The sequence below is a fragment of the Pseudonocardia charpentierae genome (genome assembly GCF_031845345.1).
GTDB classification, from domain to species: Bacteria; Actinomycetota; Actinomycetes; order Mycobacteriales; family Pseudonocardiaceae; genus Pseudonocardia; species Pseudonocardia charpentierae.
The window spans coordinates 226,745-283,491 of record NZ_JAVREJ010000003.1 but is presented as its reverse complement, the minus strand read 5'-3'; the positions used below and the strand labels follow the sequence as shown (position 1 = coordinate 283,491).

54 protein-coding genes (2 of these 54 running past the window's edge) are annotated in these 56,747 nt (G+C 72.1%); 26 read left to right on the top strand and 28 right to left on the bottom strand.

The window, feature by feature from the left end:
- Positions 1 to 1,031, bottom strand: partial view of a dihydrolipoamide acetyltransferase family protein gene (locus RM445_RS06790; protein ID WP_311555213.1) — the 5' portion only. The gene continues 391 nt to the left of window position 1, outside the view; the window shows 1,031 of its 1,422 coding nt (coding positions 1-1,031); it begins with the start codon at positions 1,029 to 1,031; its stop codon lies off the left edge, out of view.
- A gap of 51 nt (positions 1,032 to 1,082) precedes the next feature.
- Positions 1,083 to 3,257: an alpha-ketoacid dehydrogenase subunit alpha/beta gene (locus tag RM445_RS06785; RefSeq protein WP_311555211.1), complete on the bottom strand. Its 2,175-nt coding sequence runs from the start codon at positions 3,255 to 3,257 to the stop codon at positions 1,083 to 1,085.
- Between the two features lie 335 nt (positions 3,258 to 3,592).
- On the opposite strand from RM445_RS06785, the gene RM445_RS06780 reads away from it, so the two are divergent.
- A complete protein-coding gene (locus RM445_RS06780) occupies positions 3,593 to 4,348 on the top strand; it encodes a GntR family transcriptional regulator (protein WP_311555209.1) in 756 nt (251 codons plus the stop codon).
- Positions 4,349 to 4,398: 50 nt separating this feature from the next.
- Here RM445_RS06780 and RM445_RS06775 read toward each other — a convergent pair whose 3' ends face one another.
- The 5 genes from RM445_RS06775 to RM445_RS06755 all read right to left on the bottom strand — a co-directional run bounded on the left by RM445_RS06775 (position 4,399) and on the right by RM445_RS06755 (position 10,182).
- On the bottom strand, positions 4,399 to 5,175 hold the full coding sequence (locus RM445_RS06775) for an HAD-IA family hydrolase (RefSeq protein WP_311555207.1): 777 nt from the start codon (positions 5,173 to 5,175) through the stop codon (positions 4,399 to 4,401).
- Entirely contained in the window at positions 5,172 to 6,056 is an 885-nt protein-coding gene (locus RM445_RS06770) for a class II fructose-bisphosphate aldolase (RefSeq protein WP_311555206.1), read from the bottom strand. The genes RM445_RS06775 and RM445_RS06770 overlap by 4 nt, the downstream gene beginning before the upstream one ends.
- Before the next feature lie 93 nt (positions 6,057 to 6,149).
- Positions 6,150 to 6,914: a triose-phosphate isomerase family protein gene (locus RM445_RS06765; RefSeq protein WP_311555205.1), complete on the bottom strand. Its 765-nt coding sequence runs from the start codon at positions 6,912 to 6,914 to the stop codon at positions 6,150 to 6,152.
- Positions 6,915 to 6,962: 48 nt separating this feature from the next.
- Entirely contained in the window at positions 6,963 to 8,636 is a 1,674-nt protein-coding gene (locus tag RM445_RS06760; protein ID WP_311555203.1) for a glycerol-3-phosphate dehydrogenase/oxidase, read from the bottom strand.
- A 40-nt stretch (positions 8,637 to 8,676) separates the two neighbouring features.
- Positions 8,677 to 10,182 carry an FGGY family carbohydrate kinase gene (locus RM445_RS06755; RefSeq protein WP_311555202.1) on the bottom strand — a complete coding sequence of 502 codons (1,506 nt, stop codon included), beginning with the start codon at positions 10,180 to 10,182 and terminating at the stop codon, positions 8,677 to 8,679.
- A 248-nt stretch (positions 10,183 to 10,430) separates the two neighbouring features.
- Here RM445_RS06755 and RM445_RS06750 point away from each other — a divergent pair, with 248 nt between their 5' ends.
- From RM445_RS06750 to RM445_RS06725, 6 genes are all read left to right on the top strand, one after another.
- The gene (locus RM445_RS06750) at positions 10,431 to 11,381 is read left to right on the top strand and encodes a hypothetical protein (RefSeq protein WP_311555201.1); all 951 of its coding nucleotides are present in this window, start codon (positions 10,431 to 10,433) and stop codon (positions 11,379 to 11,381) included.
- A 27-nt stretch (positions 11,382 to 11,408) separates the two neighbouring features.
- Complete coding sequence (locus tag RM445_RS06745) at positions 11,409 to 12,233, top strand: HAD family hydrolase (protein ID WP_311555200.1); 825 nt, start codon at positions 11,409 to 11,411, stop codon at positions 12,231 to 12,233.
- A gap of 79 nt (positions 12,234 to 12,312) precedes the next feature.
- A complete protein-coding gene (gene lpdA, locus RM445_RS06740; protein WP_311555199.1) occupies positions 12,313 to 13,956 on the top strand; it encodes a dihydrolipoyl dehydrogenase in 1,644 nt (547 codons plus the stop codon).
- Positions 13,957 to 13,958: 2 nt separating this feature from the next.
- Entirely contained in the window at positions 13,959 to 16,184 is a 2,226-nt protein-coding gene (locus RM445_RS06735; RefSeq protein ID WP_311555198.1) for a 6-phosphofructokinase, read from the top strand.
- Positions 16,185 to 16,225: 41 nt separating this feature from the next.
- Entirely contained in the window at positions 16,226 to 16,870 is a 645-nt protein-coding gene (locus tag RM445_RS06730) for a class I SAM-dependent methyltransferase (RefSeq protein ID WP_311555197.1), read from the top strand.
- A gap of 37 nt (positions 16,871 to 16,907) precedes the next feature.
- The gene (locus tag RM445_RS06725; RefSeq protein ID WP_311555195.1) at positions 16,908 to 17,363 is read left to right on the top strand and encodes a hypothetical protein; all 456 of its coding nucleotides are present in this window, start codon (positions 16,908 to 16,910) and stop codon (positions 17,361 to 17,363) included.
- Here the strand turns inward: RM445_RS06725 and RM445_RS06720 are convergent.
- The 8 genes from RM445_RS06720 to RM445_RS06685 form a co-directional block, all read right to left on the bottom strand.
- On the bottom strand, positions 17,360 to 17,698 hold the full coding sequence (locus RM445_RS06720) for a hypothetical protein (RefSeq protein ID WP_311555194.1): 339 nt from the start codon (positions 17,696 to 17,698) through the stop codon (positions 17,360 to 17,362). The genes RM445_RS06725 and RM445_RS06720 overlap by 4 nt on opposite strands.
- Before the next feature lie 17 nt (positions 17,699 to 17,715).
- Entirely contained in the window at positions 17,716 to 18,540 is an 825-nt protein-coding gene (locus RM445_RS06715; protein WP_311555193.1) for a serine hydrolase, read from the bottom strand.
- A 121-nt stretch (positions 18,541 to 18,661) separates the two neighbouring features.
- Positions 18,662 to 19,807: an iron-containing alcohol dehydrogenase gene (locus tag RM445_RS06710; RefSeq protein ID WP_311555192.1), complete on the bottom strand. Its 1,146-nt coding sequence runs from the start codon at positions 19,805 to 19,807 to the stop codon at positions 18,662 to 18,664.
- Positions 19,804 to 20,109, bottom strand: a complete 306-nt coding sequence (locus RM445_RS06705) for an antibiotic biosynthesis monooxygenase (RefSeq protein ID WP_311555191.1) — start codon at positions 20,107 to 20,109, stop codon at positions 19,804 to 19,806. Before RM445_RS06705 ends, RM445_RS06710 begins: the two co-directional genes overlap by 4 nt.
- 57 nt (positions 20,110 to 20,166) lie before the next feature.
- Positions 20,167 to 22,413, bottom strand: a complete 2,247-nt coding sequence (locus RM445_RS06700) for a hypothetical protein (RefSeq protein ID WP_311555190.1) — start codon at positions 22,411 to 22,413, stop codon at positions 20,167 to 20,169.
- A complete protein-coding gene (locus RM445_RS06695; protein WP_311555189.1) occupies positions 22,382 to 24,175 on the bottom strand; it encodes a class F sortase in 1,794 nt (597 codons plus the stop codon). The genes RM445_RS06700 and RM445_RS06695 overlap by 32 nt, the downstream gene beginning before the upstream one ends.
- A gap of 148 nt (positions 24,176 to 24,323) precedes the next feature.
- Complete coding sequence (locus tag RM445_RS06690; protein ID WP_311555188.1) at positions 24,324 to 24,782, bottom strand: PaaI family thioesterase; 459 nt, start codon at positions 24,780 to 24,782, stop codon at positions 24,324 to 24,326.
- Positions 24,783 to 24,812: 30 nt separating this feature from the next.
- Positions 24,813 to 25,265: a MarR family winged helix-turn-helix transcriptional regulator gene (locus tag RM445_RS06685; RefSeq protein WP_311555434.1), complete on the bottom strand. Its 453-nt coding sequence runs from the start codon at positions 25,263 to 25,265 to the stop codon at positions 24,813 to 24,815.
- A gap of 64 nt (positions 25,266 to 25,329) precedes the next feature.
- Between RM445_RS06685 and RM445_RS06680 the strand changes: the two genes are divergently transcribed.
- Positions 25,330 to 25,737: a DUF5313 family protein gene (locus tag RM445_RS06680; protein WP_311555187.1), complete on the top strand. Its 408-nt coding sequence runs from the start codon at positions 25,330 to 25,332 to the stop codon at positions 25,735 to 25,737.
- A 22-nt stretch (positions 25,738 to 25,759) separates the two neighbouring features.
- Here the strand turns inward: RM445_RS06680 and RM445_RS06675 are convergent, their stop codons facing one another.
- The 3 genes from RM445_RS06675 to RM445_RS06665 all read right to left on the bottom strand — a co-directional run bounded on the left by RM445_RS06675 (position 25,760) and on the right by RM445_RS06665 (position 30,071).
- On the bottom strand, positions 25,760 to 28,138 hold the full coding sequence (locus tag RM445_RS06675) for a zinc ribbon domain-containing protein (protein WP_311555186.1): 2,379 nt from the start codon (positions 28,136 to 28,138) through the stop codon (positions 25,760 to 25,762).
- 556 nt (positions 28,139 to 28,694) lie between these two features.
- The gene (locus tag RM445_RS06670; protein WP_311555185.1) at positions 28,695 to 29,597 is read right to left on the bottom strand and encodes an alpha/beta fold hydrolase; all 903 of its coding nucleotides are present in this window, start codon (positions 29,595 to 29,597) and stop codon (positions 28,695 to 28,697) included.
- Between the two features lie 171 nt (positions 29,598 to 29,768).
- Complete coding sequence (locus RM445_RS06665) at positions 29,769 to 30,071, bottom strand: SDR family oxidoreductase (RefSeq protein WP_311555184.1); 303 nt, start codon at positions 30,069 to 30,071, stop codon at positions 29,769 to 29,771.
- Here RM445_RS06665 and RM445_RS32310 point away from each other — a divergent pair.
- From RM445_RS32310 to RM445_RS06655, 3 genes are all read left to right on the top strand, one after another.
- Complete coding sequence (locus RM445_RS32310; RefSeq protein WP_397469251.1) at positions 30,031 to 30,159, top strand: TetR-like C-terminal domain-containing protein; 129 nt, start codon at positions 30,031 to 30,033, stop codon at positions 30,157 to 30,159. The genes RM445_RS06665 and RM445_RS32310 overlap by 41 nt on opposite strands.
- 90 nt (positions 30,160 to 30,249) lie before the next feature.
- Entirely contained in the window at positions 30,250 to 31,503 is a 1,254-nt protein-coding gene (gene fmdA, locus RM445_RS06660; protein WP_311555183.1) for a formamidase, read from the top strand.
- 100 nt (positions 31,504 to 31,603) lie between these two features.
- The gene (locus tag RM445_RS06655) at positions 31,604 to 33,556 is read left to right on the top strand and encodes a glycoside hydrolase family 15 protein (protein ID WP_311555182.1); all 1,953 of its coding nucleotides are present in this window, start codon (positions 31,604 to 31,606) and stop codon (positions 33,554 to 33,556) included.
- 12 nt (positions 33,557 to 33,568) lie between these two features.
- On the opposite strand, the gene RM445_RS06650 is transcribed toward RM445_RS06655, so the two are convergent.
- Positions 33,569 to 34,465: an isocitrate lyase/PEP mutase family protein gene (locus RM445_RS06650; RefSeq protein WP_311555181.1), complete on the bottom strand. Its 897-nt coding sequence runs from the start codon at positions 34,463 to 34,465 to the stop codon at positions 33,569 to 33,571.
- Between the two features lie 163 nt (positions 34,466 to 34,628).
- Between RM445_RS06650 and RM445_RS06645 the strand changes: the two genes are divergently transcribed.
- Complete coding sequence (locus RM445_RS06645) at positions 34,629 to 35,228, top strand: RNA polymerase sigma factor (RefSeq protein ID WP_311555180.1); 600 nt, start codon at positions 34,629 to 34,631, stop codon at positions 35,226 to 35,228.
- Between the two features lie 12 nt (positions 35,229 to 35,240).
- On the opposite strand, the gene RM445_RS06640 is transcribed toward RM445_RS06645, so the two are convergent.
- From RM445_RS06640 to RM445_RS06630, 3 genes are all read right to left on the bottom strand, one after another.
- Entirely contained in the window at positions 35,241 to 36,236 is a 996-nt protein-coding gene (locus RM445_RS06640) for a glycine betaine ABC transporter substrate-binding protein (RefSeq protein WP_311555179.1), read from the bottom strand.
- Between the two features lie 66 nt (positions 36,237 to 36,302).
- Entirely contained in the window at positions 36,303 to 37,196 is an 894-nt protein-coding gene (locus tag RM445_RS06635; RefSeq protein WP_311555178.1) for a TauD/TfdA dioxygenase family protein, read from the bottom strand.
- Between the two features lie 319 nt (positions 37,197 to 37,515).
- Positions 37,516 to 38,013 (bottom strand): GNAT family N-acetyltransferase, encoded by a 498-nt coding sequence (locus RM445_RS06630; protein ID WP_311555177.1) that lies wholly within the window; start codon positions 38,011 to 38,013, stop codon positions 37,516 to 37,518.
- Positions 38,014 to 38,116: 103 nt separating this feature from the next.
- Between RM445_RS06630 and RM445_RS06625 the strand changes: the two genes are divergently transcribed.
- Complete coding sequence (locus RM445_RS06625) at positions 38,117 to 39,007, top strand: NAD(P)-dependent oxidoreductase (protein WP_311555433.1); 891 nt, start codon at positions 38,117 to 38,119, stop codon at positions 39,005 to 39,007.
- Here the strand turns inward: RM445_RS06625 and RM445_RS06620 are convergent, their stop codons facing one another.
- Positions 39,008 to 39,580 (bottom strand): TetR/AcrR family transcriptional regulator, encoded by a 573-nt coding sequence (locus RM445_RS06620; RefSeq protein WP_311555175.1) that lies wholly within the window; start codon positions 39,578 to 39,580, stop codon positions 39,008 to 39,010.
- Positions 39,581 to 39,799: 219 nt separating this feature from the next.
- On the opposite strand from RM445_RS06620, the gene RM445_RS06615 reads away from it, so the two are divergent.
- From RM445_RS06615 to RM445_RS06605, 3 genes are all read left to right on the top strand, one after another.
- Positions 39,800 to 42,544 (top strand): helix-turn-helix transcriptional regulator, encoded by a 2,745-nt coding sequence (locus tag RM445_RS06615; RefSeq protein ID WP_311555174.1) that lies wholly within the window; start codon positions 39,800 to 39,802, stop codon positions 42,542 to 42,544.
- A gap of 67 nt (positions 42,545 to 42,611) precedes the next feature.
- Positions 42,612 to 42,794, top strand: a complete 183-nt coding sequence (locus RM445_RS06610) for a hypothetical protein (protein ID WP_311555173.1) — start codon at positions 42,612 to 42,614, stop codon at positions 42,792 to 42,794.
- Positions 42,795 to 42,912: 118 nt separating this feature from the next.
- Positions 42,913 to 43,890, top strand: coding sequence for a M28 family peptidase (locus RM445_RS06605; protein ID WP_311555172.1), 978 nt, complete (start codon positions 42,913 to 42,915; stop codon positions 43,888 to 43,890).
- Here the strand turns inward: RM445_RS06605 and RM445_RS32305 are convergent.
- On the bottom strand, positions 43,887 to 44,147 hold the full coding sequence (locus tag RM445_RS32305) for a cytochrome P450 (RefSeq protein ID WP_397469245.1): 261 nt from the start codon (positions 44,145 to 44,147) through the stop codon (positions 43,887 to 43,889). The two genes, RM445_RS06605 and RM445_RS32305, sit on opposite strands and share 4 nt — an antisense overlap.
- 470 nt (positions 44,148 to 44,617) lie before the next feature.
- Here RM445_RS32305 and pepN point away from each other — a divergent pair, with 470 nt between their 5' ends.
- On the top strand, positions 44,618 to 47,194 hold the full coding sequence (gene pepN, locus RM445_RS06595; RefSeq protein ID WP_311555171.1) for an aminopeptidase N: 2,577 nt from the start codon (positions 44,618 to 44,620) through the stop codon (positions 47,192 to 47,194).
- 5 nt (positions 47,195 to 47,199) lie between these two features.
- Here pepN and RM445_RS06590 read toward each other — a convergent pair whose 3' ends face one another.
- Positions 47,200 to 48,132: a serine hydrolase domain-containing protein gene (locus tag RM445_RS06590; RefSeq protein WP_311555170.1), complete on the bottom strand. Its 933-nt coding sequence runs from the start codon at positions 48,130 to 48,132 to the stop codon at positions 47,200 to 47,202.
- A gap of 117 nt (positions 48,133 to 48,249) precedes the next feature.
- On the opposite strand from RM445_RS06590, the gene msrA reads away from it, so the two are divergent.
- Positions 48,250 to 48,786 (top strand): peptide-methionine (S)-S-oxide reductase MsrA, encoded by a 537-nt coding sequence (gene msrA, locus RM445_RS06585; protein WP_311555169.1) that lies wholly within the window; start codon positions 48,250 to 48,252, stop codon positions 48,784 to 48,786.
- A gap of 3 nt (positions 48,787 to 48,789) precedes the next feature.
- Here msrA and RM445_RS06580 read toward each other — a convergent pair whose 3' ends face one another.
- From RM445_RS06580 to RM445_RS06570, 3 genes are read right to left on the bottom strand one after another with little or no spacing between them, the layout of a single operon-like run.
- Entirely contained in the window at positions 48,790 to 49,071 is a 282-nt protein-coding gene (locus RM445_RS06580) for a biotin/lipoyl-containing protein (RefSeq protein ID WP_311555168.1), read from the bottom strand.
- A gap of 2 nt (positions 49,072 to 49,073) precedes the next feature.
- On the bottom strand, positions 49,074 to 50,147 hold the full coding sequence (locus RM445_RS06575) for an alpha-ketoacid dehydrogenase subunit beta (RefSeq protein WP_311555167.1): 1,074 nt from the start codon (positions 50,145 to 50,147) through the stop codon (positions 49,074 to 49,076).
- Positions 50,144 to 51,154, bottom strand: coding sequence for a thiamine pyrophosphate-dependent dehydrogenase E1 component subunit alpha (locus RM445_RS06570; RefSeq protein ID WP_311555166.1), 1,011 nt, complete (start codon positions 51,152 to 51,154; stop codon positions 50,144 to 50,146). Before RM445_RS06570 ends, RM445_RS06575 begins: the two co-directional genes overlap by 4 nt.
- 128 nt (positions 51,155 to 51,282) lie before the next feature.
- Between RM445_RS06570 and RM445_RS06565 the strand changes: the two genes are divergently transcribed.
- From RM445_RS06565 to RM445_RS06530, 8 genes are all read left to right on the top strand, one after another.
- Positions 51,283 to 51,552 (top strand): HPr family phosphocarrier protein, encoded by a 270-nt coding sequence (locus RM445_RS06565; protein ID WP_311555165.1) that lies wholly within the window; start codon positions 51,283 to 51,285, stop codon positions 51,550 to 51,552.
- A gap of 203 nt (positions 51,553 to 51,755) precedes the next feature.
- Positions 51,756 to 52,403 (top strand): PTS glucitol/sorbitol transporter subunit IIC, encoded by a 648-nt coding sequence (srlA, locus tag RM445_RS06560; RefSeq protein ID WP_311555164.1) that lies wholly within the window; start codon positions 51,756 to 51,758, stop codon positions 52,401 to 52,403.
- Complete coding sequence (srlE, locus tag RM445_RS06555) at positions 52,400 to 53,470, top strand: PTS glucitol/sorbitol transporter subunit IIB (RefSeq protein WP_311555163.1); 1,071 nt, start codon at positions 52,400 to 52,402, stop codon at positions 53,468 to 53,470. Before srlA ends, srlE begins: the two co-directional genes overlap by 4 nt.
- Positions 53,471 to 53,566: 96 nt before the next feature.
- Positions 53,567 to 53,935 carry a PTS glucitol/sorbitol transporter subunit IIA gene (locus tag RM445_RS06550; RefSeq protein WP_311555162.1) on the top strand — a complete coding sequence of 123 codons (369 nt, stop codon included), beginning with the start codon at positions 53,567 to 53,569 and terminating at the stop codon, positions 53,933 to 53,935.
- 69 nt (positions 53,936 to 54,004) lie between these two features.
- Positions 54,005 to 55,333 carry an NAD(P)H-dependent oxidoreductase gene (locus RM445_RS06545; protein WP_311555161.1) on the top strand — a complete coding sequence of 443 codons (1,329 nt, stop codon included), beginning with the start codon at positions 54,005 to 54,007 and terminating at the stop codon, positions 55,331 to 55,333.
- A complete protein-coding gene (locus tag RM445_RS06540; protein ID WP_311555160.1) occupies positions 55,330 to 55,659 on the top strand; it encodes a hypothetical protein in 330 nt (109 codons plus the stop codon). The genes RM445_RS06545 and RM445_RS06540 overlap by 4 nt, the downstream gene beginning before the upstream one ends.
- Positions 55,656 to 56,063: a transcriptional regulator GutM gene (locus RM445_RS06535; protein ID WP_311555159.1), complete on the top strand. Its 408-nt coding sequence runs from the start codon at positions 55,656 to 55,658 to the stop codon at positions 56,061 to 56,063. The genes RM445_RS06540 and RM445_RS06535 overlap by 4 nt, the downstream gene beginning before the upstream one ends.
- A gap of 12 nt (positions 56,064 to 56,075) precedes the next feature.
- Positions 56,076 to 56,747 carry the 5' portion of a hypothetical protein gene (locus RM445_RS06530; protein WP_311555158.1) on the top strand. It continues 429 nt past the right edge of the window, so only the first 672 of its 1,101 coding nucleotides appear in the window; the start codon lies at positions 56,076 to 56,078; the stop codon falls past the right edge of the window.

The following is a 56,747-nucleotide window of genomic DNA, read 5'->3' as shown; positions in this document are numbered from 1 at the left end:
CTCGCCACCGCGACGGCGACATCGGCGGTCGGAGCCTGGAGGACCGCGTCCTCGGTCCACACGACGTTCATCGCCGGCACGTCCACCAGCGCCTGGCCTGCGGCCTTGACGATGAAGTCGTTGACCGAGACCTTCACCCGGCCCGAGGCGTTGAGCTGCGCGCGCAGCGCGAGCAGCGCGTCGACCCGCGCGGACATCCGCAGGTAGAAGTGCGGCGCCGTGTTCTTGGACTCCTGCAACCGGGACGCGATGATCTTGCGGATCCGGCTGTGCGGGACCGCGGTCCACCCCTCGGGCACGGCCGCAGCCGGCGCTGCGGCGGCCGCTGCGGGAGCGGGAGCCGCCGCGGCGGCGGCCGGCTGTGCGGCCGGAGCCGGCTGGGCGGCGGGAGCCGGCACAGCCGCCGCGGGCGCGGCCTCGGCCGCAGCACGCACGTCCGCGTTGACGACACGACCCTTCGGGCCACTCCCGCTCAACGTGCTGACGTCGACGCCCAGCTCGCGTGCCAGCCGCCGGGCACTCGGGCTGCTGAACCGGCGCCCCCCGTTGCCGCTCGCGGCCGGCTCCGCGCCGACGGCGACGTGCTGCGCCACCGGGGTCTCGTCCACGTTCGCCGGACCGTCCGGCGCGGTGGCGTCCTCCGGCACCGACTGCACCGCGGCGTCGAGCTCCTTCTCCACCTGCGTCTCGGTCCCCGTCGAGGCCTCCTCGACGTCCGGAGCGTCGCCACCGGCCGGGGCGCCCCCGAGACCCAGGTCGGCCAGCAGCTTCTCGGCCGCGGCGGCCGGCTCGTCGACACCGAGCAGGATCGCGATGGGGTCGCCGACCGGGACGGTGGCCCCGTTCTCCACCAGCAGGGTGTGCACGACGGCGTCGACGTCGGACTCCACGTCGACGACGGCCTTCTCGGTCTCGACCGAGGCGATCGTCTGCCCGCTCGCGACCTGGGCCCCCTGCTCGACGGTCCAGGACTCCAGGACCGCCTCGTCGGAGTCGGCCGACACACCGGGCATGCGGAAGTAGGTAGCCATCTCAGGTTCCTTCGGGAAGCGGCCGGGTGCGGGTCAGATGCTGCGGAGGGCTCAGATACTGCGAAGTGCGGAGACGATGTCGCCCGTGCTGGCGAGCGCGGCCGCCTCGAGCACCTTCGAGATGCTCGGCGACGATTCGCTGCCGTGCACCCGGGCGACCGGCGCGTCGAGGTAGTCGAAGTAGCGGCGCTGGATCTCGTCGGCCAGCCAGCCGCCGTACGACGTCTGCAGCGAACCCTGCTCGACGATGAGCACCTTGTTCGTCTTCTTGATGCTGGCCTCGACGGTGTCCCAGTCGAGGCTCGCCGGGTCCAGCCACCGCAGGTCGATGACCTCGCCGTCGACGCCCGACTCGGCGACCGCGTCCATGCAGCGGTGCACCATCGACAGGTAGCTGATCACCGTGACGTCCGAGCCGGCACGGCGGATCGCGGCCTCACCGGGCGGCAGGATGTAGTCGAAGTCGTGCTTCGGCGCGAGACCCGAGATCTTGTAGAGGTCGGCGTCGTGCTCCAGCACGGCCACCGGGTCCTTCAGCTTCATCGCGGCGTTGACCAGGCCGACGTAGTCCAGCGGCGTGGACGGCGCGATGATCCGCCAGCCCACCGAGGTGGCGAGCACGCCCGCCGGGTCCATCGAGTGCTGCGAGCCGTAGCCGGTGCCGGTGCCGATCTTGATGCGGAGCAGTAGCGGCATGTCGTGGTCGCCGCCGAACATGTGCCGGGCCTTGCCGATCTGGTTGAACAGCTGGTCCGCCGCCACCCAGATGAAGTCGGCGTACATCAGCTCGACCACGGGGTAGTACCGGCCGTCCAGCGCCAGGCCGCCGCCGAGCCCGCTGAACGCGGCCTCCGAGATCGGCGTGCCGAACACCCGGTCCTCGAACTTCTCCTTGAGCCCCTTGGTGGCACCGCGGGACCCGCCGTTGAGCCGGTGGACGTCCTCCCCCATCACGACGACCGACGGGTCGGTCTCCATGCGGTGCCCCATGACGTCCGCGACGACCTCGATGAACTTGCGCTGCTCGAGCTCGTCCGGCTCGAAGTCGGCCTCCTCGCGGACGGTCAGCCCCTCGAGGCTCGACAGGTCGCCGCGGATGCCGACGTCGAGGAACGCCGGGTCGGGCCACAGCTCGGGGCGGATGCGCAGCTGCCCCGGCTTGCCTGCGGGGTCCGGCTCCACCAGGCCCGCGCCGATCTCCCCCATCGCGGCCTTGATCGACTTACGGACTCCCGCGAGCTCGTCTTCGGTGTAGAGGCCGCGGCGCACGAGGTGACCCTCGATCTTGGCGATCGGGTCGCGATCGCGCCACGACTGCTCCTCCAGCTTGGAGCGGTAGCCGAAGGCGCTGCCCGGGAACGGGCCGTTCTGGTGGAAGTAGCGGTAGGTCTCGGCCTCGATGACGGTGGGGCCGCCGCCGTTGCGCATGTGCTCGCACGCCTGCTGCATGGCGAGGTACACCGCGACGACGTCCTGGCCGTCGACCTGCCAGCTGGGGATGCCGAAGCCCAGCCCGCGCGCCGAGAGCCGCGGCTCGCCGGTCGCCTCCTGGACGGTGGTCGACACGGCGTACTGGTTGTTCTCGATGAAGAAGCAGACCGGGAGCTTCCACGCGGCCGCGAGGTTCATCGTCTCGAGGACCGAGCCGATGTTCGTGGCGCCGTCGCCGAAGTAGGTGACCGAGACGTTGTCGGTGTCGGCCCACTTGTCGGCGAACGCGAAGCCCGCGGCGAAGGGGACCGCACCACCGACGATGGCGTTCGTGCCCATCGCCCCGGCGTCGATCCACTGCAGGTGCATGGATCCGCCGCGGCCGTAGCAGTAGCCGTCCTTGAGCCCGGCGATCTCCGCCATGCTCTTGTGCAGCACCTCGCGAACCTTCTCGGGCAGCGGCTTGCGGGGGTCGAGCCCGTCCGGCGCGACGAAGCCGAGCGCCTTGGCGAGGAACTGGTGGTGGCCGCGGTGGCTGCCGTTGACCTGGTCGGCTCCCACGAGCGGGAGCCCCGACCCGACGGCTCCGGCCTCCTGGCCGATGCTGGCGTGGGCCGGTCCGTTGATCAGCTTCTGTCCCGCGAGCCCCAGCACCTCCTCCTCGAAGGTCCGGATGAGATGCAGCTGCGCCAGCATCGTGTCCAGGATCTTCGGGTCGAGGGCGTCCCAGTCGGCGTCCGTGGACGCGAGCGACACCCACGGTGCGAGCGGCTGCAGTGGCGTTGTCTCGGGCATCTCTCTCCTCGTCGTCACCGGTGACCGGCGGGTCTCGGAGACGCGGGGCGGAGGCCACCTGGCCGACCGCAGCTTCTCCACATCGAGACCGACTGTGCACGGGATAACCGGCATCCAGGCCTGGCGGACCTGACAAGTACGTACATGTATAGGTGATGGGGCGAGCAACGTGCAATAGTCATGGGATGCCAGGTCACACCGTTGCGCACGACGCTTCGTAACCGCGAGGCGTCGAGCGGTGAAACCGGGTCGGTACCATGAAACCGGACGGCCGGCGCGTCTGCGGAGGCCGAACGATCGGAGGACGACGTGCTGAGCTGCGCCAACGTGGCCCGATGATCGCCCCTACTTCCGAACTCGGCAGTGAGACGCTCGACCGCGACGCCTCGATCCCGCTGTACCTCCAGCTGGCCGGGCTGCTGAGGAACCGGATCGAGCGTGGCGAGTGGCGGGCCGGACAGAAGATCCCGTCGGAGAACGAGCTGAACCGGCTCTACGGCGTGAGCCGGATGACGGCCCGTCAGGTTCTCGCCCAGCTGGTCAACGAGAACCTGCTCTTCCGTGTGCAGGGCAAGGGCACCTTCGTCGCACACCCGAAGATCTCCACCCGCTCGCCCGCCTACAAAGGGATCCGCGAGCAGCTCGAGGGCATGGGGTACGCCGTCGCCACCAAGGTCCTCGCCGACGCGCTCGTCCTGGCGGACGACCCCGTGGCCAGGGCCCTGCGTATCCCGGTGGGCGAACGGGTGCACGAGATCCGCCGGCTCCGGCTGCTCGCCGACGACGAACCGATCAGCCTGCACACCTCGTACGTACCCGAGCGGCTGGCTCCCACGCTCCACGGCCTCGTCGACCGCCAGCTGTGCGTGATCCTGGAAGACGACTACGGCCTGCGGATGAGCAAGGTGACCGAGAGCCTCGAGTCGACGCTGCCCAACGCCCAGGAGGCGAAGGTCCTCCAGATCCGCCGGAACACTCCCCTGCTCCTGCTCACGCACGAGATCACGGACCAGGACGGGAGGCTCTTCGAGTTCTCCCGCATCCTGTTCCGGGGCGACAAACTGCGGCTGCAGTTCCACTACGACCTCTAGAACGCGCGAGGCGCCCGAGAACCCGCGGGGGAACCGCAGCCGCTGCATCGTCATCTGGGTGCCGGCGCCTCGTCGAGCATCCGGGACAGGGACGCGACGTCGACGACGCCGTCGGTGCGCACGTCCAGGCCGGCTCGCAGCTCCGCGGGCGCACCCGGCTCCCCGAGGTCGCTCACCACGAGGGTGGCCGCGGGGAACGGGTCGCCGCCGGTGAAGGAGCTGACGGTGACGACGTGGCGCAGCCCGGCGTTCGCCGCCGCCAGCGCCCCCGACTCCGAGTCCTCCACGACCACGGCCTCGTCCGGACCGCGCCCGAGCTCCTTGAGGGTGAGCAGGTAGATGTCCGGGGCGGGCTTCTTGGCCGGCACGATGTCGCCCGCCCACACCCCGGCGATGCGCGCCCGGGTCTCCTCGCCGACCACGGCCCGCAGCACGGCCTCGACGCTCTTCGTCGCCGAGGTCGACGCGACGGCGACCTGCCAGCCGTCGTCGAGCGCCTCCTCGATGAGCCGCTTGACGCCCGGGCGGCCCGGGAGCCTGCCCTCCTCGACGAGCTGGATGTAGATCGCGCTCTTGCGCTTGTGCGCCTCGACGATCTTGTCGTCGAGCTCGGCGCCCGAGCCGAGGTCGATCTCGGGGTGGGCGCTGAGGTACCCGCGCAGCCGCTCCTTGCCCCCGCCGATCTTGAGCAGGTCGGCGTACTCGTCCTCGGACCAGCGGAACGGGAAGCCCAGCTCCTCGAAGGTCTGGTTGAAGGCCACCAGGTGGCCGTCGCGCTCGGTGTCGGCCAGTACGCCGTCGCAGTCGAGGATCAACGCCCTGCTCATGCCGACACCCCCGATGCCGACACGGCCGCCTTGCCGGTGCTGCCGAGCTGGTCCATGTGCTCGCGGACCGTCGTCTTCACCGCGGCCGTGATGTCGTCGAACATCTTCACCGGCTCCCACTTGCCCTTCGTCTCGGCCTCGGCGATGTGCGCCTGGGCGGCGCGCATGTAGGTGAGCTTGAGCGTGGTCGACAGGTTGACCTTCGCGACGCCGTTCGCGATGAACCGGCGGAAGTCGTCGTCGGTCAGGCCGGTGCCGCCGTGCAGCACAACCGGGACCGGGGAGAGCTTGCCCAGCTCGGTGACGCGGTCGAACAGCAGCACCGGAGAGGCCTTGTACAGCCCGTGCGCAGTGCCCAGCTGCGGGGCGAGCAGGTCCGCACCCGTGGTGGTGACGACCTCGACCAGCTGCTCGCTGCTGTAGGCGTGGCCCGGCTCGTCCGATCCGACGCCGTCCTCGACGCCGACGATGTTCTCGATCTCGCACTCGACGCCGACGCCCTTGGCGTGCGCCTCGGCGACGACCTCCTTCGTCTCCTGCCACGCCTGCTCGAGCTCCCGGTCCGAGGCGTCGAACAGTACCGACGACCAGCCGTTCTCGATCGCGAGCGTGATGAAGGAGCGGTCCGGGCAGTGGTCGAGGTGCAGCGACACCGGCACCGACACCGCGTCCGCGGCGAACGAGAAGATCGACGACAGCAGCGGGGCGCCGATGCTCTTCACCGTCTTGACCGAGGTCTGGATGATGACGGGCGACTGCGCCTCCTCGGCGGCAGCCACCACGGCACGCAGCGACAGGTCGTCGACGATGTTGACTGCGGGGACCGCGTACCCGGCCTCCTTCGCGGCCACGACGAGGTCGACGGTCTTGGCGATGGTCATGTCGGCCCTTCTGTTCTGCTCTGCACGCCGCTCCACCGAGTGCGCGACTTGTGACGCTCAGGGAGACTACCTGTCTAGCCCTGTATAGACAACCTAGGACAAATGTGACCCACGGACTTCCCCGACCACGGTCAGGAAATCCTTCGGATCCAGGCCGAAGCGGGCCATGAACACCCCGTCCGGCACCGCGGCGGGCTCGCCTGCGGCATCGCGGATCGCGCCGAACGTGCCGGGCTGCGCGCTGCCGCCGTAGACCACCCGGGCGTCGGCGACGCGACCCTCGAGCAGTCCGCGCACGGCGAGCGTCGCCGCGGCCACGTGCCCGGGCGGTGCGGGTGCAGGGGCGCCGATGGCCCAGGCCGGCTCGTAGGCGACGAGCACGTCGGCGCCGTCGGGCAGGTCGACGAGCCAGGCGTCGAGCTGGGCGGCGACGGCCCGCTCCGCGGACTCGCCCTCCTCCTGCTCCCCCACCACGAGGATGGGCGCCATGCCGGCCGTGGCGGCGGCCGTGACCTTCCGGCGCACGACGTCGTCGGTCTCACCGAAGAGGCGCCGCCGCTCGGGGTGGCCGGCCATCACCAGGCGGACACCCAGCTCGGCCAGCACCTCGGCGCTCACCTCACCGGTGTAGGGCCCGCTCGGGTGCACCGAGACGTCCTGCGCGCCGACCATGCCCCCGGCCGCCCCGAACGAGGCGAGCAGGGTGGGGATCAGCGGAAAGGACGGGCACACGAAGAGCCCGTCCGTTCCCGCCGGATCACCGGCGACGCCGTCGACGACCTCGGGCCCCCACCGGGTGGCCCGCTCGACGCTGAAGTAGCTCTTGGAGCTGCAGCCGACGAGGGTCCTGGGAAGCATCGATGGTTCCTCTGCATTCTCGTCAACAGGGCCCGCCGCCGGCGCCGCTCACGGCCCCGGCGAGACGAGCTCCGTGACGTCGCTGGATGTGGCGACTCCCCCGAGCAGCCGCTCGGTGATGTACGTGTCGTGGGCGGCGACCTCGTGCGAAACGTCGTCCGCCGACCAGCCGAGCAGCGGCGCGGCCAGCTCGGCGACCTCCCGGTGGATCTCGCGGCCCCAGCCCGGCTCCAGGCCGATCATCGTGCGCCGGTGCAGGATGTCGATCAGGTGCCGCGCACCCTCCTGCTCCACCGCGACGACCACCTCGGCCGCGACGAGCGCCGAACGGCCCGTGCCGAGCACGCGGCTCAGCTCCGGATCGCGCGCGCACAGGGCGAGGAGTTCCCGGCATCGCGTCCCGTACACCGCCAGCAGCCGCTCGACCACCTCGTCCGGCCAGGGCAGCTCGTCGCGCAGCCGGGCGGCCTCGGTCAGCCAGTCGGCCCCGACCGCCGGCGCGCCGGGCAGCGGCTCGCGGTCGGCCGTCGACGCCGGGAGCGTCCGCCCGAGCAGGCCCGCGACCTTGTCCACGACCTCGCGGCCCAGGCTCAGGTGCGGCGTGAGCTTGCCGCCGACCACCGTGACCAGGTCCGCCACCTCGTCGTGGGTCAGGATGAGGTGCGAGCGCGGGATCGAGCCGGGTTTCGCGCCGGGCCGGTAGGGCAGCGGCCGGATCCCCGCGTAGGTGTAGCGGATCGACTCGCGGGTCAGCCGGGCCCGCGGGAGCAGGAAGTTCGTCTCCTCCAGCAGGTAGTCGATCTCCGCCTCGGTGCCCGCCGTGGTGTCGAGGTCGCCGTCGAACCGGTCGTCCGTGGTCCCGATGAGGTAGCGGCCGTTCCACGGGATCACCAGGATCGGCCGGTTGTCCGAGCGGGCCTCGTAGTAGACGGTCACGTCCGGAGCGCCGGGGAACGGGTCGACGACCAGGTGGGTCCCCTTGGTGCCGCCGATGAACCGGGGCAGGGACAGGCCCGCCGACACCTCGTCGACCCAGGGCCCCGCGGCGTTGACCACCACGGAGGCGCGCACGGTGCGCTCCTCGCCGGTGCGCCGGTCGCGCACCGCCACGCCGGTCGCCCGGCCACCCTCGGTCACCACCAACGTGGCCTCGGTGTAGGTCAGGGCGACCGCCCCGGCGTCGACGGCCGAGAGCAGCGTCTCCAGGACGAGCCGCTCGGCGAAGACGACCTGGCCGTCGTAGTACCGCAGCGCACCCGAGAAGCCCTCGCGGTTGAGCGAGGGCAGCTCGACGGCGACGGCCTTGCGGGACAGACGGCGGTGGCGCGGGACGGACTTGCGGATCGACAACGCGTCGAACAGCACCATCCCGGCCCGGAACATCCAGGCCGGCTTGTGGTTGTGCGGGTAGAGCGGCACCACGAAGGGGACCGGCGCCACCAGGTGCGGCGCGATCTCCAGCAACCGCCCCCGGTCGTGCAGCGACTCGTGAACCAGCCGCAGCTCGCCGTGCTCCAGGTACCGCAGCCCGCCGTGGATCAGCCGGCTCGACCAGGCGGACGTGCCGCAGCAGACGTCGTCCTTCTCGACGACCACCACGGAGAGTCCGCGCAGGGCCGCGTCACGGGCGATCGCGGCGCCGTTGATCCCGGCGCCGACGATCGCCACGTCGTAGGTCGTGCTCGAAAGCTCGTCCGGGTCCGGACGGCCCAGTGCCTTCATTGCAGTGCCCTCGCTGCCCTCGCTGCCCTTGCTGCCCTCGTCAGCCCGCGCTGGGGACGTTGCGTGCCCAACCCTTGGTGAGCTCACGCGCCGCACGCCATCCGGCGTACATCGAGTCGGCCTGGTCGCGGCTCATGTTGGGCTCGAACCGCCGGTCCTCCCGCCACATGCCCGCGACCTCGTCCAGGGTCGAGAAGACCCCGGTCGAGAGCCCGGCCATCAACATGGTGCCGAAGACGGTCGCCTCGGCGATCTGCGGCCGCACCACGGGGATGCCGAGGACGTCGGCCTGCAGCTGGCAGAGGAAGTTGTTCTTCACCGCGCCGCCGTCGACCCGCAGCTCGGGGATGCGGATGTTGTCCGAGCCGGTCAGCGCCGCCTCGACGACGTCGCGGGTCTGGAAGACCATCGACTCCACCGCGGCCCGGATGATGTGCAGGCGGGTGGTGGCGTTGCTCATGCCGATGATCGCCGCGCGGGCGTAGGGGTCCCAGTCCGGCGCGGACAGGCCGGTGAAGGCCGGGATCAGGTAGACCCCGTCAGTGCTGGGCACCTGGCCGGCGTACCACTCCGAGTCGGGCGCGGCGTGGATCAGCTTCAGGTCGTCACGCAGCCACTGCATCGTCTTGCCCATGGCGAACAGGACGCCTTCGATCTCGTAGGCGACCTTGCCCTGCACACCCCACGCCATGCTCGGGGTGAGACCCGCGATCCGCTGCGGCTGCTCGCCGCAGTTGATGTTGAGCACGCCCGCCGTGCCGTAGGTCATCTTCGACTGGCCGGGCGCGAACGCCGCCTGTCCGAACAGGCCGGCCTGCTGGTCGCCGAGGTTCGACGCGATCGGGACGTCCGCACCGAAGGTCGCCCCGATGTCGCCGACGATCGTGTCCGACGGCACGATCTCGGCCAGCATCCGCTTCGGGATGTCGTAGACGGCGAGCAGGTCGTCGTCCCACTCGCGCGTCTCGAGGTTGAACATCATCGTGCGCGAGGCGTTGGAGTACTCGGTGACGAACGACTTGCGCCCGGTCAGGTTCCAGATCAGCCAGGTGTCGACGGTTCCGGCGAGCAGCTCGCCGCGCTCCGCGCGCTCCTGGGCCCCGGGGACGGCGTCCAGGATGAAGCGGATCTTCGAGGCGGTGTAGTAGGCGTCCGGGATGAGGCCCGTCCGCTGCTCGATCATGTCGCCGTGGCCCTTGTCGACCCAGCGCTCGACGACGTCGACGGTCTGGCGCGAGGCCCACACCACGGCGTTGTAGATCGGCCGCCCCGTGTCCTTCTCCCAGACGATGCCGGTCTCGCGCTGGTTGGTCAGCGCGACCGCGGTCAGGTCGGACGGCTGGAGCTTGGCCTGGCGCAGCGCCGCGCGGATGACCTCGAGCTGGACGCTGAGGATCTCCATCGGGTCGTGCTCGATCCAGCCCGGCCGGGGGTAGTGCTGGGTGAGCTCCGAGGCGGCGAGTCCGAGCACCGTGCACTGGTCGTCGATGACGAAGGCCCGCGCACCCGTCGTGCCCTCGTCGATACCGAGAATGTACTTGGCCATCTGAGCGTCCTGCCTCGTCGTCGAGTGAGGTGACCGCGTCGAGCTCGGGGCCGGATGGCCACACGCGGCTCGCCCGCTGTAGTGGCGGCAACGCTAGGCACGCGGCCCGTTAGTGGTCAAGTACTTGTACGCACTTGTATATACCGCTATGTTCCGCTCCGGCGCCGCAGCCGTCAGGCGGAACCTGCTGTTCGCAATTCCTACCGGTCGTCGCTACACAACGACGTCAGCGCACGGAAGGCCACTCGATGTTCGATCTCCTGACCCTCCTGATCGCGGCAGGCGGCGGCTTCTTCGGAGCCGCCATCGGCGGTCTGCACGCCTTCATCTTCACCGGCTTCATGGTGCTCGTCGGTTCGGCGATCATCATGGCCGGCGGCAGTCCCGAGTTCCTCAACTACGTCGCCTTCGGGCCGGCGTTCGGCCCGCACATCGCCTTCGCCGGCGGCGTCGCGGCAGCGGCGTACGCCGCACGGCAGAGCAAGGACGTCGGCGGTAAGGACATCGGCATCGCCCTGGTGTCGATGGACCGCGCTGCCGTTCTGCTCGTCGGGGCGGTGTTCGGCGTGTTCGGCTACATCGTGCAGGTCGGCGTCGCCCTCATTCCCGGCTTCGGCAGCCTGACCGACAGCGTCGCACTCACCGTGTTCATCTCGGCCATCGTGGTACGCCTCGCGATCGGCCGGTCCAGCCTGACCGGCGACCTCCCCGAAGGGTCGGGCTGGGGCCGGTTCGCGCCGCGCGACGGCGTCGCCTGGATCCGCTACCACGAGCGCTTCGGCCAGCTGAGCGTCCTCAGCGTGTTCTCCGGGCTGCTCGCAGCCGGCGTGGCGGTACGGCTCGCGGGGTACTACCCGGACTTCGCCGGAAGTGCCCACGTGCTGATGTTCGGCGTGTCCGCTGTCTCCCTGCTGTTCCTGAGCCTCGGGATCAGCTTTCCCGTCACCCACCACATCACGATCATCGCCGGCCTCGGCGCCGTCTCGTTCCTGCCTGTCGTGGGCGGCAACGCGGTGCTCGCGGTACTGATCGGCACGATCTGCGGTCTGCTCTCCGGCCTGCTGGGCGAGGTGTGCGCCCGGGTGTTCCACAACAGCGGCAACACCCACTTCGACCCCCCGGCGGCCGCGATCTGGCCGATGACGCTGGTGGTGAAGGGGCTCGCGGTGCTGCTCGGGGCCGGCGCGGGCGTCGGCTGATCCCTGCCCCACCGGACGAGGAGATCAGTGCACGACCCCAACCTCGATCTGTCCGGTACGACCGCCGTCGTCCTCGACGTCGACGGCACCATCGCCGGCCCGGACCACCGGGTGTCCCCCCGGACCCGGGCGGCGATGGCAGATCTCGAACAACTGGGCGTGCCGGTCGTCCTCGCGACCGGCCGCTCACGGGCCAACGTCCTCGACGTCGCAGCGACGGTAGGGCTGCGGACGCCGGGGGTGAGCTGCAACGGCGCAGTGGTCACCGACCCGGTCTCCGGCGACGACCTGCGGGTGCAGACCATGGACCCGGCTGAGGCGACGGCGCTGCGCACGGTGCACGAGGAGACCGGGTACGCGTTCACGTGGTGGACCGTCCGCGGCATCTACACCACCACCGAGCAGTTGCGCGACCTGCTGATGGCCTTCGGCGACCCGGACGTGCAGGTCGCCGTTCCGCCCGAGCGCATGCCCGACGACGTCGTCAAGGCGATGATCCACGGCACTGCGGCCGAGATGGACGCGGCCCGGCCCGTCATCGAGCGGTACACGCCGCGGGCGACCCGCTCGATGGACGTCTTCTGGGAGCTGTCCGATCCAGACGCCCAGAAGTGGTCGGGCATCTCGTTCGTCCTCGACCTCCTCGACGTCGATCCCGCGGGCGCCGCAGGCCTCGGCGACGGGGAGAACGACGTCGTCTGGATGCGGGAGATCGGCGTGCCGGTCGCGATGGGCAACGCCCGTCCTGAGGCCCGCGCCGTGGCGCGGGCGGTCACCGGGCACCACGCGCAGGAGGGTGCGGCCGACTTCCTCGAGGAGGTCCTGCGGCAGCTCCGGCAGCGCGCGGCCTAGCCCCGGCCCCGCGAGTCGGCACGTTCGACAGGGGGAAACACCCGTCGTGACACCACTTTCCTTCGACCCGGAGTCACTCATGACCGACACCTCGCCCACCGCCTCGGGTTCACCGGCCCCCCGCAAGGGCCGCGTGTTCCAGGCAGCCGCCCCACGCGAGCCGCAGCCCGTCCTCGACGAGAAGCTGACGGCGCCGGCGGGGTACGGATCGTCGGCCGCGCCTCCCACGGAACACACCGCCGGTGCGGCTGCGACGGGTGCGCCCGCCCCGTACACGGGGGCGAAGGGTGATGTGCACGCCGAGGTGTTGGTGCTCGGCGCCGGCCCGGGTGGCTACACCGCGGCGTTTAGGGCGGCGGACCTGGGCAAGAAGGTCGTGATGGTCGACTCCCGCGGCCCGCTGGGCGGGGTCTGCCTCAACGTCGGCTGCATCCCCTCCAAGGCACTGCTGCACGCCGCGAAGGTGATCGCCGAGACCAAGGAGATGGCCGGCCACGGCCTGTCCTTCGCGGCGCCGACGATCGACCTGGACGCCCTGCGCGGCTGGAAGGACAGCGTCGTCACCCGGCTGACCGGCGGGCTGACCGGGCTGGCCAAGCAGCGCAAGGTCCAGACGATCGTGGGCACCGGCACGTTCACCTCGCCGAACATGGTGTCGGTCGCCGGCCCCGACGGATCCACCACCACCGTCAGCTTCGATGCGGCGATCATCGCCGCCGGCTCGGAGCCGGTGCGGCTGCCGTTCATCCCGCACGACGACCCGCGGGTGATCGACTCCTCGGGAGCGCTGGACCTGGAGGACATCCCTGAGCGCCTGCTGGTGCTCGGTGGCGGGATCATCGGGCTGGAGATGGCGACCGTCTACTCCGAGCTCGGCACCAGGATCTCGGTCGTCGAGCTGATGGACCAGCTCATCCCCGGCGCCGACAAGGACATCGTCACTCCCCTGACCAAGCGGATCAGCAAGTCCTACGAGGCGATCTGGCTGGGCACGAAGGTCACCGCCGTCGAAGCGGGCCCCGACGGGCTGACCGTCACCTTCGACTCGTCGGCCAGCAAGGACAAGGCCAAGGCACCCGAGACCGCGGTGTTCGACAAGGTGCTCGTCGCGGTGGGGCGCCGGCCCAACGGCCGCGCGGTCGGCGCCGATGCGGCGGGGGTGTTCGTCGACGAACGCGGCTTCATCCCGGTCGACAAGCAGCAACGCACCAACGTCGGCCACATCTTCGCCATCGGCGACGTCGTCGGGCAGCCGATGCTCGCCCACAAGGCCACCCACGAAGGCAAGGTCGCCGCGGAGAACACCGCCGGGCACACCTCCTACTTCGACGCCACCGTCATCCCCTCGGTGGCCTACACCGACCCCGAGGTCGCCTGGGTCGGGGTCACCGAGAACGAGGCCAAAGCCGCCGGGGTCAAGTACGGCAAGGGCGTGTTCCCCTGGGCCGCGTCCGGCCGCTCCCTGTCCCTCGGGCGGGACGAGGGCCTGACCAAGGTGCTGTTCGACGAGGCCAACGACCGGGTCATCGGCGCCGGGATCGTCGGCCCCAACGCCGGAGACCTCATCGCCGAGGTCGCCCACGCCATCGAGATGGGTTCCGACGCCAGCGATGTCGGGCTGACCATCCACCCCCACCCCACCCTGTCCGAAACCGTGGGCATGGCCGCCGAAGCGTTCGAAGGGACCCTCACCGACCTCTACATGCCCAAGAAGAAGAAGTAGCCGTGGGCGTCACCCTTGCCGTGCTCACCAGCGGGGGCGACGCGCAGGGCATGAATCCGACCGTTCGGGCGGTCGTGCGCTCCGCCCTGCACCACGGCGCCGAGGTCCACGCCGTGTACGAGGGCTACCAGGGTCTCGTCGACGGCGGCGACCGGATCCGTCACGTGGCGTGGGACGACGTCGGCTACATCCTCACCCGCGGCGGCACGGTGCTGGGCACGGCGCGGTCGGCCGAGTTCCGCGACCGGGCCGGCCGCCGCCGCGCCGCCGCGAACCTGGTGGCGCGCGGCATCGACCGGCTCGTCGTGATCGGCGGTGACGGCAGCCTCAGCGGGGCCGACGTGCTGCGTGCGGAATGGCCCTCGCTGCTCGCCGAACTCGTCGGGGCCGGCGAGCTCGACCAGGAGACGGCGGACCGGCACCCGGTGCTGGCGCTCGTCGGCCTGGTCGGGTCGATCGACAACGACATGGTCGGGACGGAGACCACCATCGGTGCCGACTCGGCGCTGCACCGGATCGTCGAGGCCCTCGACGCCATCGGCTCCACGGCGTCGAGCCACCAGCGCAGCTTCGTCGTCGAGGTGATGGGGCGCCGGTGCGGCTACCTGGCACTCGCGGCGGCGCTGGCGGCCGGGGCCGACTACGTGCTGATCCCGGAACGCCCTCCGCAACCCGGCTGGGAGGACGACCTGTGCGAGCTGGTGCGGGCCGGGCGCGTGGCGGGGCGGCGCAACAGCGTCGTCGTGGTGGCCGAGGGCGCTCACGACTCGGCGAACCAGCCCATCACCAGCGCCTACGTCCGCACCGTTCTGGAGGAGCGGCTCGGCGAGGACACGCGCGTGACGATCCTCGGGCACGTCCAGCGCGGCGGCGTCCCCAGCGCGTACGACCGGTGGATGAGCGCGATCCTCGGCTCCGCCGCGGTCGAGGAGCTGCTCGCGGCGACCCCGGAGACGGTCCCGCCGCTGGTCGGGGTGCGCGGCAACCGCGTCCACACCGTGCCGCTGCACGAGGCGGTCACCCGCACCCGCGAGCTGGCCGACCGGATCACGGCCCGCGACTTCGACACGGCGCAGAAGATGCGCGGCGACGGCTTCACCGAGATGGTGCAGCTGTTCGAGTCCCTGTCACGGGCACTGCCGGACACGGACCGCGACTCGTCGCCACGCTCCCGGATCGCGGTGCTCAACGTCGGCGGCCTCGCCCCCGGGATGAACGCCGCTGCCCGCGCGGCGGTGCGCCTCGGCCTGCACCGCGGACACACCATGCTCGGCGTCGACGGGAGCTTCCGCGGCCTGGTCGCGGGCGACGTCCGGGAACTGGCGTGGGGCGACGTCTCGGACTGGACGGGTGCAGGCGGGGCGGAGCTCGGCATCAGCCGGGACGTCCCGGCGGTCGAGGACCTCTACGCGATCGGGCGCGGCCTGGAGCGGCACGGCGTCGACGGCCTGCTGATCGTCGGCGGCTGGGACGCCTTCGCGTCTGCCGGCACGCTGCGCGCCGAGCGCCACCGCTACCCGGCGTTCCAGATCCCGACGATCGTGCTGCCCGCCACCATCGACAACAACATCCCCACCTCGGAGATGAGCGTCGGGGCGGACACCGCGCTCAACCACGTCGTCTCGTCGATCGACCGCATCCGGGAGACGAGCGCCGCGACCCGGCGCTGCTTCGTCGTCGAGACCATGGGCGGGTACTGCGGCTACCTCGCGTTGATGAGCGGCCTGTCCGGCGGCGCGGTCCGCGTGTACCTGCACGAGGAGGGCGTGACACTGAGCCGGCTCGCCGCGGACGTCGAGCAGATGGTCGACAGCTTCGCGGCCGGCCAGCGCCTGTTCCTCGCCGTCCGCAACGAGCGGGCCAGCGAGATGTACACCAGCGACTTCCTGCGACGGATCTTCGAACAGGAGGGCCGCGGGACCTTCGACGCCCGGCAGATCGTCCTGGGACAGACCCAGCAGGGCGGGAGCCCGTCGCCGTTCGACCGGATCCTCGCGGCCCGGCTGGCAGCGCGTGCCGTCGCGTGGCTGGGCGACGAGATGGCCGCCGGCAGTGCGGCCTCGGCGGTGATCGGCCTGCACGAGGACGGCGTCCGCATCGTGCCGCTGCAGCGGGCCGAGGAGCTGGCCGACCGGGAGCACCGCAGGCCGACCGACCAGTGGTGGATGCGCCTGCGTCCGACGGTGGACATGCTGGCGGCACGGACGGCGGCGGGCCCGGGCGTCTGACCGGCGGCGGGATCGCCAGCGCACGTCCGTAGGGTGCCCGCGTGCAGCAGCCCTCCGACCTCGAGACGGTCCGCGAGTCCTACGACCGGGTCGCCGACGCCTACGTGGAGCTCGGCATGGGCCGGTTGGAGGCGGAGCCGTGGCTACGGGCCGTGCTCGGCGCCTTCGCCGAGTCCGTCCGCGGGCTCGGCCCGGTCCTGGACGTCGGCTGCGGCCCCGGCACCGTCACCGCGCACCTCACCGAACTCGGTCTCGACGCCTCGGGCGTCGACCTGTCGCCGCGCATGGTCGAGCACGCGCGCCGGCAGTACCCCGACCTGCAGTTCTCCGTCGCCTCGGCGACCGAGCTCGACCTGGCGCCGGCCTCGCTCGGCGGCGTGCTCGGCTGGTGGTCGCTGTTCAACCTCCCGCGGGAGACGCTGCCCGGCGTGCTGCGGACCTTCGCCGAGGCGCTCGTCCCCGGCGGTCAGGCGCTGATCGGCACGCACGTCGGCGACGGCGACCTCCGGCGGACCGAGGGGTACGGCGGCCTGCCGGTGTCGTGGACGACCCACCTGTACCGGCCTGAGGAGCTGGCCCGGATGCTGGTCGACGCCGGTCTCGAGGTGGTCGCCGAGATGCGGCTGCCGGAGCATCAACCGTCGCTGCGTCCGCAGGTGTTGCTCGCTGCGCGGCGGCCGGCCTGACCCGTTCACGCGACCGGGGCCGTGCTGGCGAGATGTCGTGAGCGTCGACGACCGGGTCGGCACTGGGAGCGGCATGGCCGGACGAGTCAGACCAGATGTGGCAGTGCCCGTCGTCTGGGGTGCTGCTGGGGATCGATCCACCGGGGCCCAGGGCGCGGACCGGGGACTTGCAGCCACGTTCGGCGAACACCCCGCGGCGATCCAGCGCCGCGACCGCCTCCACGCTGACCCGGTCCAGCCGCCGGATCACACCCTCACAGGTCGCCAGCACCGACACCAGTTCGGCATCGCTGCTCGACTGCGCCACCGAGAACAATGCGTCGGCCGCCTGCACCAGCAGACGCTGCGCGGCGGCGGACGGGCTCTCGGTCACACAGGCATTCTCGCATCGACCACCGACAATTCCGGCCCCTTATCGGCCCGGGCGTCGAGACTGTTGGTGCGCGCCGCGGGCATCGGCGTGAAGACCGCACCGACCGCGGAGTCGCGCTAACCCGACCCGCGGCGACGCTCCTCCACCACGCTCCGCCCCGACCCCTCCCGCGACTCCCACTCCCACGTCTCGTGCGACCGGATCCGGCCGTCGGCGAGGACCTCCAGCTGCGCCGTGCAGTGCCCCGACGCGGTCCCGCCGCCCACCGACAGGTGCACGTAGCGGAAGTCGAGGGCCTCGCCCGTGCGGGTGCCCACGAGGTAGCCGCGGACGACCGAGCCGCCGGCGTACTCGGCCCACACGGCGCCGTCGTGCTCGCGGTAGTGGAAGACGGTGTCGCCGCTGACCTCGCCGGACGCCGAGTTGCTCACACCGACGACGGTGCGTCCGTCCATGCTCGGGGCCACCGGATTCACCCGAGTCTCTCGACGACCGCCGCGGTGACGTCGCGGCAGACGTCCGCGCCGTAGGTCAACGGGCGGTCGACCGGGTACCGCGTCAGGACGGCGAGCACGTACTCGTCCCACGCCGCGACGCAGTTCACGTTCCACTTCCCCGTCGTCGACGAGTGCGGCATCCACCCGTTCTTCAGCGACACCGTCTCCGTCGGCGGCAGGCCCGCCTTGATCCCGAAGGCGTCGTCCGGGTCGACGCTCCGCAGGTCGGTCAGGAGATCGTTCCCGCCCGGGTAGGCCGGCGCGGTGCGCAGGACACACGCGAAGATCCGCGTGGCGTCCACCGCCGTGATCTGGGTCAGCGACCAGTAGCCCGGGGTCGCGGTCGAGACCGTCACGCCGCAGACCGAACGCAGGTGGCGCAGGATCGCGTCGCCGCCGAGCGCCCCGTACAGGCGTTGCGCGGCCGCGTTGTCGCTGCTGCGCACCATGGCGGCGATGTCGGCCCGCTCGGCCGCCGTGACCGCCCGGCCCTCGGCCTGCACCACCCGCAGGTAGTCGGCCGCGATCCACGCCTTGATGCTCGACTCGGAGTTCGTGCGGTCCGTGTCGCTGTTCGCCGACCCGACCCGCCGCTCCCGCGCGGTATCGACGAGCGACCACGACATCCACAGACCCTCCTCGCCGTCGCGGGGCGTCGTCATGCCCGAGAGGAAGACGTCGGCTGCCGGTTCGGCCGGCGAGGGCTGCCCCGCGATCTTCTCGGTGGCCGCGACCGGGACCGCCCAGCCGACGATCGCCACGGCCAGCAGGACCCCGACGATGGCCCAGCGGATCCGCACCCGACGGGTTGCAGGGCTGACACCGGTGGGGGCACGCCTGCGGCTGTCCGACACCGTACGGTTATAGCCGGGCGACGGTCCGTCACTCGGCACATCAGGCGTGTGTCGCCCGATCAGGTCGCTACCCGGCAGATCGCAGCACCGCGACGAGCTCGTCCGTGCTCAGACCGATCGGGTTGCCCTGCATGCTGCTCGACTTCGCCGACTTCTCGGCGACCTCCTCGTACTGCGCCGGCTGCAGTCCGACCGCACCGAGCGGGGGTACGTCCAGGGCCGCCACCGTCTCGCGCAGCCACTCCACGCCGTCCTCGACGGTCGCGTCGTCGCGGCCGGTCAGCAGCCGGGCGACGGTGGCGTAGCGCTCCAGCGCGGGCGATCCGGGGTCGCGCTCGCGCAGCGCGCGCACGTTCGCCTCGGCCACGGGGGCGAGCAGGGCGGCACACACGGCGCCGTGCGCGGCGTCGACCATCCCGCCGACGACCCCGGCGACGCCGTGCACCGCCCCGAGCTTGGCGTTGGCCAGGGCGATCCCACCGAAGAGGCTGCACAGCGCCATGTCCTCGCGGGCGGCGCGGTCGTCGCCGTGCTCGTAGGCCCGGCGCAGCGACCGTGCTCCACGCCGCAGCCCGTCGGTGGCGACGGCGTCCGTCGCCGGATTGGCCTTGGGCGAGACGAAGGGTTCCAGGCACTGGGTCAGCGCGTCGAGCCCGCTGCTCGCGGTCACGGCGGGCGGGCAGCCCAGCGTGAGCAGCGGGTCGACGAGCGCCACCGCCGGCAGCATGTACGGGCTGCGGATGCTCGCCTTGCGACCGTGCTCCGGTGCGGCGAGCACGGCGTTGGCGGTCGCCTCGGCACCGGTGCCCGCGGTCGTGGGCACGGCGACGTAGGGCACGGCCGGTCGCTCGATCGGCAGCCCGCGGCCGACGACCTCGAGGTGGTCCAGCGGATCCGTGCCGTTGCCGAGCAGCACGGCGATCGCCTTCCCCAGGTCCAGGACACTGCCTCCGCCGATGGCGACGACGGCGTCCGCCCCGGCCGCCCGGGCCTCGTCGAGCGCTGCGCGGGCGTCGTCGACCAGTGGCTCCCGGGTGACCCGCACGACGGCGACCGGCTCGACGTCGCCGAGCAGGTGACGGTGACGCGACGGGTCGCTCCCCGTGCACAGCACCACCCTCGATCCGAGGGTGGGCAGCAGGTCGGCGAGCTCGCCCGCGCGGCCCGGACCGAACAGCACCTTCCGGGGAAGAGCGAGGTCGAACGCGCTCACCAGCCGTCCTCCCCCGGTGCGACGGCGGCGAAGCGGGTCGACGAGCGCGGCTGCGCCATCATCCCGGCCACCGCGTCGCGCCAGCGCGCGTAGTGCGCCGTCTGCTTGTGCGCGTCGGCCGCGGCCTGGTCGACGTAGACCTCGCTCAGCACCACGTGCGCCGGGTCGCCCTCGTCCTGCAGCACGTCGAACCGCCGCACCCCGGGCTCCTGGAGCGACGCCTCGGAGTTGCGCCGGCACTCGTCGAGGAAGGCCTCGACGTCGTCGGGTGTGACGTGGACGTGCACGTGGACGACGAACATCCCTACCTCCCGGTGCCGCTCCCCTGCCGTTCATGATCCTAGGCGTTGTCGGGCCGCTCAGCCGCCCCCGCGCAGCCGCGCGACGACGTCGAACTCGTGGGCGTCTGCGAGCAGCGCCCGGGCGGCCTGCCCGCGACCGCGCGCGGCGAGGTACTCCCCCGCCCCGGCGAGCAGCCGGCCCACGTCGCCGGCGACGTCCTCGAGCCGCCGCACGGGATCGGTGGCGGCGAGCACGTGCGGCAACAGCCACCGCCACGTGGGCCAGGTGGCGGGCTCGCGCGGCGGCCGGTCCGGGACGGCGGCCGCCAGCAGCCGGACGGCGATCCCCGTCCACCCGTCGTCGGCGGTCCGGGCGGTCAGCAGCCCGGCCGGCAGCGGGTGCAGGAGGAGGGAGCCGTCGGCGAACCGGGCCAGGCCGCGGCGGTCCAGCATCGCGGCGTGGTCGACGAGCCCCGGAGCTCCGGCCGCGGCGCGCAGCGGCTCGGGCAGCACCTGCGAGTTCCCGGTCAGCAGCGTGAGGGGCACCGGGGCCGTGCCCAACCAGGCGGTGAGGGTGAGCAACGCCAGAGCGACGGGATCGTCGTCCGCCAGCCGGTCCAGCGCGGCGGTCCACACCGTCTCCCAGCCCGAGGCCCCGTCGGACGGCAGTGCATCGAGGGCATCCGGGCCGGTCCCGGCGAGCAGCGCCGCGGCCGGGCCCACCACGAGCGGCAGGTCACCGAGACCGGTGGCGATCCGGTCGGCGGACTCGGGAGCCAGTTCGGTGCACCGGGAGCGCAGCAGTGACACCGACTCCGCACGGGTGAACGCCGGCACCGTCACCTGCGTGGCGACGTCGCCCCACCCCGCGTCCGACGACGCGATCAGGACGTGGCCGGGACCGTTCGGCAGGTACGGGGCCAGCTGGCGCGGACCGGCGGCGTCGTCGAAGACCAGCAACCACCGGCCGCGCCGGGACAGGGCGTCCAGCAGGGCCGTGGCCGCGCGGTTCGCCGAGTCGGCCGCCGTGGCCAGGCCGAGAGCCTCCGCGAGCTCGGCCAGCCGGTCCGGCACCAGGTCGGGATCGGCGGCAGGGACCCACCACGCGATGTCGTAGCGGTCGCGGTGCCGGTGCGCGAACTCGATCATCGCCGTGGTCGTGCCCAGACCTCCCACACTCGGATGCGGCCGCAGCCACACCGGCCCGTCCCGCTGCAGCGCCCGTGTCAGCTCGGCCCGCACCGCCGCCCGGTCGACGAGGTGGTCGGGCAGGGCCGGGATGTTCGTGATCGGCGTGGACGAGGCGGACCGGCGGCCCCACGGCCGTCTCCGGACGAGCAAGACGGCGCCCGTCACCAGGACTGCGGCGAGCACGCCGCCGACCGCCACCGTCACGAGCGGGCCGGCATCGTCGTCGGCCCGCGGTGCGGGCCCGCTCGTGACGGTGGCAGCCAGGGGCACGTCGGTGGTCAACGTGCCGGCACCGGTGTCGACGCGGACCGCCACGGTGGCCGGAAGTCGGGCCGGTTCCGTCATCGTCAGCAGGTAGCGGGCGCCCAGGGCCGCCGTCGCGGCGTCGAACGCGCCGATGACACCCGACGGCCCCACGGTGGCGGCCATGCCACCGGTGCCCTCGGCGGCTGCCGCCCAGTACTGCGTCGCCGCCGCAGCGTCGGGGCCCTCCCCCGCCGGGCTCACCACGGTCAGCACCACACCGGCCGCCCGCATGCGCTCAACGAGCACCCGGGCAGGTTCGCCGCCGGCGTCGGCCGCTCCGGTGTAGAGCACCACCAGCCGGGGCGCCGTCGCGTCGGTCGGCAACTGGGCGACGGCCAGGTCGAGCGCGGCGGACGTACTGCGCGCACCACCGGACCGCACCGCACTCAGGCCGCGCAGGGTGTCGACCGGGCCGGACGGCCAGGGCACCGCAACGGTCGGCGGCGTGGAGTCGGCGACGACCGTGCTGCGCGCCGACGGCGGTGCGGCGAGCACGAGGTTTGCAGCACCCGCGAGCCCGACCGGCAGCATCGGGCTCCCCACTGCCGAGGCGTCGACGACGAGCGCCATGGCCAGGCGGTCGGACAGGACGGGTTCGGCCCGGGCCTGCTGGGGCACGCCGTCAATCGAGGCGGTGACGGCTCCGGGTCCGACGGGCCCACCCGGCACCTGCACGACCAGCCGGACCTGCCCGTCCGTCGTCGCGATCGGGACGGCCGTGATCGGCGGCTGCGCGGCGGCGCCCGGGGCGGCCGCGAGCACCAGCACCGCGGCCAGCACGAACAGCGCGGCGGACCTACTGCACCGGATCAGCGGAGACGATGACATTGTCCCGGTAACTCCCGGCTGCGTGGTCGAACGGACCGCCGCACGTCACGAGCCGCAGTGACGCCCGCAGGGTGGGCCCGTACACCTGCTCGGTGGGGAACCCGGTCTTCGGCACCGTCGCCACGCCGTTCACCCGGAACGCGGCCGTGCTGCCGTCCGCGCGGTCGACCAGTACCTCGCTGCCCGGGGCCAGCCCGGCCAGCGGGTAGAACACGCCGGGGCCGTTGCGCGAGTCGACGTGCCCGAGGATCACCGCAGGCCCGTTCTGACCCGGCCGGGGGCCGTCGGCGAACCAGCCGGCGACCCCGAAGTCGTCGGGCACCTCGACGGACCGGTCAGCGGCCCGGCCGAGTCGCTGCAGCGCAGTGTTGATCCGCACCGCCGGGATACGCAGCCGTACCGGCTCCGCCACTTCCTGGTAGGTCCGCACCGAGTGGAAGGGCTGAGCCTCCACAGGGGGCAGGGGGACGGCCGCCGCCGGCACGAGCGCGCCCGCCATCCCACCGGCGCCGGTCCGCGCGCCGCCCTGTGGCATGCGTGCCGCGAGCGTCGCCCCGAAGGCGTCGGCCAGGTTCCGCGCGAGCCCGTACACCTGCGGGTAGGTCTGGTCGCCCAGCTGTTGGGCCCGCGGGAAGTCGCGCGCGGCGAAGGCGTCGACCTGCTGCAACAGCAGGTCGTCGAGGCCCAGCAGGGCCGCGGCCAGGTCGGGAGCGGGCACCCGGCTGCCGGTCGCCGTGTCGATGAACGCGGCGAAGCGCTGCTGCCAGTCGTGCAGATCGTCCTGCACCGCCTGGCGACGGTTCGGGTCATTGGCCCCCACGTCGGCGGCGTAGGTGCCGAGCAGGTCGAGGTGGTCGGCCCACAGCGTCATGAACTGCGACGCCGCCGGTTCACCGAACAGGCTGCTGACCGCCGCGGTGACGTCGGTCGTGTTGCCGTTGAGCGAGTCGACCATCGCCGGGAAGTCGGGGGCCCTGGTCGCGCCGGCCCGGAGCGTGCCGAGTGCCAGCCCCACGTGCTCGCCGAGCAGCCGGGTCATCTCCGAGCGGAGCTGCCACGCCGGCGTGTCGAGCTCGCCGACCTGGTCCGGGGGCACCAGGGCGTGGGCGAGGGTGCCGCCGAGCGCGAACGCGTGCTGGTACCCCTCCCGGTAGAGGGCGTTCGCCCGCGCGTAGTCCCCCGCGGCGTACGCGTCGGCCTGCTCGGTGAGGTGGTGCTCATGGGTGGTCAGCGCCGCCCGGGCCGCAGCGGGATCCAGCCGCCCCTGCGCCCCCGTCGCCACGAGGTCGGCGAGCTCGCCGTTCACGGTGTCGAGCTTCGCGCGGGCCTCGTCGCGGACCGTCGCGTCGTCCGTCGCGAGGCCGCGCGAGTAGTTGACCAGCGCCGTCACGTGGTCGTTCCACAAACCCTGGAACCGGTCTGCCGCGTCCGCGCCCGCCAGCGTCCCGACCAGGCGGGCCAGCTCGTCGGAGTTCTGGCCCAGCGCCACGCTCGCGGCCTGCGCGAAGTCGTCGTCCTTGCGCAGCCTGCTGCGCATCAGGTCGCCGATCCGGATCATGTGCTGCCCGAGCAGGGCCTCCAGCCGCAGTGCCCCGTCGGCCGGCGACTCGGCCGCCGCCGGCGCGGGCTGCGTGGCTGCGGCCCGAGTAGGTGACGTGCCCGGCGACGCCGCCGCCGAACAGCCGGTCAGCACCACCAGACAGGCGAACAGAGCGGTGGCCGCTCCCCTGCGTGAGCGGCCCCACCACGTCGTGCACACCATCTGCACCCCTCAGGCGAGCATCCACGGTGAGTGACGACCATCCGGGGATCTCGTCCCGGACCGGCGCTTCCGGCCGCACCATACGCCCGCCCGAGTTACGCAGAACACTCGGCGTAGTGAGTTGTCGGACCATCACGGTGGCGGCGGTTCAGGAACGGGGACGCCACCGCTTCCACAGCGCCGTACCGGTCGCGCACGTCTTGCCGTTCGCGACGACGTGCGCCACCACCGTCATCTCCGACTCGGCGACCGACTGCAGCTCCGCGGTCAGCCCGAGCGGCTCACGCAGCGGCGTCGGACGCCGGAACCGCACGTCCAGCCCGGCCGTGACGAAGGCCAGCCCGCTCCCGGCCGCCGGCTTCCACCCCTGGCGGTGCGCCTCCAGCAGAACCGCGGCGGCACCGTGGCAGTCGAGAAGCGTCGAGATGATGCCACCGTTGAGGTAGCCGCCCCCGTTGTCGTGCTCCGGCCACGGGGTGAACGTGGCCCGCACGGCGCCGTCGACCTCGTAGCTCTGCAGGTGCAGCCCCCGCTCGTTCGCATGACCGCAGCCGAAGCAGGTCAGGTCGGGGTAGTAGGTCTCCTGGATGCTCGGGCCGCCGTCCACCGCGCCATCCAAGCACTCGAGGCGGCGCGTTCAGTCCTCGCGCGCCGCCGCGATCACCTGAGTCAAGGCGGCGTGGAGGTTCTCCAGGTCCGAGATCTCCATGCCCAGCCGGGCGACGATCGCGGCGGGCACCTTCTCGGCCTCGCTGCGCAACCGCCGCCCCTCGTCGGTCAGAGTGACGGCGAGGACCCGCTCGTCGGCCCGGTCGCGGCCGCGCGTGAGCAGACCGGCCGCCTCGAGCCGTTTCAACAAAGGCGAGAGCGTGCCGGGATCCAGGGCGAGCGCGCTGCTGAGGTCCTTGACCGAGCGGGGCGAGCGCTCCCACAGCGCCAGCATCACGAGGTACTGCGGGTGGGTCAGCCCCATCGGCTCGAGGACGGGGCGGTAGAGCGCGACGACGCTGCGGGCCGCGACCGAGAGCGCGAAGCACACCTGTCGGTCGAGCCGCAGCGGATCGTCGGCGTCGTCCGCCTCACGAACCATCCCTGGAAGCACGAGGAAAGTGTAACCTGACGCCAAGAGTTGGTACACCAATCATTAGGGAGCCATGACAAAGCCGACGCGACCGGGTCCCTTCCGCTGGCTGCTGTACGCCCTGGGCCGCGGGTTGCCGCCGCGGAACCGCGAGTGGGTGCTGTACGACGTCACGACCCGGACCTGGGTGCTCCGGCACCTGCTGCGTGCGACGGTGCAGTTGGCCCCCGTCGCCGTGCTCCTCTACCTGCTGATGCCCGGCTCGTCGGGAGTCCGGATCGGAGCGGTCCTGGGCGGCCTCGCACTGGGCTACTTCTACTCGCTGGCCTACATGTACGAGACCACCGAGAACCGGGCGATGAAGGCCGGGTACCCGCGTGGCACGGCCAGAGAGCTGCGCGACCGGCGGACCGCCGTCGTCCGCGACGAACAGGCGCGCCGGTACGCCGAGCAGTACCGCACCCTCCCGCCCGGCTCGTAGCCGCGCCGTTCCGTCCCGCCGCTCACCGCCGCACGCAGAGGCCACCGAGGAAGCCGACCGCGCCGCCCACCGCGACCAGGATCGCGCCGTCGGCGAGCGAGAGACCCGTGAAGCGCCAGAACAACGCGGCCGCGACCATGGTCAGGGCCACCACCATGCCGGTCGTCCGGGTCAGGCGCCCCCGGGGGCCCGTGAGCCCGAAGGCCATGACCGCCGCGAGCAGCAGCGTGAGCGTCCGTTCGACGGGCTGGAGCGTCCGGAGCAGGTCGGCCGCCTCCCGGGCAGTGTTGGGAGCTCCGAAAGCGGCGGCGTTGCCGATGCTCGCCGGGATCGTCGACGCGTTCGGCAGCAGGGAGTTCGGATCACCGGACAGCCAGTCGCGGAAACAGCCGACGGCCACCAGCAGCGTCCCGAGAACGGTGAGCACGACCCGCCAGACGGGGCGCCGGTCCCCCGCTGACTGCACGAGACCGCCCACCGCCTCGACGACTCCTCGGCCGTCGTCGGCGATGATCGTGAACGGCCGGGTCGAGGTCTCGCCGCTCTCCGGCCGGGGAGCCGACACCCGCACGTCCGCGACTCCGACCTGACCGGGAGCGACGTCGAGCGCAGCCGGGTGGAACACGAACCGGACCGCCTGCTCGGGGTCGGTGCCGCGCAGGTGCGCGGAGAGCGGGAACGCGCCGGCCCGGTTGTCCAGGTGCACGCGCAGGCGACCGGTGCCGCCTCCGCGGGCCACCACCCGCTGCGGCTCGAGGGAGAGCCGCGCCGTCGAGATCGCCGTCGGTGAGCTGTACTGGTGCAGGGCCCCGGTCGCCTCCACGGCGCCGTTCTCATCGCTCGCCCGCACCCGGATGGCCCGCACCGTCTCTTCTCCGTGCGGCGGGTGCGGCGCAGCTACCCGGATCTCCGCCCACGCGCTCGTCCCGGGCGCGACGTCGAGAACCGGGGGCCGGAAGGCGAAGCGGACCGCGTTCTCCGGGTCGTCGCCCGACAGCCGGACGCGCAGCGGGCGGCTCCCCCGCTGGTTGTCGACCACCACGGCCAGCTGGGCCTCGGCCCGGTCGCGCAGGCGGACGACCTCGGGATCGAGCTGGATCGCCGCCGTGGCGATCGGCGCCGTCCCGGACCGCTGCGCCCAGTGCCCGGCCGCCTCGATCTCGAGCCGCCCGTCGGCGGCGGTCACGGTGAACGTCCGGTCGGTCTGCTCGCCGGGCGGGGGCACCGGGGCGCGCAGCTGCAGGACCGTGGCGCGTTCCGTGCCGGGCGCCACCCACAGCTCGGCCGTCCGGAACACGAACCCGATCTGGCGTTCCGGGTCGTTCCCGGTGAGCCACACGCGCCGGTCGCGGTGGCCCGCGCGGTTGTCGACCACGACGTGGAGCTCGGCGAGGTCGCTGTCGGCGGTGCGCAGCGAGCTGGGTTCCAGCCGCAGCCGGACCGGCACCTCGACGGCCGCGGCCGAGGTCTCCTGGATCAGGCGCACGACGGCTCCGAGGCCGTCGTCGGCCGGGTCCGCGTTCGCGCGGACGGTCAGGTTGCGCTCGGAACGCTCGCCGGCCGCGGGCGGCGGGGCTGTGACCTGCACGTACACGGCCGTGCTGCCGTCCGGTGGCGCTTCGACCACCTCGGGGTCGAAGGTGAACCGGACGACCCCTTCGTCGTCGGTGCCGGACATCGCGTAGCGCCTCGGGTGGTTGCTGCCGCGGTTGTCGAGATGCAGGGTGAACCGCCCGTGCACCGCGTCCTTGACGCGGACGACGGCAGGCTCTGTCCGGATCCGGGCCGGGCCGCCGACTCGCGGAACGACCAGCGCGACCTCGGCGTCCGCGTGCACGCGCTGGTCGCTCTCGGGTCGCAGGTGCAGCCGCAGCCGGACGCGCTGCGCGACGACCACCGCTCCCGGCCGGACGTCGAAGCCGATCCGCACCGCCGCGCGGTCGCCGGGCAGCAGCCTGGTCTCCGGCACCGCGACCGTCAGCCAGGGTGGCGGCGCGACGAGCTCGACGCGGTACCCCTCGACGATCGACGACGGGTTGGTCAGCTGCAGCTCGACACTCCCCCGGCGGGCACCCTCGAGGACGACGTCGCCGTCGGGGACCGTCACCTTCGGTGGCAGCGCCGCGGGCTTCCGCAATGGCGTGATGGTCGTCGGGTCGTCGGCGGGGGTGGCGGGCACGCGGTCCCGGATGATCGCGGTCGCCGAATCGGCGGACGCCGCGGCGGCCGCCTGGCGGTGGTCGGGCGGCCGGACCCCGGCGGGGCGCTGCTCCGCCGGCGGGTCGTCGGCTGGTGGCTCCACTGCGGGGGCGGAGCTCCACATGAAGTGGCCGCAGGCCGGGCAGAACTGGACGCCGGACGGGCTGGCCTCACCGCACTCGGCGCACACGCTCTGCGTCACGCCACACCTCGCCGCACGGCGTCCCGGGGGGATGTCGCGCGAGGCGCCGTCGTGCGCTTCGCGACCATGCACACATCGTGGACGGACGGCCCTCGCGGCGCACGCACCTGTTCGCGGTATTTCCCGCCGACGCCACACGGGGCGAGCGGAACGTCAGTCGGGCTTGGAGCCGACTCGTGTCCCGTTCGGGCGCTGTCACACACCGATTCGGTTCTCACAGCCGTCGGGTGGGGTGTGACGGTCACCGTTGCGGTGCGACGGCATCGTGGACGGACGACCCTCCCAGCGCACGCACCTGGTCGACATTTCCGGCCGAGACCACAGGCTCGGCGAGCGGAACGTCAGTCGGGCTCGGAGCCGACTGATGTCCCGTTCATGCGCTGTCACACACCGATTCGGTTCTCACAGCTGTCGGGCGGGTGCGACGGACTACCCGAGTTCATCCCGCCACCGTGGATCGACCCCGAGCAACACCCCAGACGACGAGCCCTACCGCACCTGGTCGGGGCGAGGGCGGCTTCGTGACCAGTGTTCTCGAGCCCTCGATCTCAGCCGATCACCCGCGCCCACCCAGGAACGCCTGCAACGCGGCCAGGGTGTCGGTGTGGTTCTCCTCCGCCAGGAAATGCCCGGCACCGGCGATCACTCCCCCGATCATCGACCCCGGGTCTGCGGCGAGCGACCGCCAGACCTCCAGCGGAACCGTCGGGTTGGCGGCCACCACGCCCCGTTCGCCCCACAGCACCAGGCACGGCGCGGCGATCCGTCCTCCCGCAGCCGCACTCACGGCGTCGTGTTCGAGGTCGATCGACGCCGCGGCGCGGTAGTCCTCGATCATCGCCCGGCGGGCTGCGGGGTCGGCGAACACGCGCTCGTACTCCCGCAGCGCCTCGGGCGCGTGGGCGTCGAGCCCGCTGCCCCAACTGCCGAGCAAGCGGTGCAGGAAGTAGAGCGGTTCGCCACCGATCAGCCGCTCTGGCAGATCGGCCGGCTGGCTCAGGAAGAACCAGTGGTAGTTGGCGGTCGCGACCCTCCGGTCGACGTGCTCGAAGACGTAGGCCGTGGGCAGGATGTCCAGCAGCGCCAGCCGCTCCACCCGGTCCGGGTGGTCGAGCGCCATGCGGTGCGTGACCCGGGCCCCGCGGTCGTGGCCCACCACGGCGAACCGCGGGAACCCGAGTGCCCTCATCAGCGCGACCTGGTCCGCCGCCATGGCCCGGAAGGCGTACCCGGCGTGGTCCGGGCCCGCCTCCGGCCGGTCCGAGTCGCCGTAGCCGCGCAGGTCGGCCGCCACGACGGTGTACTCGCGAGCCAGTTCGGGGGCGATCCTGTGCCACATGACGTGGCTCTGCGGGAAGCCGTGCAGCAGGAGCACCGGCGGCCCCTTACCGCCGCGGACTCCGTGGATCCGCACGCCGGACACCACGACGTCGACCGGCTCGAACCCCGTCCCGAACATCACCCGACCGTAGCGGCGAGATCAGCGGCGCGCGAAGCGATCGGCGTAGTCGTGGACGAACTGTGCGAAGGAGATCGCCGGCCGCCCCACGACCGTGTCGACGACGTCGGTGACCTCGCTCGCCTCACCCCGGCGGTAGTGGGCGTAGTCCTCGCGCAGGCCGTCGACCTGTCACGGGGGAAGAACCTCGCGCACCGCCGATCGGAGCGGGAGCACTCCGTTCCCGACGATGCTGCCCGCCACCGCGAACAGGCCCTGGAAGTACAGGTTGGGCCGCAGGAACGTGAAGTCCAGCCCGCTGTCGCGCACGTGCTGCTCGACGGCGGCGTGGTAGCGCAGGAACCGGACGGGAGAGTCGGCGACACTGCCCAGCCGCGACAACACGACCAACCGTTCGACGCCGGCCGCGGACCGGGCGGAAACGGCGCTCGCGATCTGGGCACTCCTGCACGGGCTGGCCTCGCTGGAGATCACCGGCAACTTCACCTCGGTGGGCGTCGACCCCGGCCCGCTCTACGCCGACGCCGTCCGATCCGGCCCGGCCGGGACAGAGATCCCTTGACGCGATTCCGAGACACCCACCAAGCTGGCGACCGATATCAACTCCAGAGGTCCGGGCAGCGACGCCCCGACCAGGACGGAGAACATCTCCATGCCCGAGGTCGTCTTCCCTCTCGACTCGTCGAAGAAGTTCACCGACCAGGCCATCGTCGGCCACAACCGCTGGCATCCCGACATCCCCGCGCAGGTCCACGTCAAGCCCGGCGACGTCTTCCGGGTGGACTGCCGGGAGTGGTTCGACGGCGCGATCCACAACGACGACTCCGCCGAGGACATCCTGAACGCCCCGCTGCCGGGGGTGCACGTGCTGAGCGGCCCGATCGCCGTGGAGGGCGCCGAGCCCGGCGACCTGCTCATCGTCGACATCCTCGACGTGGGCCCGATCCCGCAGGAGGACTCCGGGCCGCTGGCCGGCCAGGGCTGGGGCTACACCGGGGTGTTCGCCACGGAGAACGGCGGCGGCTTCCTCACCGAGCAGTTCCCCGACGCGTACAAGGTGATCTGGGACTTCCGGGGTGGCGTGGCGACCTCGCGGCACGTCCCGAGCGTCTCGTTCACCGGCATCGTGCACCCGGGCCTGATGGGCACCGCCCCGTCCGCCGAGCTGCTCGCCCGCTGGAACGCGCGCGAGCAGGCGCTGATCGACACCGACCCGCAGCGGGTGCCGCCACTGGCCCTGCCGCCGCTGCCGGACTCGGCGATCCTCGGCAGCCTCAGCGGCGCCGACTTCGACCGCGCCGCCCGCGAGGCCGCCCGCACTGCACCGCCGCGGGAGAACGGCGGCAACCAGGACATCAAGAACCTGACCAAGGGGACGCGGGTCTTCTACCCGGTCTTCGTGCCGGGCGCGAAGCTGTCGATGGGCGACCTGCACTTCTCCCAGGGCGACGGCGAGATCACGTTCTGCGGCGCGATCGAGATGGGCGGGTTCATGGACCTGCACGTCGACCTGATCAAGGGCGGCATGGAGACCTACGGCGTCTCCGAGAACGCGATCTTCATGCCGGGCCGGACGGACCCGCAATACAGCGAGTGGCTGGCGTTCTCCGGGACGTCGGTGACGCTCGACGGCGAGCAGCGCTACCTCGACTCGCACCTGTCGTACCAGCGGGCCTGCCTGCACGCGATCGACTACCTGACGAAGTTCGGCTACAGCCCCATCCAGGCCTACATGATCCTGGGCGCCGCGCCGATCGAGGGCAGGCTCTCCGGCGTCGTCGACATCCCGAACTCCTGCTCGACGGTCTACCTGCCGACGGAGATCTTCGACTTCGACGTCCGGCCGGGCAAGAACGGCCCCCACCAGGTCGACCCCGGTCAGGGAGTGCCGAAGGCGAGCTTCTGAGGCGTCCACGACCCGCGGGCGGGTCGTCGGTCGGTCACCGATCCGGCTGACGATCCGCTCGCGGTACCACTCCTCGTCCGCAAACAGGGATGCTGCACGGGTGGCGAAGAAGAAGGCGAAGAGCGACCGGCTCACCAGTCCGGTCGACCGCTCCCGGGCGGTGCCGATCGGCGACTACGGGTTCCTCAGCGACGGCGAGGTGTCGGCGCTCGTCGCCCCCGGCGGCTCCGTCGACTGGATGTGCATACCGCGCTTCGACTCGCCGAGCGCCTTTGGCCGACTGCTCGGCAGGCAGGCGGGAGCGTTCCGGATCGCGCCGTTGGACGTCACCGTGCCGTCGGACCGCCGCTACCTGCCCGGGACGATGATCCTGGAGACGAGCTGGGGCACCCCGACCGGCTGGATCGTCGTGCGCGACGCGCTCCTGATCGGCCCGTGGCACCACGACGACGACCGCTCCGTCACCTACCACCGCACGCCGAACGACTACGAGGCCGAGCACATCCTGCTGCGCACGATCCGGTGCGTGTCGGGCGAGGTGCAGACCGTGATGGACTGCGAGCCGGTGCTCGACTACGGCCGCGCGCACGTCCGTTGGGAGTACACCGGCACGAGCTACCACCAGGCGACGGCGACCGCCGAGGGCGACGACGTCGAGCTGACCCTGACCACCGACATGCGGCTGGGGTTCGAGGGCGGGCAGGCCACCGCGCGGACCCTGCTCAAGGAGGGCCAGGTCCGGTTCGTCGCGCTCTCGTGGGGCGGTGCCGTGCCGCCCACGACCTTCGACGAGGCCTACAAGAAGCAGGTCTGGACCGCCCACCACTGGCAGCACTGGCTGGCGCGCGGCCGGTTCCCCGACCACCCGTGGCGCAGCTACCTGCAGCGCAGTGCGCTGACGCTCAAGGGGCTCACCTACGCACCGACGGGCACCCTGGTCGCGGCGGGCAGCACGTCACTGCCCGAGACACCGGGCGGCGACCGCAACTACGACTACCGCTTCACCTGGATCCGCGATGCCACCTTCGCCCTGTGGGGCATGCACTCCCTCGGCTTCGACTGGGAGGCCGTCGACTTCTTCTCCTTCATCGCCGACATCGCCGGGAAGCACGACCACCTGCAGATCATGTACGGCATCGGCGGCGAGCGTGAGCTCGTCGAGTCGGAGCTCGACCACCTGCCCGGGTACGCCGGCTCGCGGCCGGTCCGGATCGGCAACGCCGCGTACGCCCAGCAGCAGCACGACGTCTGGGGCGCTCTGCTCGACTCGGTCTACCTGCACACCAAGGCGATCGACCACCTCGACAACCGGATGTGGCCGATCCTGCAGAAGCAGGTCGGCGAGGCGCTCAAGCACTGGCGCGAGCCCGACGCCGGCATCTGGGAGGTACGCGGAGAGCTGAAGCACTTCACGTCGTCGAAGATCATGTGCTGGGTCGCCGTCGACCGGGGCGCCCGGCTCGCCGTGACGATGGGCGAGGAGAGCAAGGCCGCCGAGTGGCGCCTCGCCGCCGAGGAGATCAAGGACGACATCCTCGCCCACGGCGTGGACGACCGCGGCGTCCTCACGCAGTACTACGGAAGTCCGGCGCTCGACGCGTCGCTCCTGCTGGCCCCGCTGGTGCGCTTCCTGCCGTCGGACGACCCCCGGATCCGCGCCACCGTGATGGCGATCCGCAACGAGCTGACCGTCGACGGCCTGGTGCTGCGCTACCGGGTGGAGGAGACCGACGACGGCTTCAGCGGCGAGGAGGGAACGTTCACCATCTGCTCGTTCTGGCTGGTCTCGGCCCTGTGCGAGATCGGCGAGGTGAGCAAGGCCCGCAAACTGTGCGCCAAGCTGCTGTCGTTCGCCGGGCCGCTGGAGCTCTACGCCGAGGAGATCGACCCCCACAGCGGTCAGCACCTGGGCAACTTCCCGCAGGCCTTCACCCACCTCGCGCTGATCAACGCGGTGCTGCACGTCATCGAGCTGGAGGAGCGGGGCAACGGCACCGATGACAACGGCCCGGCGGACGCGGTGGGGACGGCGTCCGCGGACCGGACCGGCTGACCGGCCCACCGGTCAGGGCGTGCCGAAGCGCCGCTCCAGGTCGCGGATCTCCGGCAGGCCGATCAGGTCGGTGAAACCGTCGAACGTCGGCAGGCCGGGCAGGGCGGCCGCCGGGGTGCCGTCGGTGCGCAGCGTCGCGAGCAGTGCGCGGATCCCCGCCGTGGCGGCGAGCAGGGTGCCGATCGGGAAGAGCACGAGCGAGAAGCCGAGCTCGCTGATCCGATCGAGGGACAGCGGGGGCGTGCGGCCGCCCTCGGCCCAGTTGAACACCAGCGGGGCCACCCCGTGCAGTTCGGCCGCGACCGTCGCGATGTCGTCCTCGCTGGTCGGCGCCTCGACGAACAGCAGATCGGCACCGGCGTCGGCGTAGGCACGGCCACGGGTGATCGCGGCGGCCAGCCCGTCCACCGCCGCGGCGTCGGTGCGGGCGATCAGGAGGAGGTCGGGGTCGCGGCGGGCCTCGACGGCGGCCCGGATCTTGCCGACCATCTCGTCGACGCCGATCACGGCCTTGCCGCTCATGTGTCCGCACTTCTTGGGCATCACCTGGTCCTCCAGGTGGATCCCCGCGACGCCGGCCTGCTCGTAGCCCTGCACGGTCCGCACCACGTTGACCGCGTTGCCGTAGCCCGTGTCCGCGTCGGCAATCACCGGGACGTCGACGGCCGCGACGATCCGGCGGGCGTTGTCGATCATCTCCGTACCGGTCAGCAACCCCACGTCGGGCCGGCCGATCAACGAGGCCGTGGAGCCGAAGCCCGTCATGTAGACGACGCCGAACCCGGCCTGCTCGACGAGCCGGGCCGAGAGGGCGTCGTAGGCCCCCGGCGCGACGACGGGCTCCGGGCCGGCCAGCAGCTCACGCAGCCGGGCCCGCGGAGCGCCCGGCTCACCTAACAGATCACTCACGTCGTCGACCGTAACCGTCGTCCCGGTAGGGCGGTCCCTACCTTTTCCCGGGGGCGCCGTCCCCCGTTTCTGGGGTCGTCACCCTCGCTCGCCGCCACGCCCCGGCCGGACACTTCCGCAGCACAGAGCGGCAGGAAGCAGAAATCGAGCGAGGGAGTCGCAGATGTCGACGCACGCCGACAGTCGTCACCGGTGCAACGTCGCGGACCTTCTCCTCGCGGCGCGACGCGGCGATCGATCGGCCTGGGAGCAGTTGATCGACCGCTACTCCCGGCTGATCAGGTCGGTCGCGGCCGAGTTCCGGCTCCAGGAGTCCGACGCCGCGGACGTCGCGCAGAACACCTGGCTGCGGCTCTTCGCCTACGCCGCGACCATCCGCGATCCCGAGAAGCTCGCCGGCTGGCTCGCAACCACCGCGCGGCGCGAGGCGCTGACGCTGATCCGCAAGTCCCGGCCCGAGGTGGCGACCGAGTCGGCGGGCGACGACATCGCGACACCGGATCCCTCTCCGGAGGACGTCGTCGTCCTCGCCGAGACCCGGGCCGCGGTCCGGCGCGCCGCCGCCGAGCTGACCGGCCGGCAGCGGCTCCTCGTCGACGAGCTCTTCTACCAGCCGCCCCGCAGCTACGACGAGGTGTCGCGACGCACCGGGCTGCCCGTCGGCAGCATCGGCCCGACCCGGATCAGGACGCTCCGGCGACTCCACCGGTCACTACACAGCGCGGAGTACGGGGCGGAGTACGGGACGGCTCGCGCGTCGTGATCCCGATCGTGGTCAGGTCGTCGCCACCCACTCCTGCACCTTCTGCGGGTTCGCGGCGAGCCATTCCTTCGCGACCGCCGTGGCGTCCTTCTTGTCGACGTCGACGCTCTTGAGCATGCCCTCCATGTCCGGCACCGGGATCTCGAACTTCTGCAGCATCGCGTAGAACTTCGGCGCGTCCTGCTGCACCTTGGTGCTGGCCGCCGTCCACGCGGAGTAGGCGGGCATCGCGCACGCCCCGTTGCCGGTGGTGAAGCAGTCCGGCGAGTACGGGGTCGGCTCCTGGAGCTGGGTCATCTGGAACTCGGCGAACACCCAGTGCGGGTGGTAAAGGTAGACCAGGATCGGCTCCTTGGCCTGGTAGGCGCGGCGCAGCTCGGCGAGCTGCGCGGCCTCGCTGGATGCCACCTGCTCCAGCTTGAGCCCGTAGCCCTGCAGCCGCTTGGCGTTCTGCTGCGTGGTGATGAAGCTCGGGTCGGCGTCCACCAGCTTGTTGTTCAACGGGGCGGCGTAGTCGTTGAGCTGTGTGACGCTCGTCAGCCCGGCCAGCGGCTGCCCGGGCTCGGTCGCGTAGGTCGGGACGAACCAGCCCTGCTGCGCGTCGCCGTAGGTCTGGTGGACCAGGGAGACCTTGTCCTTGGCCTTGTCCGCCAGCTCCTGCTGGTTGGGCAGCGCGACCTCGGAGAACAGGTCGAGGTCGCCGCGCTGGCCACCGGCCCACGCGGGCGCCGGGCCGAGCGTCGTCGGTTCGATCTGCGAAACGCCCAGCTCGGGGTGCTGCGTGGCCACCTCGGTGAGGATGACGTTCGTCAGCTTGGCGGCACTCCACGGGAACTCCGCCGCCTTGACCGCGACCCCCGCGCCCGCGGAGCCCGAGGTGCCTCCGGAGCCCGACGACGTCCCTCCCGAGAAGGAGGAGCCGCCGCCACAGGCGGTGAGCGCCATGCCGACCGTGAGCAGAGCGGAGAGCGCGACACCGGTCCGGTGTCGGCGGAGCAGGCCCATCATCGTCGAGTCCTTTCGTCGATCCGCCGGCGCCGGGGTGCCCAGACGGGTCGGAGATGGTGCGGGACGTTAGCGCAGGACGTCGACTCCCACCGGCTCGTCACCACGCAGGGTGATCCGGTGCATGACGCGGCGGGCGGTGCCGTAGTCACGGTTGGCGTAGTGCACCGTCGCGCGGTTGTCCCACATCGCGACGTCGCCGGGCTGCCAGCGGTGCCGGACGATGTGCTCGGGCTTGGTGATGTGGGCGTAGAAGAGGTCGAGCAGGTGGCGGCTCTCGGCGTCGGACACGCCGTCGATATGGCTGACGAAGCCCGGGTTAACGAACAGCGACTTGCGCCCGGTCTCGGGGTGCACGCGGACGACGGGGTGCGCCATCGGCTCCAGCCGCGTGAACCGCTCCCCCTCCCACAGCGAACCCTCGCCCTGGCGACGCTGGGCCAGGTAGTAACCGAACTCGCGGGTGCCGTCGTGCACCGCCGTCAGCTGCTCGGCCAGCCGCTGCACGGGCTCGGACAACGACGCGAACGCCAGCTCGAGGTCGGCCCAGTTGGTGTCGCCGCCGTGCGGGGGCAGCGTCACCGCGCGCAGGATCGAGCCCAGCGGCGGCCGCTTCACGAAGGTGACGTCGGTGTGCCACATGTCGGCGAACCCGTTGTCCGCACTGTCGAGGGCGTAGATCTCCTGGTGGGCGTCGTCGATCCCGGGGACCACCGGATGCGACACCGTGAGGCGGCCCATCCGGTTGCCCAGCGCCACCTGGCTGTCGGGGTCGAGCTGCTGGCCGGGGAAGAACAGCACCTTGTGGTCCGTCAGCGCCTGCCGGACCGCGGCGACCGTCTCGTCGTCCGCGCTGGCCAGGTCCAGGCCGCGCACCTCGGCGCCGAAACCCGGTCCGAGCCGGTCGATGTCGAGCTCGACCGCGGTCGAGGTGGTGATCGGGCGATCCAGCGTGCTGGTCATGGGAGTACTCCGTTCCCGGGCAGCGGCATGCGCCGTCGCCCGGTCGCTCTGCGAACTGGGGAGAGGGGAGGTTCGGTCCGGCCGGCGGCGTCGCGCGCGGGGGGCCGTCAGCGACAGAGCGCCGCGGACTGCAGGCGGCACAGGTCGACGTGGAGACGCTCCACGAGAAGGAACCCGGCGGCCATGACGGCGATCCTCGCTTCGCCGCGGCGTGATGCGCAACGGATGCTGCGGAGTCGTCCACGCGCTGGGAGCGGCGACCGGTCGTCCGGACATTGCACCGACGGCCCGTCCCCTGGTGGCGCGCGACGGGACAGGCTCAGCGGCGAGCCTCGGGCACGACGACCTCGACGGTCAGCTCCGCACCGCCGGCCGTGCTGCGACGAGGGCGTCCCCGCAGCGGGTCGAACAGCAGCCGACGGGCGGCCTGGTTGTCGGCCTGCACCGTCGCCCGGACGGTCCATCCTGCCCACCGGGGCCGGGCCAGCTCGCTCGCGAGGAGGTGCGTCGCGATGCCGCGCCGCTGCCACGGATCGGCCACGAGGAGGCCGACCTCGACGAGCCGGTCCCCGACGGCCACCAGGTTGAGCAGGCCCACGGGCCTGCTCCCGACCGTCGCGAGGACCGACGCCCCCGACGGCGGCCCGATCAGCAGGAAGCGCCGATAGCGCCGGAACACCTCGCCGGCCTCCAGCGCGGCAGGCAGGAAGAACCGGCGCCGCAACGTCTCCGGCGAGCAGTCGCCGACCAGTACACGCACCTGGTCGGCCGTGACGTCGTGGGACACGACCACCGGTTCGGCTATGACAGTTGTCATAGAAGGGTCGTACGGCAATCCGGGGCGTGATGCACTATGACAGTCGTCATAGTAGGAGCATGGTAGGAGCGGCCGGAGTGCTGCGGAGGCGTCGGAGGTGCCCGTGCGCGTCGGTTTCGTGGGACTCGGCCTGATGGGGCTGCCGATGGCCCTCAACCTGGCCCGGGCCGGGACGCCGCTCGTGGTGTGGAACCGCACGGCCGGGCGCGCCGAGCCGTTGCGCGCACTGGGCGCGCACGTCGCGGCCGACCCCGCGGAGGTGTTCGGGACGGCGGAGGTGGTCGTGCTCATGCTCGCGGACGCCTCTGCCGTCGACGCCGTCCTGCAGCGCGGCACACCGGGATTCGCCGCGCTGGTCGCGGGGCGCACCGTCGTGCTCATGGGCACGACGTCCCCGCAGTACTCCCGAGGGCTGGCCGACGACCTCGCCGCTGCGGGCGCCCGGTACGTCGAGGCGCCGGTGTCGGGCTCGCGGGTGCCTGCCGAGGCGGGCGAGCTGGTCGCGATGCTCGCCGGTGTCCCCGAGTCCGTCGCACGGATCCGGCCGCTCCTGGGTCCGATGTGCCGCCAGACGGTGGTCTGCGGTCCCGTCCCGAGCGGGCTGCTGATGAAGCTGGCCGTGAACATCTTCCTGATCACCACGGTCACCGGGCTCGCCGAGGCGCACCACTTCGCCCGGGCGCAGGGCCTGGATCTGCGGACGTTCCGCGAGGTCGTCGACGGGGGCCAGATGGCGAGCCCGATCTCGCGGGTGAAGACGGCCAAGCTGCTGGCCGACGACCTGACGGCGCAGGCCGCCGCCGCGGACGTGCTGACGAACAACGCCCTCATCGCGGACGCGGCCCGCGCGGCGGGGATCGCCACCCCGGTGCTGGACGCCTGCCATGCGCTGTTCGCCGAGACCGTGGCTCTGGGCCACGGCGGTGGCGACATGGTCGCCGTCGTGCGCGCGCTGGAGGACCGGACGGCGAACGGGACGGCGGACCGGGCGTGATCAAACGTTCAGCAGGGCGTCGAGCTCGTCCTGCACGGCGTCGAGCGCGCTGAGGTCACCGCGGGCCCGGCAGATGACGAGCGCCCCCTCCGCCGCGCTGACGACGAGCAACGCCATGCGCGGGGCCCGGTGCGCCGGCACTCCCCCACGCTCCAGCGCCTGCTGCAGCGGGGCGAGCCACGTCGCGAAGCCCTCCTGCGCGGCGCGGGCGACCGCCGGGCTCTCCCACGCGGCGTCGGTCACTCCGGCGACGAGCGGGCAGCCGCCCCGGAACCCGGTCAGGGCGAGCAGTTCCCGGAACCGGTCGAGAACGCCCCGGACCACCTCGCGTGCCGGCGGCGGCTCCGGCGCGGTCGCCGCGGCGCGCAGCGGTCGCGCGGCCCGCTCCGCCATCCACGCCATCGCCTCGACCAGCAACTGCTCCTTGCCGCCCGGGAAGTAGTGCTGCAGTGACCCGCGCGGCGCCTCGGCGTGCTCCACCACGTCGCGCATCCCGGTGCCGGCGACCCCGCGCTCGCGCATCAGCAGAGCGGCGCTTCGCACCAACCGCTCGCGAGGGCCCCTGGTCGCCATGACCACTGTCATACCAGGAGGCATACCAGGAGGCATACCAGGAGACATACCAGGAGACATACCAGGAGACATACCAGGAGACATACCAGGAGACATACCAGGAGACATACCAGGAGACATACCAGGAGACATACCAGGAGACGACGCCGTGCATCGGCCGCCGGCCACCACGCGGTGAAGCCGGTTCCCCTGGTGCCGCAGCGCCGCCAGACTGAACCCATGCCCCGCAAGGACACGTTCGTCGGTCGGGCCGACGAGCTGGCGGTGATGGGCGCGGAGCTCGACCGGGTCCGGTCCGGGCAGCCCCGCGTCCTCTGGCTGAGCGGTCCGGCCGGCATCGGCAAGACCTCCTTGGTCCGCCGGCTCCTCGGCGACCGGTCCGACGTGTGCGTGCTGTGGGGTTGCGGGGAGGAGAGCGAGACCGGCATCCCGTTCGGGGTGCTGGACCAGCTCGTCGCGGACGTGCCCGACCGCCTGCGCGGTCCGCTGCTCGGCAGGGGTCCCACTGCGGACGCGGATCCGCTCGCGGTGGGTGCGGAACTGCTGACCGTGCTCGGCGGGCTGCCGGACTCCGGGCCGGTCGTCATCGTGGTCGACGACGCCCAGTGGGTCGACGACGCCACCGCCCGGGCACTCGTGTTCGTCGGGCGGCGGCTGCGCCGCGACCAGGTCCTGGTCGTGGTCGCAGCCCGCGACGACACGCCACCCGAATCGGCCTGGTGGGAACGAGGGCTGACGCAGGACCACCTGCTGCACCGCGTCCGGCTCGGCGGCCTCGCCGCCGAGGACATCGTCGAATTGTCGGGTGCGGTCGGCGGCCCGGCTCTGACCCCTGAGGCCGGCAGGCGCCTGCACGACCACACCGGCGGGCATCCGCTGCACACCACGGCGCTGCTCGACGAGCTGCCTGCCGAGGCGCTCGCCGACACCTCCCGGATCCTGCCCGCACCCCGCTCGTTCGCCGCGCTCGTGCTGGTGCGGGTGGCCAAGCTGTCGCGGGCCGCGCAGGACATGGTGGTGGCGGCCGCGGTACTCGGGACGCGGTCCGCGCTCTCCGACGTCGTCGCGCTCGCCCGCACACCCGATCCGCTCACCGCGCTGGACGAGTCGGTCCGGGCCGGCCTGCTTGACGAAGTGCTGACCGGCACCGCGCACCACGTCGCCTTCCCGCACGAGCTGGTCCGCGCGGCGGTCTACGCCGACCTGCCGCCGGCCCGCCGGCACGCGCTGCACCGGGCGGCCGCCGCGCTGCTCGGCGGCAGCGCGGGCATGGACCACCGGGTCGCCGCCGCGATCGGGCCGGACCCCGCACTCGCCGCCGAACTCACGGCACTGGGCCGGGCCGAGGTGCGGTCGCGCCGGTGGCGCCAGGCGGCGGACCGGTTCACCGCGGCCGCGGACCTCAGCGGCGACCCGGAGGACCGGGCCGCGCGGCTGGTCCTGGCGGTCGGCGCGATGCTCGCGGGTGGCGAGCTCGCCCGGGCGCTGCGCGTCGAGCCCGACCTCCGCGCCGGGCCCGCCACGCCCGGGCTCGGCCACGCCCTCGGCCAGCTGGAGGCGCTGACGGGGCGGTTCGACATGGCTCGGGAGACGCTGGCGACGGCACTGCACACCGCCGACGGCGACCCGGGAGGACGTGCCGTCGCCACCGCCCATCTCGCGCTGGTGTCGCTGATCGAGGGCGACGCCGGTCCCGCCGCCGCACTCACCACGCAGGCGATGACCCCGGAGCCCCCACCGGAGGTCGCCGCGCTGGCGCGGTTCGTGCAGATCCTGGGCCTGGCCGTGCAAGGCCGCCACGGCGACGCCGACGAGGAGCTGGCACGGCGGCGGGCCGGGGCCGACCCGGCCGCCGCGGAGGAGGCCCGCGCGCTGTCGGGGATCCTGGCGCTGTGGGCCGACGACGCCGGCCGGGCCGCAGCCACCCTGGGCTCGGTCGGGCGCGACGGCGCCCCGCCGATGTCCGTCCAGGGCCGGATCATGGTCCTCGGCCACCTCGGCGACGCGCAGTACCGGCTCGGCGACTGGGACGCGGCGGCGGCGAACGGCGCGCTCGCCGTCTCGCTGGTCCGCGACGCAGGCGTGCTGCTCGGTGCCGGCGTCGCCAACGCCCTCGCAGCGCATGTCGCCGCAGGCCGCGGGGCATGGGACGTCGCGGAGGAACGGGTCGCGACCGCGGCCATGGCCGCCGAGCTCCTGCCCTGGTGGGGCGCCCGGGCGCATGCGGCGACCGCGCAGGCGGTGCTCGCCCAGGCCCGCGGCGACCACGCGGCGATGCACGACGCCCTGCAGGCCTACACCGACCCCGCCGTCCACGACCCGGTCGACCGGATCGGCGTGCTGCCGTGGCGGGCGTTGCGCGTCGAGGCGTTGCTGGGGCTCGGTCGGATCGACGAGGCCGACGGCGCACTCGCGGAGCTGGAGGAGCGGGTGGCGGGACGGCCGCCCAGCTGGTCCGCCGTGGAGGCGGCGCGGCTGCGGTGCGAGATCACGGAGCTGCACGCCGCTCCGACCGTGGTGCGCCGGGCCTACGAACGCGCGATGATCCTGGCCGAGGACGTCCCCGCCGAGCTCGGCCGGGCCCGCCTCGAGATCGCCTTCGGCCGGTTCCTGCTTGCGGCCGGCGAACGGCGCCCGGCCGTCGACCTGCTGCGGACCGCGCGCGCACGTCTCGATCGCCTGGGCGCCAGGCCCTTCCTCGACCGGTGCGACGAGCTGTTGAAGGCGGCCGGCCTGCACCCGCCCACCGCGGGCGGCGCCCTCGACCTGACTCCGCAGGAGCTCGCGGTCGCCCGCCTCGTCGCGGAGGGCCGCACGAACCAGGAGGCGGGGGCCGCGCTGTTCGTCACGGGCCGGACCGTCGCGTTCCACCTGAGCAACATCTACGCCAAGCTCGGCGTCTCCTCCCGCCGGGAGCTGGCCGCGCAGCTGCATCGCACTGGCAGGTCCGCTGGAAGGTCCTGACATTCCCGCCGGCGTGCAGGCACGGCAACGTCGGGGATGCCCGGCGATCCCCGGGCGTGGAGGGCCGATGCGACTCATGATCGATCTCTTCCGCGCTGCCGACGGGCGCCTGGAGGGCGTCGTCCACACGCCAGACGTGGGCCACACCGAGTTCGCGGGGGTGCTGGACCTGCTGCGGGTGCTGGAGGGGATCGATCTGTGCGCCCCGGTCGACCCCGACCCGACACAACGCCCGGACGACGACGGCTGAGCGTCGCGGCTCCGCTGGAACGAGCGGCACAGTCGTCGGATAGGTTCCGACGAGGGGCCCGTTCGTCCAGCCGCTACTGCGGTGCGACGGCGCGGCTCGGGACAGCGGAAGGTACGGCATGCGGGGCACGACGATCGGACGACTGGTCTCGGCGGTACTGGCGGCCGGGCTACTGGCCGGTTGTTCGTCCGCCGCACCGGTCGCCGCCGCGCCCAGCCCGGCCGGCGACGGGGCGTACGCCCACCTCACCGAGCTGCAGCGGATCACCGACGCCGCCGGCGGCACCCGCCACACGCCGAGCCCCGGGTACGACGCGGCCGTCGACCATGTGGCCGCCGTGCTGCGGGCCGCAGGCTGGGACGTCAGCACCCCGACCTACCAGGCCGAGGGCCAGAGCGGCAGCGGCTTCCGCAACGTCGTCGCGCAGACCCGCGGTGGCGACCCCGCGCACGTCGTCATGGCGGGGGCGCACCTCGACTCGGTCCCCGAGGGCCCGGGGATCAACGACAACGGCTCTGGAGTGGCGTCACTGCTGCAGATCGCCCAGCAGCTGGGCGGCTCCCCGGATCTGCCGGACACGATCCGCCTGGCGTTCTGGGGATCGGAGGAGGACGAGCTCGACGGCTCCGCCGGCTACGTCCGCGGACTCGACCAGGCGGACCGCGAGGCCATCGAGCTCTACGTCAACCTCGACATGGTCGCCTCGCCCAACGGGGGCTACTTCGTCCAGGGCGGAACCGGTGAAGACCGCGACGAGACCGGGCCTGCCGGCTCGGCCGAGGTGGCGCAGGTGCTCACCGACGAGCTGACGCGGGTGGGCGCCGCGCCCGAGAGCGACGTCTTCTACGGCGACTCGGACTACGACGCGTTCGTGACAGCCGGCATCCCGAGCGGCGGGCTCCACGCGGGCGACGAAGACGACAAGTCGGCCGCCGAGGCGCAGAAGTGGGGCGGGCAGGCCCGCGAGGAGTACGACCCCTGCTACCACCAGGCCTGCGACCGCATCGACAACATCGACCGCACCGCGCTGGGCCGGTTCACCGACGCCGTCGATGCGTCCCTGCGCCGTTTCGCCGCCTCGCCGACCTCGCTCTAGGCGGCCCGGACCCGCACCGGCAACCGGGCCACGGCGACCATCGTCCACGGGTTGCGTTCCTCGACCGCCTCGTCGTCCGCCACCTCGACGTCCCGGTAGCGCTCCAGCAGCAGCCGCAGCGCGACCCGGGCCTCGAGCCGGGCCAACGGCGCCCCGAGGCAGAAGTGGATGCCGTGGCCGAAGGTCAGGTGCGGGTTCGGGTGCCGGTGGATGTCGAACCGGTTCGGGTCCGTGAACACCCGCTCGTCGCGGCCCACCCGGGGAACGGTGCGCGGAGCCGCAGCACCTCCTCGATCGCCGCCGGCAGCAGTGCCGGGTCGGCCCTGATCTCGGCGGCGGCGTCGGGGTTCTCCTGGAAGCACAGGACGCTGTTGCCGAGCGTCGCGGTGGTCGTGATGTGCCCGGCGAGCAGCAGCAGTCCATGGTGACGAAGTTGCCGCGTCGGAAGAGCGCGAAGTCGTCCTGGTCCGGCTGCAGGGAGCTGAGGTCCGAGGAGAAGACCGCCGGGTCGGAGAGCACAGCGGTCGACTCGGGGTGGCCGAGCACCTGTCAGCACTGCTGCTTCTCGTCGAAGTGGATCTGCCCGCGCTCCCGGCCGGCCTCGAGCCAGGCCAGGAAGTCGTCGAACGTCGGCCGGGAGCTCGTCATGCTCGCCCACCCCTTCGGAGATCTGCCCCCCTTCCTACTCCCCAGCAGGTCCCTTGGGGTGCACCTGTTGGATGGGCGGGTGGCCTCCCCGTCGACCAACCTGACCCACGCCGAGTGCCTGAACCGCGCGGAGTCGCTCGAGCTCGCGAGCTACGACGTGGCGCTCGACCTGAGCCGGGCCGCCGATCCGGACGCCGGCACGTTTCCGTCGCGCAGCGCGGTCGCCTTCACGGCGCGGGGCGGCGACACGTGGATCGACCTGATCGCCGAGCGGGTCGTCGCGGCCCGGCTCAACGGCCGCGAGCTCGACGTCGCCGGTTACGACGGTGCGCGACTGACCGTCCCCGGCCTCGCCGACGGGCCCAACGAGCTCGTGGTCGAGGCCGAGTGCCGCTACAGCCGCAGCGGGGAGGGCCTGCACCGCTTCGTCGATCCCGTCGACGACGCCACCTACCTCTACAGCCACTTCGAGCCCACGGACGCGCGCCGGGTGTTCGCGAACTTCGAGCAGCCCGATCTGAAGGCGCGCTTCACCTTCGTGGTCACCGCACCGGACAGGTGGCAGATCGTGTCCGGGCAACCCGAGACGGCCCGGACGGACGACGGCAACGGCTCGGCTACGGTGACGTTCGCGCCGACCCCGCCGCAGTCCGGCTACCTCACCGCCGTGGCCGCAGGGCCCTACCACCGGGTCGAGGACCTGTGGACGAGCGACGACCAGAAGGTTCCGCTCGGTGTGCTCTGCCGGGCGTCGATGGCCGAGCACCTCGAACCGGACGCGATCTTCACCGTCACGCGGCAGGGCCTCGACTTCTACGACCGCGCGTTCGGCTTCCCGTACCCCTGGGGGAAGTACGACTCGATCTTCGTGCCCGAGTACAACCTCGGCGCGATGGAGAACCCCGGCCTGGTCACCTTCACCGAGGGCTTCATCCACCGCGGCGCGGCGACCCGCGCGGACCGCGCGCGCCGGGCCGAGGTGATCCTGCACGAGATGGCGCACATGTGGTTCGGCGACCTGGTGACGCCCCGGTGGTGGGACGGCACGTGGCTCAAGGAGTCGTTCGCCGACCTGATGGGCTACCACGTCACCGAGGTCGCCACCGAGTTCGACGGCGCGTGGACGACGTTCGCCGGGCGCCGCAAGGCCTGGGCCTACCGCCAGGACCAGCTGCCCACCACCCACCCGATCGTCGCCACTGTGGACGACCTCGAGGCGGCCCGGCAGAACTTCGACGGCATCACCTACGCCAAGGGCGCCTCGGTGCTCAAGCAGCTCATGGCCTACGTCGGGGAGGCGGCGTTCTTCGCCGGTGCCCGCGACTACTTCGCTCGCCACGCGTACGGCAACACGGAGCTGGCCGACCTGCTCGACTGCCTCGAGCGGTCGTCCGGGCGCGACCTGCGGGCCTGGTCGCGCGCCTGGCTCGAGACGTCCGGCATCTCCCGGCTCGACCCCCTGCTCGAGACCGGCCCGGACGGCCGGATCACGCGGCTCGCCGTGACCCAGACCGCGACCGATCCGGTGACGGGCGCATCCGTCGACCGCCCGCACCGCGTCGTCATCGGCCTGTACGAGCCGGCCGACGGCGGGCTGCAGCGCGTCCGGTCGATCGAGACGGACGTCGTCGGGGCGCGGACCGAACTCACGGACGCGGTCGGCGGACCCGCAGCGCTGGTGCTCGTCAACGACGACGACCTCAGCTACGCCAAGGTGCGCCTCGACGCCGGTTCGCTGGCCACCGTCCGCGAGCTCCTGGCCACGATCCCGGCGTCCCTGAGCCGCGCGCTCGTCTGGTCCGCGCTGTGGAACGCGACGCGCGACGCGGAGCTGCCCGCGTCGGACTACCTGGACGTCGCCTTCCGCCAGGTCGGCCACGAACCGGCGGCGGACCTGCTGGACACGGTGCTGGGTGAGGTCGCGACGGCGATCGAGAACTACCTGCCCGCCGCACAGCGACCCGCGGCGCGCTCACGCCTCGTGGCGACCTGCCGCGCCGGGCTCCACGACGCGACGCCCGGGTCGGACACCCAGCTCACCTGGGCCCGGCACCTGACGCGCGCGGCGACCGTCAGTGCGGACGGCACCGCCACGGTGCGCGACCTGCTCGACGGCAGCGCGCTGCCCGAGGGGCTCTCGGTCGACGCCGACCTGCGCTGGGCCTGCTGGGTGGCACTGGCCGCGCAGGATGCGGTGTCGTCCGCCGAGCTGGACGCGGCGCTGGCCGAGGACGACACGATGACCGGTCGGCGGGCCCATCTGCTGGCGACGGCGAGCCGACCCGGAGCCCGCGAGGCCACCTGGCAGCGCGCGACGACCGACGAGTCGCTCACCAACGACCAGCTGCGCGCCCTCGTCCAGGGCTTCAGCCGGCCCGTCGACCCCCCGGCCCCGGCCTACGCCGAGCGCTACTTCGCCTCGATCGTCGGCTGGTGGGCCGGGCGCACCATGACCATGGCGACGATCCTGGCCCGCGGGCTGTTTCCGGGCGGGTCGCTCGACGACGGACAACGCCTCCAGCAGCACCCGGTGGTCCGGCAGGCCCGTACCTGGCTGCACGAGCACCCGGACGCTCCGGGCGCACTGCGACGCATCGTGATCGAGCAGCTCGACGACCTGGAACGTGCGTTGCGGGCCCAGGCCGCCGCGCCCTGACCCGCCTACAGCAGATCGCGGAGGCAGCGGGCGACGGTCACGGTGTCCCCCGCCTCGGCCAAGGCGACGACCACGGTGTCCGTCCGGGGTTCGACGATCAGGAACTGGCCGCCCGTCCCGTCGCAGTAGTAGGTCCCGTCGTCGCAGAGCCACAGGCCGAGGCCGTAGGCGTTCGCCCGCAACGGGGGCTCGTAGTCGCTGGAGGCCCGCACGGCCGGCGACCGCATGCACGCGATCCACGCTCGCGGGACCACCTGCCGGCCCTCGTGCACGCCACCGGCGAGGAGCATCCGCCCGACGGCGGCGAGGTCGACGGCCGTCATCGACAGCCCGGTGGCCGCCGCCTCGTACCGGCCGTAGGCGGTCCACGTGACGTCCGTGATCCCCAGCGGGCGCAGGACGAGGTCGCCGACCACGTCGCGCAGGCCCACCCCGAGTTCCTCGCGCACCATCGCCGAGATCAGGTACCACCCGGCGTTCGAGTACGCGAAGTGCGAGCCCGGCCGGTGGACGAGCTCGTGGGCGAAGATGTGGTCGAGCAACGACCCGCGGTCGCGGCCCTCCAGGTCGCGGCGGAACAGGAACCCCTCGGCGTTGCCCGTCGTGCTGGTGAGCAGGTGACGTAGCCGGACCGCGCGGAGGTTCTCGCGCCCGGCCGCTGGCTGGCGCTCCAGGAACTCTGTGAAGTACGGCCAGATCTCGAGGTCCAGGGCCAGCGGCCGACCGCGCAGGCGGGTTCCGTCGGCGATCGCCGCACCGACGGCTAGGGAGACCACGGCCTTCGTGATCGACCGCAGGTCGACGCGGGCCGACGGAGGGGCGAAGTCGTGGACGAGGACCTCGTCGCCGCGGGAGACGACGAGGGTCCTCATCCGCAGGCCCTCCGACCTCGCCGCCGTCAGGCGGTCGACGACGCGGGCGAATCCCTTATCGATCACTGCTCGTGTCTCTCCCGAACGTCGGCGTGCAGGACGCTGGCGGCGAATAACGGCACGGCCCATGCTGTTGTCCCATACGGGAGCGGGCGACGTCCCGCCCATGATCGAGGAGTGACGGTGACCGACACCAGGCCAGACACCACCCAGCGCGCGGTGCTCGCGGGAGGGTGCTTCTGGGGCATGCAGGACCTCATCCGGCGTCAGCCCGGCGTCGTCTCGACCCGCGTCGGCTACACCGGCGGCACCAACGCCAACGCGACGTACCGGAACCACCCGGGCCACGCCGAGGCGATCGAGATCGAGTTCGACCCGGCGCAGACGAGCTACCGCGACCTGCTCGAGTTCTTCTTCCAGATCCACGACCCGACCACCCGCGACCGGCAGGGCAACGACCGCGGGACCTCGTACCGGTCGGCGATCTTCTACGTCGACGAGGACCAGAAGCGGGTCGCCGACGACACGATCGCCGACGTCGAGGCGTCGGGTCTGTGGCCGGGCAAGGTCGTCACCGAGGTGACGCCGGAGGTCCCGTTCTGGGAGGCCGAGCCCGAGCACCAGGACTACCTGCAGCGCATCCCGTGGGGCTACACCTGCCACTACCCGCGGCCGAACTGGCGGCTCCCCCGCCGCGCCGACGCCTCGACCGGCAGCTGACCGTTATCCCAGAAGATCGCTGAGGTCGCCGAGGCCGTCGTCCTCGGCGCTCTCGACGTAGCCGAGCTCGCCGCCGACAGGGACCGTGTCGCCCTCCGTGGCGGTGAGCCGGGTGACCGTGCCCTCGACCTCGGACTCGACCTCCATCTCGACCTTGTCGGTCGCCACGACGGCGACCGCCTGGCCCTTGGTGATGGTGTCACCGACGGAGATCTGCCAGCTGAGGAACTCGCCCTCCTCCATCGTCATGGACATCTTGGGCATGCGGATGGGCACCTCGGGCACGGTCAAGCTCCTTTCGCGAGCCGGCGGGCGGCAACGACGATGTCAGGGATCTGAGGGACGGACGCCTTCTCCAGCTCAGGGGCGTACGCCATCGGTGTGTCCAGCCCGGCGAGCCGGACGACCGGGGCCTTCAGCGTGTGGAAGGCGTCGGACTCGACGATCCGCGCGGCGATCTCGGCGACGAATCCCGCGTTCCGCGGTGCCTCCTGGACCAGCAGCGCCTTGCCGGTGGCCGCGACCTCGGTGAGGATCGTGGCCTCGTCGAGCGGGCTGATCGTGCGCGGGTCGACCACGGTGACCTCGATGCCCTCGGCGGCGAGTTCCTCCGCGGCGGCCATCGCCTTCCCGACCATCACCGCGGTCGCCACGATCGTCAGGTCGCTACCGCGCCGGCGCACCTCGGCCTTGCCGAGCGGGACGTAGTGACCGGCGGGCACTTCGCCCTTCTGCTTGTAGAGCAGCTTGTGCTCCAGCACCAGGACCGGGTTCGGGTCGTCGACCGCAGCGCGCAGCAGACCCATCGCGTCCGCCGGCGTGGCGGGCATGACGACCTTGATCCCGGGGACGTGGGCGAACCAGGCCTCGAGGCTCTGCGAGTGCTGCGCGGCCGCTCCGGTTCCGGACCCCGCGGGGGCGCGGATGACCAGCGGTACCTGGGCCGCGCCGCCGAGCATGAAGTGGATCTTCGCGGCCTGGTTGACGATCTGGTCCATCGCACAGGTGACGAAGTCGGAGAACTGCAGCTCGACGATCGGGAGCATGCCGCACAGGGCCGCCCCGACCCCGGCGCCGACGATCGCGATCTCCGAGATCGGGGTGTCGCGGACCCGCTCGCGGCCGAACCGCTCGAGCAGCCCGGTGGTGACGCCGAACGCGCCGCCGTAGACGCCGATGTCCTCTCCCATGAGGAAGACCCGCTCGTCGTCCGCCATCAGGTCGGTCAGGGTCTCGCGGACCGCCTCGGCGTAGGTCAGTTCCCGGGTGTCGCCCGGAGTGGCGCCGGCAGCAGCCACACCGGGACCGTCGGTCGGGTTGTCGACGTCCGGCGACACCGTCGGCGAGGTGGGGGTGGTCATGCGGGCACCTCCGCGTGGTTGCCGGCGTCAGCGTCGGCGTAGACGGCGTCGAGCAGCAGGTCGCGGTCGGCCGGCGCAGCCGGCGCGGCGTTGGCGGTGCGGATGGCCTCGCGGACGGCGTCGGTGGCCGCCTTGCGGGCGGCAGTGATCTCGGGATCGGTCAGCGAGCCGGCCTTGCGCACGGCGTCCTCGAAGCGGGTGATCGGGTCGCGCTCCTGCCAGGCGGCGATCTCCTCGCGGGTGCGGTAGAGGTTCTTGTCGCTCTTGGAGTGGCCCTTCCAGCGGTAGGTCACGTTCTCCACCAGCGTCGGCCCACGGCCCGCCCGCGCCCGCTCGGCGGCCGTGGTGACCATCTCGTAGACGGCCTGCAGGTCGTTGCCGTCGACGGTGACGCCGGGGAAGCCGTACGCCCCCGCCCGCGCCGAGATGTTGTCGATCGCGAACGCCTCGTCGGCCGCCATCGACATGCCGTAGTGGTTGTTCTCGCAGACGAACACCACCGGCAGGTCCCACACCGCGGCCAGGTTCGCCGCCTCGTGGAACGCGCCCTCGTTCGCCGCGCCGTCACCGAAGAAACTGACGACGACCTTGCCGGACCCGGTCAGCTTCTGGGCCAGCGCGGCGCCGACCGCGATCGGGATTCCGCCGCCCACGATGCCGTTCGCGCCCAGGTTGCCGGTCGCGACGTCGGCGATGTGCATCGATCCGCCGCGACCTCGGCAGTAGCCGCTGTCCTTGGCCAGCAGCTCGGCCATCATGCGGGTCAGGTTTGCACCCTTCGCGACACAGTGGCTGTGCCCCCGGTGCGTCGAGGTGATCAGGTCGTCGTCGCGCAGTGCGAGGCACGTTCCGGTCGCACTCGCCTCCTGACCGATCGACAGGTGCATCGTCCCGTGCATCAGACCGCGGGCGAAGAGCTGGTCGACCGCCTCCTCGAACCGCCGCGCCGTCCACATCGTCTCCAGCGCGCGGCGCGCCGCCTCGGGTTCCTTGGCCAGATCGCGCATCGGACTCCTCTCATGAGCGATGGCTGATTGTTGACCGAGAAGCGTCGTCACACAAGTCCTTGTCATTCACCGACGTGAACATGCATAGTGGTGCACCGCACAGCAACGCCCCACCAACGGAGGTGCCCGTGAGCGAGCGGCAGGTCACGATCGGCTCGAAAGTGGGGCTGCACGCGCGGCCCGCATCGCTGTTCGCCAAGGCCGTGAAGAACGCCGGCATCCCTGTGAAGATCGCGAAGAACGGGCAACCGCCGGTGAACGCGGCGAGCCTGCTGAGCCTGCTGACCTTGGGCGCCGAGTTCGGCGACCAGGTGACGCTCTCCGCCGAGGGTGACGGCGCCGACGCCGCGCTCGACGAGCTCGCCGCGATGCTCGGCAGCGAGCTCGACGTCGACTGACGTCGGCGGATCGACAACCGGGCACACGGAAAGTCTTGTGCTCCAGGTCTCACCGATGCTAGGAAAGCGGCGCTCAGATGTGAGCGCTCGGCACCTTCGTGCCGATGGCGAGATCCGAGCAGTGATCGCAGCTTACGGCGACGATCACCGCAGGCACCTCGCAAGTCCAGGTAGGACGGCGGACTACGCAACGAGAGGCTCCCATGGAAGCGATACTCTTGGCCCAAGATCAGCCGCCTCCGACGGGGGCGTCCACCAACCCGGTCCTCAACGGGATCATCTGGGCGGGCGAGCACTTCATCGGCCTGTTCAACGAGGCCGGCAAGCAGTTCGCCGGCTTGATCACCGGCATCCTGCCGACCCTGATCGTGCTGCTCACGTTCATGTACGCGGTGATCAAGTTCATCGGCGAGGACCGGGTCACCCGGGCGGTGCAGTGGTCGGCCAAGTGGTGGATCACCCGCTACACGATCATGCCGATCCTCGCCGTGCTCGTGCTGACCAACCCGATGGCCTACACCTTCGGCCGGTTCCTGCGTGAGCGGCACAAGCCCGCCTTCTACGACTCGGCGGTCTCGTTCGTCCACCCGGTCACCACGTTCTTCCCCTACGCCAACGCCGGCGAGCTGTTCGTCTGGCTCGGCGTCGCCAACGGGGTCATGCAGCTCGGGCAGTCCACCGTCCCGCTCGCCGTGCGGTACTTCGCCGTCGGCGTGGTCGTGATCCTGATCCGCGGCGTGGTCACCGAGTTCATCACCAACTACCTGATCCGGCGCGAGGGCAAGACCGCGCTGTTCGACTCGTACGACGCCGAGTACGCGGCGACCGCAGCAGGAGGTTCCGCGCGATGACCACTGTCGACCCTGACGGCGGCGACCCGCAGTACCGTCCCGTCTTCGTCCGCGCCGGCCGCGGCGGTTGGGGCCAGGGGCTGGAGCTGACCCCGACCCCGGACAAGTACAAGGTCATCTCGGTGACCGGCGGGGGCATCCACCCCGTGGCCCGGCGGATCGCCGAGCTCTCCGGTGGCGAGGCGGTCGACGGGTTCCGCACCAAGGTCGAAGACGCCGAGGTGCTGGCGGCCGTCATCAACTGCGGCGGAACGGCCCGCATCGGCGTCTACCCGCGCAAGCGGATCCCGACCGTCGATGTGTTCCCCGGTGAGCCGGGCGGCCCGCTGGCCCAGTTCATCACCGAGGACATCTTCGTCTCCGCCGTCAGCCCCGAGGACGTGTCGCTCCTCGAGGGTCAGGCGGTGACGGCCGGCGTGGGCGCGGCCGCGGCCGGAGCCGTCGGGACGGCGCCCACCGCGCGCACCGACGCGGCCGAGGGAGGTCCGGCCGGAGGCCCGCTGCCTCCTCTTCCTGACGAGTCGGGGACCGAGGACCGCGCCCCGCGCGGCTTCTTCGTCAAGTTCGGCACCGGCGTCGGCTACATCATCAACACGTTCCTCGCCGCGGCCCGGCAGTCGATCAACCTGACGCTGAACACAGTGCTGCCGTTCATGGCCTACGTCAGCCTGCTGCTCGGCTTCGTCATCTACACCGGTATCGCCCAGTGGATCGGCGGCCTGCTCGCACCACTGAGCAGCAACCCGATCGGGCTCATCGGGATCGGCATCGTGGTCGCGCTGCCCTTCCTGTCGCCCATCCTCGGACCGGGGGCCGCGGTCGCCCAGATCGTCGGTGTCCTCATGGGCACCCAGATCGCGACCGGGGCGCTGCCGGTGCAGTACGCGCTGCCCACCCTGTTCGCCATCGACGGCCAGGTGGGCTGCGACTTCGTCCCGGTGGGCCTGGGGCTCGGCGAGGCCAAGGTCGAGACCGTCGAGGTCGGGGTGCCGGCCGTGCTGTTCAGCCGGCTCATCACCTCACCGCTCGCAGTGATCATCGCCTGGCTGGCCAGCTTCGGCCTCTAGGCACCGCTCGTTGCTCGTTCCTCTCGGGGCGCTCGTCCGGACGCGGGTCCGGACGGGCCACCCCGGGGCCACCGTCGATCCGGAGATGCAGCTGCCGTGACCTACTACCGCACCACCGTCGTCGAGATCGGACCGGAAGCCGGGGAGATGATCGAGGCAGGCGTGCTCATCCTGTTCGGAGAGCCGCTCCCCGAAGCCCTCGCCGAGGTCAGCATCGTGCACCGGCCGTCGCAGACGCTGTCCGGGAACGCCGTGTCGGTGGGCGACGTCGTGTCGTTCGCCGGCACGGACCTGCGGATCGACGCCGTCGGCGAACTGGCGACGAGGAACCTCGACGACCTCGGCCACGTCGTGCTCTACATCAACCAGCCGGACCAGAAGCTGCTGCCCGGAGCCGTGCTCGCGAGCGGCGACATCCCCGACCTCAAGGCAGGCGACGTCATCGAGTTCCGCTCGTCCTCCTGATTTTCACCGTCCTGATCCCCGCGTCCTGATCCCTCGCGTCCTGATCTCACAGCACTAGGAGAAGCCGAAATGGCATACCGTGAGCGCCTTCTCGAGCGGCAGCGGAGCACCGGTCGGCCCGTGCGGGTCGGCCTGGTCGGCGCCGGGCAGATGGGCCGGGGGTTCGTCGCGCAGGTCCGGAAGATCGCCGGCATGGAGGTCGTGGCCGTCGCCGACGTCGACCTCCAGCGTGCCACCGGCGCCCTCAAGTCCGCCGGAATCGAGAACGTGATCACCGGCGACGACCACGACAAGCTCACCAACGTCGTCGCCGAGGGCGGCACCGTCGCGGTCAACGACGCAGCGCTGCTCACCGCGCTACCCGTCGACATGGTCATCGACGCCACCGGCGTCCCCGAGATCGGCGCGCAGATCGCCCTGCGCAGCATCCTCGCCGGCAAACACGTCGGCCTGCTCAACGTCGAAACCGACATCACCGTCGGCTGGCTGCTCTCCCGCATGGCCGCACAGTCCGGCGCGGTCTACACCCTGTGCCGCGGCGACGAGCCCGCCGAGGCACTCAAACTCGTCGAGTTCGCCCGCGACCTCGCCTTCGACGTCGTCTGCGCCGGCAAGGGCAAGAACAACCCCATGCGCCCGCACGACACCCCGTCGATGCTGACCGACGAGGCCAACCGCAAGAAGATGAACCCCAAGATGCTGGCGAGCTTCGTCGACGGCTCCAAGGCCATGATCGAGATGGCGGCGCTGGCGAACGCGGCGGACCTCGGCGTGGCCAAGCGCGGGCTCAGCGCCTACAAGACGACCGTCCCCGAGCTGCACAACGTGTTCAAGCCGTCGGCCGACGGCGGCATCCTCGACCGCAGCGGCGTGGTCGACTTCGCCACCGGGCCGGTGGCCCCCGGCGTGTTCGTCGTCGCCCGCAGCGACGAGCCCACCGTGATCGAGGAGATGGACTACCTGGGCATGGGTGCCGGGCCGTACTACTCCTTCTACCGCCCCTACCACCTGGCCAGCATCGAGGCGCCGCTGTCCATCCCGCCCGCCGTGCTCGACGGGATCAGCGACATCCACCCTCGCGCCTGGCGGGCCGAGGTCGCCGCCGGCACCAAGCGGGCGGTCACGGCCGGCGAGACCATCGACGGCATCGGCGGCGAGTACGTCTACGGCATGATCGACAGCGCCGAGGTGGCCCGCGAGGAGAACCTCGTCCCGCTCGGCCTGCTCGCCGGCGCCCGCCTCACCCGCGACGTCGACGTCGACCACCTCCTGACCTACGACGACGTCGAGCTCGACACCAGCACCACGATCTACCAGCTCCGCGCCCTGCAGGACCAGCTCCTGGCCACCGAGCCGCCCGGCACCGTCGGCCCGATCCCCGGCATCCCGAAGGCATGACCACTCCGACACCGGACGAGACGGGCGCCGCGCCGGCGCGGTGCCCGTCGTGCGGAGGACGATGGATCGACGGCAGGATCGCCATGCCGATCGTCGGCGGGCTGCGCTTCACCTACCGGCTCGGGACGAACGAGGTGACGACGGAGGTGGCGGCCCGCATGTGTGGCGACTGCGGACAGGTCGACCTGCGGGGCCGCGAACCGGACCTCATCCGGCGGGCCGAGCAGGCCTCCGCACAGGCCGGGCCGACGCAACGTTGGGCACTGCGGTCACACCGATCGACGGGCGGCTACCGGTCGCGCTACGGACAGGAGCGAACTGAGTGAACACCCCCTGGACCTACCTGCTGCTCTTCCTCGCGATGTCGCTCACCGCCGTCAGCGCGCTGGCCCAGCACAAGTACTACACCCGGACCGTGCGCCGCCTCGCCCGCGAGAACAACGACCCCGGCAGCGTGCTGGTCAGCGGCCGCGGCAAGGGCCGCGTGCGCGGCGCGATCGCCGTCCTCGTCCTCGACAAGCAGACCGAGGTCATCCGAGCGGCCGCGGTCATGGAAGGCGCCTCGGTCCTGGCCCGATTCAAGCAGCGTCCGGACTGGGTGGGCCTCTGCGCCCGCGACGACCTGCCACGGTCCTCGCCGCGCCTGGCCAAGGCGGTCGCCGACGCCCGGACGCACATTCCCGGCCGCCGGAAGCCACTGCCGACGCCCGGCTCGATGCTGCGTCGTTAGAGGCGCGCACGCATGGCTCCGCGACGCGATCCGGTCCCCGTCCCCGCTGCGGAGGCGTTCGATCGGCAGGACCGCGACGCCCGGCTCAGCCAGGCAGCCGTCGTGCTGTCGGTCGGGGCCGCCGTCGCGGGCGAGCCGGAGCGCGTCGACAGCCCGGCGGCGATCGGCCTCCCGAGCGACCTCAGCTCCTACCGCAGCACGGCGCAGATCACCGTCGGGGAGGCGGTGGCACCGCTCGACGTGTCCCTCGACGACCACCTCGCCCGCCGTGGCGTGCCGGCCACCCGGGCCGACCTCCTCCGCCGGCTCGTCGAGCAGCCGGATCCGATCAGCGCGGCCGCCCTCGTCGAGGCCAACCTGCACAGTGAGAGCCGGTTGGTGCGCACCGCCGCCGCGGTGGCCGCTCTCGACACCACCGGACCGCGCGACGACGTGCTGGCCCAGCTGGTCGACGGCGCCTCCCGCGGCGATGCGCTCACGCGCGAGATCGGCCGCATCGGGGTCGCCCGGGTCGACCCGCAGCATGCGGTGCTGCGCCGCGTCGTCGGTCGCCCGTCACGTTCCACCGGACGCGACCAGCCCTCGCACGCCGCGTTCCTCACCCACGGATCCTTCGCGGCGCTGACGACGTGGTGGCAGCCGGGCGGCGACTTCTACACCTACCTCGACTCATTGGTTCCCCCG

Excerpts from the sequence above, each read along its gene's own strand:
- RM445_RS06785 (WP_311555211.1), bottom strand. The coding sequence starts at position 3,257 with ATGCCCGAGACAACGCCACTGCAGCCGCTCGCACCGTGGGTGTCGCTC.
- RM445_RS06780 (WP_311555209.1), top strand. The coding sequence starts at position 3,593 with ATGATCGCCCCTACTTCCGAACTCGGCAGTGAGACGCTCGACCGCGAC.
- RM445_RS06775 (WP_311555207.1), bottom strand. The coding sequence starts at position 5,175 with ATGAGCAGGGCGTTGATCCTCGACTGCGACGGCGTACTGGCCGACACC.
- RM445_RS06770 (WP_311555206.1), bottom strand. The coding sequence starts at position 6,056 with ATGACCATCGCCAAGACCGTCGACCTCGTCGTGGCCGCGAAGGAGGCC.
- RM445_RS06765 (WP_311555205.1), bottom strand. The coding sequence starts at position 6,914 with ATGCTTCCCAGGACCCTCGTCGGCTGCAGCTCCAAGAGCTACTTCAGC.
- RM445_RS06760 (WP_311555203.1), bottom strand. The coding sequence starts at position 8,636 with ATGAAGGCACTGGGCCGTCCGGACCCGGACGAGCTTTCGAGCACGACC.
- RM445_RS06755 (WP_311555202.1), bottom strand. The coding sequence starts at position 10,182 with ATGGCCAAGTACATTCTCGGTATCGACGAGGGCACGACGGGTGCGCGG.
- RM445_RS06750 (WP_311555201.1), top strand. The coding sequence starts at position 10,431 with ATGTTCGATCTCCTGACCCTCCTGATCGCGGCAGGCGGCGGCTTCTTC.
- lpdA (WP_311555199.1), top strand. The coding sequence starts at position 12,313 with ATGACCGACACCTCGCCCACCGCCTCGGGTTCACCGGCCCCCCGCAAG.
- RM445_RS06720 (WP_311555194.1), bottom strand. The coding sequence starts at position 17,698 with ATGGACGGACGCACCGTCGTCGGTGTGAGCAACTCGGCGTCCGGCGAG.
- RM445_RS06705 (WP_311555191.1), bottom strand. The coding sequence starts at position 20,109 with ATGTTCGTCGTCCACGTGCACGTCCACGTCACACCCGACGACGTCGAG.
- RM445_RS06700 (WP_311555190.1), bottom strand. The coding sequence starts at position 22,413 with ATGTCATCGTCTCCGCTGATCCGGTGCAGTAGGTCCGCCGCGCTGTTC.
- RM445_RS06695 (WP_311555189.1), bottom strand. The coding sequence starts at position 24,175 with ATGGTGTGCACGACGTGGTGGGGCCGCTCACGCAGGGGAGCGGCCACC.
- RM445_RS06685 (WP_311555434.1), bottom strand. The coding sequence starts at position 25,265 with ATGGTTCGTGAGGCGGACGACGCCGACGATCCGCTGCGGCTCGACCGA.
- RM445_RS06680 (WP_311555187.1), top strand. The coding sequence starts at position 25,330 with ATGACAAAGCCGACGCGACCGGGTCCCTTCCGCTGGCTGCTGTACGCC.
- RM445_RS06670 (WP_311555185.1), bottom strand. The coding sequence starts at position 29,597 with ATGTTCGGGACGGGGTTCGAGCCGGTCGACGTCGTGGTGTCCGGCGTG.
- fmdA (WP_311555183.1), top strand. The coding sequence starts at position 30,250 with ATGCCCGAGGTCGTCTTCCCTCTCGACTCGTCGAAGAAGTTCACCGAC.
- RM445_RS06645 (WP_311555180.1), top strand. The coding sequence starts at position 34,629 with ATGTCGACGCACGCCGACAGTCGTCACCGGTGCAACGTCGCGGACCTT.
- RM445_RS06640 (WP_311555179.1), bottom strand. The coding sequence starts at position 36,236 with ATGATGGGCCTGCTCCGCCGACACCGGACCGGTGTCGCGCTCTCCGCT.
- RM445_RS06635 (WP_311555178.1), bottom strand. The coding sequence starts at position 37,196 with ATGACCAGCACGCTGGATCGCCCGATCACCACCTCGACCGCGGTCGAG.
- RM445_RS06630 (WP_311555177.1), bottom strand. The coding sequence starts at position 38,013 with ATGACAACTGTCATAGCCGAACCGGTGGTCGTGTCCCACGACGTCACG.
- RM445_RS06620 (WP_311555175.1), bottom strand. The coding sequence starts at position 39,580 with ATGGCGACCAGGGGCCCTCGCGAGCGGTTGGTGCGAAGCGCCGCTCTG.
- RM445_RS06615 (WP_311555174.1), top strand. The coding sequence starts at position 39,800 with ATGCCCCGCAAGGACACGTTCGTCGGTCGGGCCGACGAGCTGGCGGTG.
- RM445_RS06610 (WP_311555173.1), top strand. The coding sequence starts at position 42,612 with ATGCGACTCATGATCGATCTCTTCCGCGCTGCCGACGGGCGCCTGGAG.
- RM445_RS06605 (WP_311555172.1), top strand. The coding sequence starts at position 42,913 with ATGCGGGGCACGACGATCGGACGACTGGTCTCGGCGGTACTGGCGGCC.
- RM445_RS06575 (WP_311555167.1), bottom strand. The coding sequence starts at position 50,147 with ATGACCACCCCCACCTCGCCGACGGTGTCGCCGGACGTCGACAACCCG.
- RM445_RS06570 (WP_311555166.1), bottom strand. The coding sequence starts at position 51,154 with ATGCGCGATCTGGCCAAGGAACCCGAGGCGGCGCGCCGCGCGCTGGAG.
- srlA (WP_311555164.1), top strand. The coding sequence starts at position 51,756 with ATGGAAGCGATACTCTTGGCCCAAGATCAGCCGCCTCCGACGGGGGCG.
- srlE (WP_311555163.1), top strand. The coding sequence starts at position 52,400 with ATGACCACTGTCGACCCTGACGGCGGCGACCCGCAGTACCGTCCCGTC.
- RM445_RS06545 (WP_311555161.1), top strand. The coding sequence starts at position 54,005 with ATGGCATACCGTGAGCGCCTTCTCGAGCGGCAGCGGAGCACCGGTCGG.
- RM445_RS06540 (WP_311555160.1), top strand. The coding sequence starts at position 55,330 with ATGACCACTCCGACACCGGACGAGACGGGCGCCGCGCCGGCGCGGTGC.